The following is a 55,640-nucleotide window of genomic DNA, read 5'->3' on the forward strand; positions in this document are numbered from 1 at the left end:
AAACGACATGGCACGCAAGCGAATTCGGTTCTGGTTACGTGGCATCCTGCTCGTCGTGGTCCTGTTCGTCGTCGCGGTGGTGGTCACCGCGATCGTCATCGCGAGCGACCCCGCCAACGCCGCCGGTGGGATCAACGGGTTCCTCTCCAGCATCGACGACGGCGCCAAGGCCGTGCTCCGCGCTCCGATCGACTTCTTCGGCGCGTTGCTGACCTTCGTGGAGCGCATCGGCTCCTGAGGTACGGGCAGGAGCACCTGGTGGCATCGGGGCCGCGATTCGGCACGTGAATCGCGGCCCCGATGCCGCGTCATCTCGGGGGATGTCCACTCGTGCGCCGCGAGGTGTCGGGGAACACAGCTACGCCGGGTCGAAAGGCCTGCCCGATGGGCGACCGTCGCGCTGCATTCTTGAGGTGGTTCTCGGGGAGCGGGAGCGATCGGGGACGGGCCCGGCATCGGCTGGGCCCGTGAGCGCGAAGGGAGCATCGATGGGGCAGATCGCGGAGGTCGTCGGGGCGTCGGACCCTGCGGCGCTGGACGACCTGGTGTCGGCGGAGGAGCGCGCCGCCACGCGGCCGTTGACGAGGTTGGTCCCGCCGCCGCGCGGGCCCTCCGACGGCATGCGGTTGGTGGTGAGCCGGGGACCGGACACGGGGACGGAGTTCGCGATCTCGGCGCCGCTGACGGTGATCGGCCGGCACCGGGACAGCGATGTGGTGGTCGATGACGTGACCGCCTCCCGGTACCACGCCGAGCTCGAGGTGATCGACGGCCGGTGCGTCCTGTTCGACGGAGGTTCGCTGAACGGCACCTACGTCAACCGCAAGCCGGTGACGTGCGTCGAGCTCGGCGAGGGCGACGAGATCTGGATCGGCACAGCGCGGTTCGTCTTCCACGCGGCCTGACGGCCGGCGGTGACGGCGTCGCGCGGCGCATTCGGCGCGGGTTTCCCGATGGGTACCGCGCCAGATCTCTGCGTGCGAAAACCGTTGGTGCAGAGAAAATTCGCCCCCGATTCGGGGATGCTTCCGGGCTCCGAGGAGCGGATACTGGCGGATATCACGTTCTATTGTGGAGGTGGAGTGATGTCGAGCAGCACACCGATCGCTGGGCATCCGGATCTCACCGAGATGCGCTCGCGGTACGAGCGGGCTTCGGAAACCCCGACCGCTCAGGTGGCGGACGGCCTCGTAGTGCTCGGAGGCCTGTTCGTCGCGTTGTCGCCGTGGATCACCGGATTCGCCGCCACGACACCGTCGCTGGCGCTGAACAACCTGATCATCGGCTTGGCCGCCGCAGCCCTCGGGCTGTCGTTCGCGGCCGCCTACCACCGCACCCATGGCATCGCGTGGACCTGCCCGGCGTTGGGGGTCTGGACGATCCTGGCCGTCTTCGTGATGAGCGGTACCGCCATGACGACCTCGACGGTCCTGTGCAACATCATCGGCGGAGCGGTTCTGGTGCTGGCAGGTGCAGCGACCATGGCGGCCTCGAGGATGTCTACTTCCCGTTGATCCTCGGCGGTACCGCACCTGAAGCGGCGCCGCTCGAGAGCGAGGGGACAGGGCCACGGGGGTGCCGGCAGTGGCGTTGGAGACGACACCTCCCGTGACCCTGGTGATCAGCCCAGCGTCGGGCGCACCGCCGCGGTCGCGCTGATCACGTTCTTGAGGGCCGTGTTGACCTCGGCGTAGCCCCTGGTCTTGAGGCCGCAGTCGGGGTTGACCCACAACCGCTGCGCGGGAACGGCTTCCAGCGCAGCGCGCAGGAGGGACGTCACCTCTTCGGTCTCCGGGACGCGTGGGGAGTGGATGTCGTAGACACCGGGACCAACGCCCTTGGCGAACCCGACCGCGTTGAGGTCCGAGAGGACCTCCATGCGGGAGCGAGCGGCCTCGATGCTGGTGACGTCGGCTTCCAGGGCCACGATCGCGTTGATGACGTCACCGAACTCCGAGTAGCACAGGTGGGTGTGGATCTGGGTGGTGTCGGTGACCCCGGAGGTGGCCAGCCGGAACGATTCCACCGCCCAGTCCAGGTAGTGCTTCTGCTGCACGGCACGCAGCGGCAGGAGCTCGCGCAGGGCCGGCTCGTCGACCTGGACCACGCGGATGCCGGCCGCTTCGAGGTCGTGCACCTCGTCGCGGATCGCCAGGGCGACCTGCTTGGCGGTGTCGGCCAGCGGCTGGTCATCGCGGACGAACGACCACGCCAGGATGGTCACCGGGCCGGTGAGCATGCCCTTGACGGGCTTGTCGGTCAGCTTCTGCGCGTAGGTCGCCCACTCGACGGTCATCGGGTTCGGGCGGGAGACGTCGCCGAACAGGATCGGCGGGCGCACGCAGCGCGACCCGTAGGACTGGACCCAGCCCTTGTGCGTGCTGACGAAGCCGTCCATGAGCTCGGAGAAGTACTGGACCATGTCGTTGCGCTCGGGCTCGCCGTGCACGAGGACGTCGAGGCCGAGCTCTTCCTGCCGCTCGATGACCCGCTGGATCTCGTCCCGCATGCGCTGCTTGTAGGTGGCGGCGTCGATCGTGCCGTTGCGCAGCGCCGCGCGTGCCTTGCGGACGTCGGTCGTTTGCGGGAAGGAACCGATGGTCGTCGTCGGCAGCGGAGGCAGTTGCAGGGCCTCCTCCTGGGCCTTCTGCCGCTGCGCGTAGTCGTTGCGGCGGGAGTCCGCGGGCCGCAGAGCGCGCAATCGGGTCTGGACCTCGCCGTTGCGGATGCGGTCGGCGGCGGCACGGTCGGCGACCGCCGCGGCGGCTTCGGCGAGAGCGTCTGCGACGGCCCCGCGTCCTTCGCGCAGCGCGCGCCCCAGCACGACGACCTCTCGGACCTTCTGCGCGGCGAAGGCCAGCCAGGACTTCACCTGGGGGTCGATCTGCGCTTCGGCTTCGACGTCGTAGGGCACGTGCAGCAGCGAGCACGAGGTGCCGATCGCTACCTCGTCGGCCAGGCCGAGCAGGGTTGCACCGGTGGTCAACGCCTTGTCGAGGTCGGTCCGCCAGATGTTGCGGCCGTCGACGAGGCCGGCGACCACCGACTTGTTCCGCAACCCCGTCAGCCCGGGCAGCTTGTCGATCGTGGACGGACTGGTGACGAGGTCGACGCCCAGCGCCTCGACCGGTGAGTCGGCGAGCACGTCGAGCGCGTCACCGAGGTCCCCGAAGTACCCGGCGACCAGCAGGGCGGGACGGTCCGAGAGCTCGCCCAACGTGCGGTAGGCCTCGCGCAGCGCGTCGAGTTCGGCCTGCGTGCGGTCGGCGGCGAAGGCGGGCTCGTCGAGCTGCACCCACTCGGCACCTGCCCGCTTGAGCTCCGCCAGCAGCGCGGCGTAGGCCGGCAGCAGGTCGTCGAGCTTGTCCAGCGGCGTGAACGAGTCGGGGGAACCCTCGGCGGGCTTGGACAGCAGGAGGAAGGTCAGTGGTCCGACCAGCACCGGCCGGGTGGTGACGCCCTGTTCGGAGGCCTCGCGGAACTGCTCCACCGGTGTCCGGTCGGACAGCGAGAACCGCTCCTGCGGGCTGATCTCCGGGACCAGGTAGTGGTAGTTGGTGTCGAACCACTTCGTCATCTCCAGCGGAGGCGTGGAGTCGACACCGCGGGCCATCGCGAAATAGGTGTCGAGCGGGTTCAGCCCCAGCTCGGTGTACCGCGACGGCACGGCGCCGAAGGTGACCGCGGTGTCGAGCACCTGGTCGTAGTAGGAGAACGTGTTGCCCGGCACCGAGTCCAGGCCCGCGTCGGCGAGGAAGCGCCAGGAATCGGCGCGGATCTTGCCGGCGACGGCGCGCAGGTCGTCGGCGCTGCTGCGCCCGGCCCAGTAGCTCTCCAACGCGCGTTTGAGTTCCCGGTCCGGCCCGATCCTGGGGTAGCCGAGTACGGTCGATCCGATCTTGGTGGTCAACGCCCTCTCCTCGCGAGCTCGACATCAGAGGCTCCGAGGTCGCCGTGGAGGCGTGCGGGCGGACACGGGCAGCCGCCCTCGGGCAGTGCCGTTTCCGTTCGTCCGCCAGGTCCTCCCTCGAGACCTCGGATCAGCGCGCGCCGCAGCGCGCGCACCGGTGGCAGGTCTTCGGACTCGCGGGCGCTTCCCGGCCTGGCCGGGCGTTCCTAGTGGCCGTCGCTTCCCGGGCCTGTCGGCCCAGTGCTTGTCTCCGGTCGTGCGACCGGTGACGGCTGTCGTTCCCGCTCACCGCTGCGGGGCAGTCCCGGGTTCGCACCGGGTTCCCTCTTGCCTCGCCCGTCCCTGAACACGACCTGGGTCGCACCGGGGCGGACGAACCACCAGCACTCACCAGGCTAGTGCCGAAAGTTCCGTTGGCAAGCAGTTCCACGATCCGAGCGCCCGGTGCGGGCGAGTTGCCGGCGCCCAGCACCGCCCATGAGGTCGCGGTTCTCCAGATGCGCCAGTGCTGATGAGACTCCGGTCACAGGGAACTCGCCGACCGTCGCGCACCGGATCCGGCCCGGGTTCGTCACCCTCCACAGCGGACGGTGAAAGCCCGTGATGGAGGGGCCGGTCGGACTCCATCGCGAAGTAGCGGAGCCAGAGCATCGTGCGCACGGCGGGCTCGAGGTTCGTCGCGGGATCGGGGCTTGAGCGTGCCGCGACGGCATCGTTTCTGATGTGGGCGCCCACCGCCGAGAGGAACCCGAGAATGCCCGTCGAGACCCAGTCCGCTCCTGCGAGCGGGGTGCCCGCATCGCCGACCCCGGTGTCCGAGCGCGCGCTCGCCCCGGATCTGGCCCGGGGCATGATGCTGCTGCTCATCGCCCTCGCGCACGTCCCGTGGTTCGCCTACACCTCCGAGATCGGCGTGACGCTGATGCACCCCGCTCACGGCGGTGTGGCCGATCGGATCGCCCAGGCGCTCACGATCATCGCCGTCGACGCCAGGGCCTGGACGATGTTCGGGTTCCTGTTCGCGTACGGGATCGGCCAGCTCTACGCCCGCCGGAAGGCCGCAGGCAGTTCCACCCGCGACGCGCGGCGGTTGCTGCGTGCCCGGCACTGGTGGTTGCTCGGGTTCGGGCTGGTGCACGCCGTTGTGCTCTGGCAGGGCGACATCCTCGCCACCTACGGACTTCTGGGGCTGCTGCTCGTCCCGCTGTTCCTGCGGCGCAGCGACCGCGTGCTCAAGGTCTGGATCGGCGTGCTGCTCGGCGTCGGCGCGGTGTTCTCCCTCGGTGCGGCAGTGTTCGCGCAGTTCGCTCCCTCGCTGGTCGGCGGTCCCAACCTGCAGCAGATGACCATCGCTGAGCCGAACTACCTCGTGACGATCCCGCTGCGCCTGCTCACGTGGAGCACGGGCCTGGTGTCGGGTTTGGCGAGTCTCGTCCTGCCCGCCGCGTTCCTGCTCGGCTTGCTCGCCGCCCGGCACCGCGTGCTCGAGGAGCCCGCGCGTCACCTGCCGCTGCTGCGCCGGACCGCCGGCATCGGTCTCGCGGTCGGGTGGGGTTTCGGCCTGATGCAGGCGCTCCTGCACTTCGCCGTGCTCGAGGTGCCGAACCCGAAGGCATTCGGCACGCTGCACCTGTTCACCGGGATCTTCTGCGGCATCGGGTACGCGGCGCTGTTCGGGCTCGCGGCCCATCGCATTGCGGGTCGTGGGAAGCGGGCTTCGCTCCCGGCGCGTGCTCTGGTCGCTCTGGGCCGGCGGTCGCTCAGCGGATACCTCGCCCAGTCCCTGCTGTTCGTGCCGCTGCTGTCGGCGTGGGGTCTCGGGCTCGGAGCGCACCTGACGAGCTGGTCGGCGACGGCCGTCGGCCTCGCGGCGTGGCTGCTGACCCTCCTCGTCGCCCATGCCCTCGACCGCAGGGGCATCAGAGGGCCGGCCGAAACGCTGCTCCGGCGCCTCACCTACCGGCCCGGGCGCCGACGGGCCACGCTTGTCGCGGAGTGATTCCCGCCTCGCGCGCAACGGAAGGGATTGGGTGCCCCCGTGAGGGAAGCCAGGAACTCCGGAAAACCCTCCGGAGTGAGAAGTGTCAGCTCTTGCTGGGGGTTGGTTGGCTCCCGGACGCGGGCGCTGTCATGACCCAGCGGAGGGCGGAGACGATGCCGTGGCCACCGAGGCGGACGGCCGTTGCCTCGGTGACGGGCAGGTAGGGGAGGCGCAGCGGCCATCGCGCCCAGGCGGGCAGGTCCGCCACGGCTGCCGAGGCCAGGGCCGCGTAGGGGACGCGGGCGACCAGCGGTACCGGTGGGTTGAGCAGCAGGAAGCGGGCTGCCTCGCGCGCTTCCGGTGTGCCGTGCAGTTCCGGGCGGTAGTCCTCCAGCCGCGCGGTCAGCTCCGCTCGGTCGCGCGGCGGATCGACGACGCCCAGCGCTGCGCCGATGCGGGCCATGTCGGCGACGTAGGCGTCGCACCCGTCGTCGTCCAGCGGTGCGGCGCCGTAGCGCTGGTGGCAGCGCAGGAAGCTGTCGACTTCGGCGACGTGGACCCAGCCCAGGAGGTGCGGGTCGCCGGCCCGGTAGGTGCGTCCGTCCCGCGCGACCCCGCGCACCTGCCGGTGCACGCGTCGCACGGCGTTCACGGCGGCCTGCGCGTCGGAGGCGGTGCCGAAGGTCGTCACGGCGAGGAAGGTGCTCGTGCGCTGCAACCGCCCCCACGGATCGCCCCGGTAGCCGGAGTGCGCGGCCACCGCTGCCATCGCCAGCGGGTGCAGCGACTGCAGCAGCAGCGCCCGCAAGCCGCCGACGAACATCGCGGCATCCGCGTGCACGGTCCGGATGAACCGGTCCTCGGCGAACCATCGCGGTCCGGGGAGGTCGTGTATCCGGGTCCGCTTCTCCGGTCCGTCGGCACCGGCCACGCGTTCGAACAGCGCCGCTCCCCAACGCTGCCGCAGCAACGTCAGCGCACCCCGCGGGCTCTCCGGCATCAGATGACCAGTATGGGCCCGGTGCGGGCTCAGGTCCACGCCGTCGAGCGAGTGACGCGGCCGTGCCTGGTTGACCTCCGGTCCGCGCGGGTATGGCAAGAGGCGGCGCGGATGCGGGCACGTGGGCCCGCCGGGGTTCGATCGTCAGGAGGTTCGCATGGCCGAGGAAGCTCGTTCAGCGGTGCTCGCGGGTTTCGACGGGTCGGAGGCGTCTCGTGAAGCGGTCCGGTGGGCCGCGCGAGAAGCGTCCAGCCGGGGTTCGCCGCTGTTGCTCGTGCACGTGCTGGCGCGGCCCTTCCAGCACTCCATCCAGATGCGCATTCCCGACCAGGAGCACGTCATGGACAAGCTCCGGGAAGCGGTTCGCGGGGAGCTCGACTCCCTCGAAGAGGAGTGCAGGACAAGCGCTCCCGGCCTCGAGGTGCGCAAGAGCATCCCGGTCGGCGACGCGGCGCAGTTCCTGGTCGAGCTGGCCGGTGAAGCGGATCTGGTGGTGCTCGGGGGCCCGCTGGTGGGAGCTCGCACGGACCGCTTGGGCGTCACCGCCGCCGAGGTCATCGCGCGCCGCGCCGCAGCCCCCGTCGTGGTGGTGCGCGGGGACACCGGAGCAGCCGCGGACGCGCCGGTGGTCGTCGGAGTCGACGGGTCGGACGTGAGCACCCGGGCGATCGGGTTCGCCCACGAGACGGCGTCCCGGCAAGGTCGCCCCCTGGTGGGCGTGCACTCGTGGAGCGCATCGGCGTTCAACCCGTTCGACGTCGTGGACGAGTGGGACGCGGACCGCAGCGAGTTCCGGGAGAAGGCGAGCGAGGTGCTGGCGGAGTCGATGGCCGGATACCGCCGGCAGTACCCGGACCTGCGGGTGAGGCACGTGGTCGGCCCGGACCGGCCCGCGCACCTGCTGCTCGGCGAGGCGGAAGGGGCGAGCCTGCTGGTGGTGGGCAGTCACGGCAGGGGAGCGGTGCGCCGCACCTTCCTGGGGTCGGTCAGCCACGCGGTGCTCAACCAGGCGAGCTGCCCGGTGGCCGTGCTGCCCGCGGAGTGATCCGGCCGAGATGCCCGCGGCGAGGGGTGACTTAGTGCCCTGGGGAGTCGGCGACATCGTCGGGAGCATCGGCCGGTGTTGAATCCATCCCGGCGCAGGTGGGCTCCACCGCGTCGGTGTCGAACCTGGGGAGGTCCGCATGGGCACCATCACCACCGCGGAAGGGATCGAGATCTACTACAAGGACTGGGGATCGGGACAACCGATCGTCTTCAGCCACGGCTGGCCGCTGTCGGCCGATGACTGGGACGCCCAGATGTTGTTCTTCTTGCAGCGCGGTTATCGGGTGATCGCCCACGACCGGCGCGGCCACGGTCGTTCGAGCCAGACCGCCGACGGCCACGACATGGACCACTACGCCGACGATCTCGCCGAGGTGTTGAACCATCTGGGGATCTCGGGTGCCGTGCACGTGGGTCATTCGACCGGGGGCGGCGAAGTCGTGCGGTACCTGGCTCGGCACGGTGAGTCCCGGTCGTCCAAAGCCGTTCTCATCAACGCGGTTCCGCCGCTGATGGTCCAGACGGACGCGAACCCGGATGGGCTCCCCAAGGAGGTCTTCGACGGGCTCCAGGCGCAACTCGCGGCCAATCGCTCGCAGTTCTACCGCGACCTCCCGTCCGGCCCCTTCTACGGGTTCAACCGGCCTGGTGCGGAACCCTCCGAAGCGCTCATCCAGAACTGGTGGCGTCAGGGCATGATGGGCGGCGCCAAGGCGCACTACGACGGGGTGGTCGCCTTCTCGCAAACCGATTTCACCGACGACCTGAAGAAGATCACGGTGCCGGTGCTGGTGATGCACAGCGAAGACGACCAGATCGTGCCCTACCAGGACGCGGGCCCGCTGTCGGCGAAACTGCTGCAGAACGCGACGCTCAACACCTACCAGGGCCTCCCGCACGGCATGCCCACCACGCACGCCGAGAAGATCAACAACGACCTCGTGGAGTTCTTGAACAACACCCCGTGAGGCCCGGCCTCCCGGCAGCCCTTCGTCGAGCGCTCCTCCGCGTGGAGGGGCGCTCGACGAACGCACGCCTCGAACCGCATAGAACGTGTTACAGTTTCGCGCATGTCGCAGGGGCATGCGAGCTGGAGCCTCGAGTGGGCCGGTGGTTGCCGCGTTCGCGCGGCGGAGCCGGCCGAGGGCCTGGTCGCCGCACTCACTAGAAGTGGCAACAAGTTCTAGAATGTGAGCGTGCATGGGCATGGAGATCCCTGACCCGATTTCGATCGAGTCGGTAGGTACCTGGTCGGACGAGGTCGACGTGGTCGTGATCGGCGCCGGCATGGCCGGGGTGAGCGCGGCTCTGGAGGCCAGGGCCTCCGGGGCGAGCGTCCTGGTCCTCGACAGCGGTGGCCGTCTGACCTGCACCAGCGCGATGGCCGGTGGGCACTTCTACCTCGGCGGTGGCACCGAAGTTCAGCAGGCGACCGGGTGGGACGACTCGCCCGAGGCGATGGCCGACTACCTGGGCCTGATGTCGCCCGAGTGCGATCCGGCGAAGATCAGCGCCTACGCCGAGGACGGCGTGGAGCACTTCCGCTGGCTGGAATCGCTCGGGTTCGAGTTCAACCGCTCGTTCTACCCGGAGAAGGCGGTCGTCCAGCCCGGTGTCGAGGGCTTGAGCTTCACCGGCAACGAGAAGTGCCTCGACGTCGCCGAGGTGGTCAAGCCGACCCCGCGCGGGCACAAGGTGCCGGTGCCGGGCGACACCGGCGGTGCCGGGCTCGTCGTCGGACTGGCGCTCGACAAGCTCGACGCCCTCGGCGTCGAAGTGCGGTGGGAGACCGGCGCGACCGCGATGGTCGTCGACGGCGACCAGGTCGTCGGCGTCACGTGGAAGAACTACGACCACACCGGTGCGATCCGGGCGAGGTCGGTCATCGTCGCGGCGGGCGGCTTCGTGCTCAACCGCGCGATGCTGGAGGAGCACGCGCCGGACCTGCTGGCCGTCGAGAGCAACGGCATGGCGCTGGGCAACACGCACGACGACGGGCTCGGCATCCGGATGGGGCAGTCCGTCGGGGGCGTGGCCGACTACCTCGACAAGGTCTTCGTGACCGGCCCGTTCTACCCGCCGGGCGAGGCGTTGCGCGGCATCGTGGTCAACAAGCTCGGGAAGCGGTTCGTCAACGAGGATTCCTACCACTCGCGCACCTCGGCCTTCGTGTTCGAGCAGCCCGATCGCGAGGGGTACCTGATCCTCGACTCGGCCACCATGGTGCAGCCCTCCTACCGGTTCCAGCCGCTGGTCGACGGGTGGGACACCATCGAGGAGATGGAGCAGGGGCTGGGGATCCCGGCCGGAGCGCTGGCGGAGACCATGGCCGCCTACGACGAGGCCGCTGCGCGCGGCGAAGACCCCGAGTTCCACAAGGCTCCCGAGTACCTCGTGCCTCTCGACCAAGGTCCCTGGGGCGCTTACGATCTCACGCCCGGGAAGTGCTTCTACGCCGGATTTTCCTGCGGCGGCTTGCGGGTCACCGTGGACGGGCAGCTGCTCCGCGCGGACGGTTCGGTCGTGCGGGGCGTCTACGCGGCCGGGGCGTGCGCCTCCAACATCGCGGTGGACGGCAAGGGCTACGCCTCGGGCATCCAGCTCGGCGAGGCGTCCTACTTCGGGCGCCGTGCCGGTCGACGCGCGACGGCCGAGGTCGCTCAGCGCTGAGGGCGGCGACGAGTTCTCGGTCGCCAGGGGTGCCGCGCCTCCCTGGCGGTCGAGGTCGGGGCGCCGGGCGTCGCACCGCGCGACGCCCGGACCTCGTGCCCGGCGCGGTCCAAAGCCCCACGGGCGACTGGGAAAAGTCTTTCTGGACGCCTGTCTAGAACGTGTTACAGTCGAGTCCATGGGCGATACCTCGGTGGGGCTGGTCGAGCGCAGTGATCGGGACCGGGTCCGCACGCTGGCGCTGAACCGGCCTGCTGCGCTCAACGCGCTCGACGAGGCCATGTACGACGAGCTGACCGAGGCCTTGCTGGCCGCTGCCGAGGACCCGGACGTGGCCGTCGTGGCGATCACCGGAACCGGGCGCGCTTTCTGCGCGGGCACCGATCTCAAGGAGATGTTCCAGCGGGCGACCGACCCCGAATTCGTCCCAGGCCGGCACGGCTTCCTGGGACTCGTCGACGCCTTGACCGACTTCCCGAAACCGCTCGTGGTGGTGGTCAACGGCCTGGGCGTCGGCATCGGCCTGACGATCCTCGGTTTCGCCGACCTGTCCTTCGCCTCGACCGAGGCGAAGCTGAAGTGCCCGTTCACGAGCCTGGGGGTGGCCCCGGAGGCGGCGTCCAGCTACCTGCTGCCGCGGCTCATCGGCAGGCAGAACGCGGCGTGGGTGCTGCTGTCGAGCGAGTGGATCACGGCGCCGGAAGCGCGGGAGATGGGTCTGGTGTGGAAGGTCTGCCCGCCGGACGAACTCGCCGAGACGGCCCAGCGCTACTGCGCCACCATCGCCGCGCAGCCCATCGACAGCCTCACAGCGGTGAAGAGCTCCGTAGCGGCACCGTTGAAGGCCGAGATCGCCGCGGCTCGCGCACGCGAGAACCAGCACTTCGCAGAGCTCCTGGGAAGTCAGGAGAACCAGGCGGCCCTGGGCGCCTTCGCCGAAGGGTGACCACGGGCGTCCCCTGTGGACGAACCTGCTCGCTCAGGTCGGGGTGCTGCCGTTGAGGAGGAGGTCACCGACCGCGCGTCGCGGGGCCGGAACGGTGGGGCGACCGTGGCCGATTCGCAGCATCGCCTGCGGGTGCAGCGTCCCACCCAGCAGTTGGCGCAGTTCGTCGCGGATCTCGCGGACCTCGACGACCTCGGAGATCATCGAGGCGGACAGGCTGCGGGAGGTGGCCGTCAGCCACACGTTCTCCAAGGCCTGCCCCGCCCGCAATTCGTCGGCAGGGCTCTCGTGCTGCGTGCACAGCACGACCAGCAGCGGGCCGGACTCGTGCGCGACCCCGTCGGGGCGTTCCGCGAGACCTCCCGAGAAGTCGCGGTGCACCCACTCGTCCTGGGGCTCCGGCCTGGGGCCCGCGGCATCGGTCGGGACTCCGTCTACCGCGCTGGTGGACTGACCCGTCCAGGCCGCCAGCTCGGCCCGGAACCGCGAATCGGCCTGCTGCACCTGGTGCGCCCTGTGCACCAGTCCTTCCAAGGCCCCGAGCTCGCCGGATGTCACCACGTGCGGCCAGCACTGCTCGCTCTGAGCCGCCAGCAGCAGCTCGTGGCGGTCGGCGGGCTGCACCGGGACGTCGCGGAACGGTGCGCGGTGGCTGTGCCGCTGGGGGATGGCAGCGTGCAGCTTCACCGCAACCGGCCGGGGCTCGGGGCGGCCGCCGCCCCGGACCTCGGCGAGCGTGGTGGCGTGGGCCAGGTGCGGGAGCAAGGTCACGACCGGCCGCACCCCGGCTCCCTCGAGGGCGACCCTGAGGTTGAACAGCGCGGCACCGCAGGCGAGCCGCAGTTCCCGCCCGTCCGGGTCGGCGGCGGGCAACCGACGAGCGGGGTCGTAGTGCAGCTCGATCAGGTGGGGCAGGATCCGGAACTGCCACGGCTGGGTGTTGTGCAGCGACGGAGCCAGTCCGGCCAGCCCGATGACCTGCTCGACCTGGGTGGCCGTCAACTCGAGCGCCGTGGAAATCCTGTGCACGGCCACCTCCTAGTCGATGTCGCGGGCGGCTCGGCGCGAGCCGCCGGGGCCGAACGATCGGACCGCCGTGCCGTCCGGCAGTCGTGCACGTGCGCCACTACGGCCACGTGCGCAGCAGGCGCATCTCCGGTCGCCCGCGGTTGCGGCCAGCGGTTCCTGGACTACTCGGTCTTGACCGACCAGCCGTTGAGCAGGAACAGCACGGCCGCCAGTGCCGCGGTGGTGAAGAAGGCGGCGCCTTCGCCGAGCAGGAGGCACAGGGCGGCCACGGTCGTCACCGCGAGTCCCAGCGATCGGCGTGGTGTGATCCACCGGCGGAACCGGTCGCGCGTCCGTTCGGTGGTCAACTTGCTGACGAACGAGGGATCGTCGCTGCGCAACTGCCGTTCCATCCCCTCGAGGATGCGGATTTCGTGTCGTCGAAGCATGGTCTTCTCCGGCGGTCGTGTGGTCTGGTCCCGTCACCATCGCGAACCGCGCGGCGGCGCCGGTAGAGCCGATAGGCCCTCCTGGCGTCAACTCGGCTGCCGCAGCGCTCGGAAAAAAGGACGAAAGGCCTGGTAGACAGGCCGGGTACGCCTGCATGCTGGTGGTGGTTCCCGGGGAGCGCTCGAGGACCGATGCAATGCACCAGGTCGTGCTAGGGAGAACGCTGATGGGCCAGATCGCAGAAGTCGCCGGACTGCTCGGCGAGCCCACGTTGCACGTGACGGGTCGGGAGCTGCCGGTCGCCGGACCTCACCCAGAGCTGATCCCCGCGCAGCGCGAGTCTGCGGAGACCATGCGGCTGGTGGTCGGCCGGGGACCGGATGCCGGTGCTGAGCTCGCGATCTCCGCGCCGCTCACGGCGATCGGGCGACACCGCGACTGCGACATCGTGATCGAGGACGTGACCGTCTCGCGGTACCACGCGGAGCTGGAGGTCGAGGGCGACCGCTGCTTCCTCGTCGACGGCGGCTCGCTCAACGGCACCTTCGTCAACAGGCGCGCGGTGGACCGCGTGGAACTCGTCGAGGGCGACGAGATCTGGATCGGCAAGGCCCGGTTCCTCTTCCGCAGCGGAGCAGCGGCAGACGCGCGAGCCGCCTCGCCGCGCTGAGCTCCGGTCCTGATGGAGGAAGGGTCGACCGCCTGAGCGGAGTTGAGCCCGGCGGTTGAACGCGGACTCAACCCTGAGCGCCGGAGCCGGTGTCCTCGTGGATGTGCTGGGTCTCCGCCCAGTACTGCTCTGCGTGGCGCATCGCCGAAGCCAGGACGGCGTTCGTGCCCTGGAGGTCCCTGATCGCCCGCTCCAGAGCCTCATGGGGGTGGTCGCGCAGCGCCTGTCGAAGCAGGCGCTCCCGGTCGACCTGGTCCAGCTTGCTGCTGAGCTCGCCGGACAGGCTGTGCAGGGACCCCAGAACGCCGAGCAGGGCCGCGCCGTAGGGAGGCCAGTCCAAGGACGCGAGGTCCCGGTCCGCGCAGTTCCTGGCGGCGCGGTCGAGCGCCTCCCGGGCCGCGTACATGTCTTCGAGGGGATGCTGCTTCATCGCTTCCACCTTCCCCCAAGCTGGTCGCACTCCTTGGTACCCGTGCCGCGGTGCGCCGAAACGTCACCGGCGGTGCTGCTGGAACCGATCGCGCGCCGCTTCGAGGTCGACGATCGGGGCCGGGTAGCCGAGCTTTCCGAGCGCATCGGTCCCGAGCCGCCACGGCTGGTGGAGGTCGCGCGGGTTGTCGAGGTCGGCGAGCTCGGGGACCCACCGGCGCACGTAGTCACCGGAGGAGTCGTAGCGCTCGGCCTGGCGCACCGGGTTGAGGACCCGGTTGGGCCGGGTGTCGGTCCCCGTTCCGGCAACCCATTGCCAGTTCATCTGGTTGTTGGCGATGTCGCCGTCGACCAGGTGCCGCTGGAAGTGCTCGGCGCCCGCGCGCCAGTCCAGGTAGAGGGTCTTGGCGAGGAAGCTGCCGGTGATCAGCCGGGCTCGGTTGTGCATCCAGCCCTCGGAGCTCAGCTGCCGCATCCCGGCGTCGACGATCGGGATGCCGGTCTGGCCCTCCTGCCACGCCTGGAGCGCTTGCGGGTCGTCGCGCCAGGCGTCCGCGCGCGGCCGGTAGTCGGCCTGCGCGCTCGCGGGTCGAGCCGCCAGCACCTGGAAGTGGAAGTCCCGCCAGGCCAGTTGGCGCACGAAGGCATCGGCGCCCTCGGTGTGGCGGGCGCCGGCCTCGGTGGCGAGTTCGAGCGCGGACAGGCAACCGAAGTGCAGGTAGGCGGACAGCCGGGAGGTGCCGCGTTCGGCGGGGAGGTCGTCGTGCCGGGAGTGGTAGTGGTCGGCGTCCTCGTCGAGCCAGCGGTGCGCCCGGTCTCGGGCTTCGGTCTCGCCGCCCGGCATCGGCGCTGCGGTGCGCGCTGGGGCAGGTGCGTCCGGCGCCGACACCGTCGGAGGGAGTCGCAGGTGTCGGGGAGCGGTCGCGATGCTGCGGCGGGCGGCGCTCGCCCATCGCCGGTGGTACGGGGTGAAGACCGCGAAGTGATCGTTCCCCTGCGGGGTGACCTCCCCGGCGGGCAGCACGGTGTGCACCGCCTCGTGAACGGTGAGCTCGCACCGCTGCGAGGCGAGCGCTTCGGCGAGCCTCCGCTGCCGGCGCGCGGCGAAGGCGGAGGCGTCCGCAGCGATGTGGACGGAGGTCGCGTCGACCTCGTGCGCGAGGCGGGCCACTTCGGCGGCCACGTCGCCGTCCCTGCGGACGAGCGCGGCACCGCGTTCGCGCAGTCGCGCGTCGAGATCCGCGAGGCAGTCGTCGAGGAAGCGGCGGCGGGGCCCTGCGGCGAACCCCGCCGCGCTCACCGCCTCGTCGTGCACGAACAGGGGCAGGACGTGGTCGGCGCGGGCGGCCGCGGCGAGCACCGGGTTGTCGTGGACGCGGAGGTCACGGGTGAACACGGCGATCGCGGTGGTGGACATCGGTGGCACGCTCCGTGGGGCAGGTGAGGGTCTCCTCCGGACCGTTGCGAGGGTCCCACCCGCCTCGCGCGCCCGCCCTCCGCACCCCGGCTCGCGGGTGGTCAGGTCGTGGTGTCGAAGAGGTGCTCGGCCCGGGTGATCGCGTGCTGCAGGTCTTCGGGCTCGGGAGTGAGACCCGTGGTGATCTCGTCGATCGCGCGCAGGCCCGACCGGTGCAGCAGCCGCTTCTCGTTGGTGACCCACTGGCCGCGCGCTGCCAGCACCGCGTGCGCGGAGTGCATGGCGGCCGTGGCCAGGGCTCCCGCGACCTCGGTGGGTTGTCCGCGCGGGGCGTAGGCGCCTCGGGCGTAGTGCAACGTCAGGTTCGCCTGGTTGCGCCACACCGGTGGAGCCGCTTCGCGCAGCGCGTCGGGGTAGGCGGGGCGCGGCAGGGTGCCGCGCAGCGTCCGGTTCACGGCGAGCTCGGCGACCACGAGGTAGCTGGGGATGCCCGCCAGGTGGAACATCAGCGGTTCCCACCGGAAGCGGCCGTCCCGCGCCTCGGCCAGTTCGTGCTCGACGACGTCGAGATCGCGGTAGTGGACGTCCACGTGCCGACCGTCGATCGTGAGCCAGGCTCCGCCGTTGAAGACGCCGCCGCCCCAGGCGCCGACCTCGGAGACCTCGCCGTCCCACCCGACGGCGCGGAGGTCGGCGGGATCGAAGTCACCGCGGTAGTAGACCGCGAAATCCCAGTCGCTGTCGGGGGTGTGGGTGCCTTCGGCCCTCGACCCGCCGAGCGTGACCGCTCGTACGCGCGGGAGGGCGGCCAGGCGGTCGGTGACGTGGGCGAGGAACTGCTCGTCGTTCATGTGATGTCCCCTCGGGGTGGAGTGCGGTGCGGGTGGGCAGCACGCCGAGGACGCCGGAGCAGGAGCTCGAACGACGTCGTCGGATCAGCGCGCGCTGGGCCGGACCGTCACTTCACAGCCGATAACCCTACTTCTCCTCCGGTCCGAGGGGAAGCAGCGCGGTCACAGCGCCCCACCGGCGTCGATGATCTGGGTGGTGCCGGTGATGAACCGCCCGTCGTCGGACACCAGGAACAGCACGAGGTTCGACACGTCCTCCGGTTCCAGCGCCGTGACGGGCAGCCGGTTGAACGTGCGCGCGGCCTCCTCGAAGTCGCTGCGGGACGGGTTCTCCAGGTCTGGGCGGAAGAGCCGGTAGGTCGCGTCGTTGAGGATCATCGGCGTGGCCACGGTCGTCGGATTGACGGTGTTGACGCGGATGTCGTGCGGTGCGAGCTCTTTCGCCATCACCTTCATCATCTGGATCAGTCCCGCCTTCGACGCCGCGTAGTGCGCGGTGTTCTCGTGGGCGTAGATCGCGGCGAGCGAGCTGGTGATGACCACGGAGCCACCGCGCTTCCCGGCGACGATGTGCGGCACCGATGCTTTCAGCGACTTCCACACGCCGGTCAGGTTGATGTCGATCACGTCCTGCCAAGCGTCGTCGCTCATCTCGAAAGTCGGGGCGGGGCTGTAGATCCCGGCGTTGGCGACGACGATGTCGAGATGTCCGAAGGTTTGGGCTCCCTCGTCGGCCGCTGCGGTGAGAGCGGCGGAGTCGCGAACGTCGGCCTGCCGCGCGATGACGCGGCGGCCGGTCGCTTCGACGAGTCGCGCGGTTTCGGCGAGGTCCTCGGCCGTGGCGAGCGGATAGGGGATCGTGCGGATCTCGGCGGTGGTGTCGACGGCGATGATGTCGGCGCCTTCCGATGCGAGGCGCACGGCGTGACTTCGTCCCTGGCCTCGGGCGGCCCCGGTGATGAACGCGACCTTGCCGTCGAGCTTGCCCATGTCTCCCCTTCCGCGCGGAGCTGATCCCCGCACTGGGGCGTCCGCAGCGTCGCAGGCGCTCTCATTCAGTTATGGCGCACGCGAAGCCGCCGGGCAAGGGTGCGATCGGGTCAGCGCGCCTTGAGCGCGTTCCCGGACAGGGCCAGTTGGCGGCTCTGCGCGACGAGGCGACCGCGGGAGTCGTAGACGTCGGCGTCCTCGTTGAACCAGCCGTCGGTGCTCACCGCGTCGCATCGGGTGTAGCCCGCGATCGGGCCCGGCGCGGGCAGCGCGCGCAGCTGGTAGGTCAGTTCGACCGTCGGGCACCAGCCGGAATGGCCGAGGCCGAACACCGTCGGCGGCAGCATGTCGACGGCGACGATCAGCGACAGCGGGTCGAAATCGGTGCCGTCGGTGAGTTGCATCCAGCCGCGCACCTCGGTGTCCTCGGCGGTGTCGCCGCGCAGCAGCGCGGTGGACTGCGGGTCGAGCCGGAGGTCGAGGTGCCCGAGCAGGCCGCCGTCCACCGGCGGCCGGTGGCCATCGCACTCCTCCAGCGGCTTGATCGGAGGCTGCGGCGCCGCTTCCCACTCGTGCGCGGCATCGGTGATCTCGCCGGCGGAGACCGTGGCCTCCACGCAGGTCTTGCCGCCCTGCACGAGACTGGAGCGCACCGTGGAGAACATGCGGCCCCGCTTGATCAACTCGGCGTGCAGCTCGACCTCGCCGATCTCCGGTGAGCGCAGGAAGTGCGCGCTGACCACGAGCGGGTGCGGGCGCTCGGCCGTGGTCAGGGCCGCCTTGGTCAGCAGCGCCATCATGTACCCGCCGTGCGGGTTGTTCCCGATCGACCACTCGCGGTCGAGGGCGGTGGAGTAGGCGCCTTCGCGAAGCGCCGTCACGGTCGTTGCCTCGGCGAATGAACGCATGCACGGCACATTACCTGCCCGAACCAGTTCCGGAACCCGTCTCCGGCCGCGCAGGTGCGGTGGTTGCAGACGATCAACCGATGATGTGACCTGGGTTACGCAGCACGGGCTGATCGCCGACGAAGGAGACGATGATGAGCAGATTGCGGTTCGGTGTTTTCCTCGCGCCCTTCCACCCGGCGGGCCAGAACCCGACGCTGGCCCTGCAGCGAGACCTCAAGCTGATGGAACACCTCGACTACGTCGGCTTCGACGAGGCGTGGATCGGGGAGCACCACTCGGCGGGCAGCGAGATCATCGCCTCGCCGGAGATCTTCATCGCCGCAGCGGCCGAGCGGACCCGGAACATCAAGTTCGGCACCGGAGTCACCTCGATCAGCTATCACAACCCGCTGTGGGTGGCCGACCGGATGGTGATGCTCGACCACCTCACCAGGGGTCGTTCGATGCTCGGCGTGGGCCCCGGTTCGCTGCCCACGGACTCGGCGATGATCGGCCTCAACCCGACCGACACCCGGGAGCTCCTCGACACCAACCTCGACATCATCATGCGGCTGCTGGCAGGCGAGACCGTCAGCGAGCAGACGCCGACGCACGAGCTCGTCGAGGCGCGCCTGCAGCTGCGTCCTTACACCGAACCGTGCTTCGACATCGCCGTCGCCGCCGTCGCCTCACCGACCGGACCGCGCCTCGCGGGGCGGCACGGCACCGGTCTGCTGTCCATCGGAGCGACGTTGACGCAGGAGGGCTTCGACGCGCTCGCCCACCACTGGAGCGTGGTGGAGGAGCGCGCCGCGCACCACGGGCAGGCCGCGCCGGACCGAACCGGCTGGCGGCTCGTCGGTCTCATGCACGTCGCCGAGACCAGGGAGCAGGCGTACAAGGACGTCGAGCACGGCATCGAGCAGTGGTTCACCTACTTCCAGAAGGTGGCCGCGTTCCCGCAGATGGCCGTGGACGGGTCGAACATCCGGGAGATGATCGACTTCATCAACGAAGCGGGCATCGGCGCGATCGGAACTCCGGAGGACGCGCGAGCGCAGGTGCAGCGGCTGGCCGACCAGTCCGGCGGCTTCGGCGCGATGCTGCTGCTGGCCCACGAGTGGGCCAACCCGGAGGCCACGAAGCGCTCCTACGAGCTCATCGCCCAGGACGTGATGCCGCACTTCCAGGGCCACGGGACCACCCACCACGAGTCGACCGTGCGCGCCAAGCAGCACGCCGCGGGCACCCGGAGCGGCCACGCCGAGCAGCAGCTCGCCGCGGTCGACCGGATGACCCGCAAGTACGCCCAGGAGGTCGAGGGGGAGAAGGCCGTCGACTAGCCCGACGGCCTGCTCCGGCGCAGGTCATGGGTGGTTCGGAGTGTGAGAGCATGGCGGCATCATGGAGGAATTGCTGCTCGACGCCCCGGTCATCGCCAGCGTCAAGGACGATGCCGGACTGGAGGCCGCGCTCCGGTCGGAGTGCCCCGTGGTGTTCCTGCTCCACGGCTCGGTGCTCACCGTGCCGTCGCTGGTGGAACGGCTGAAGGACGGCGGAAAGACCGTGCTGGTCAACGTCGATCTCGTCGAGGGGCTCGCGTCCAAGGACGTCGTCGTCGAGTTCGTGCGGGAGAGGACCCGTGCCGACGGGATCCTGAGCTCGAAGGCCGCGCTGATCAAAGCCGCGCGAGCGCAGGGGCTTCTGGGCGTGCACCGGTTCTTCCTCGTCGACTCCTTCTCGTACCACAGCCTCGGCAAGCAGATCGCGATCTCGAAGCCGGACTACGTGGAGATCCTTCCCGGGTGCGTGCCGAGGGTGATCACCTGGCTGCGCGAGGACGTCGACGTGCCGATCATCGCCGGTGGTCTCGTCTGCGACAAGGACGACGTGGTCGCCGCCCTCGGCGCCGGTGCGGTGGCCATCGCCTCGTCGAACAGCGACGTCTGGGCCATGTGAGTCAGCCGAAGATCTGCGCGGACCGGCGGAACACCTCGTCGGTGTGCCGGGTGATGTCCCGGTGGACCTCCAGCTGGCGCGCGTAGAGCTCGTGGTTCGCGGCGTCCGGCAGGAACTCCTCGTCCACCGAGACCATCGCCGCCACCGCCTCGTCGATCCCGGCGAACCGGCCGAGCCCGACGCCCGCGCAGATCGCGGCACCCAGCCCGGCGGCGTCGGTCACCGCGGTCCGCGCGGCCGGGACGCCGAAGACGTCGGCGACGATGCCCATCATCACGTCCGCGCCGGCGCCGCCACCGGAGACGATCACCCGCTCGAAGCCGGTGCCCAGCTCGTCGCCGAGCGCCCCCGCCCGATCGCGCATCGTCAGCGCGATCCCCTCCAGGACCGAGCGGTGCAGGTGGAAGCGCCCTTGCCTGCCGTCGAAGCCGAGGAAAGAGCCCTTGCGGTGGGGAGTCTCGGTCGGCGCGAGCCAGTCGAGCACGGTCATCAGCCCGTCGGAGCCCGCCGGGACCTGCGCGGCACCCGCGTCGAGGTACTGCTCGGCCGTCACGCCGGCTCTCCGCGCGCCTGCGGTGACCTCCTCGCCGAGCAGGTCGCGAAGCCAGCTCACGGTCCACATCCCGCGCCGGATCCCGCCGCTCTCGTACAGGTACTCGCGGGGTGCGCAACCGAAGTTCGTCCAGAACTCCCGGCCGTCGCGGATGTTGCGCTCACCCGTGGTCATGCTCGCGATGTAGGTGCCCAGCGAGAGGAGCAGCTGCTCCGAGCCGCGCAGGCCGGATCCCAGGGCCTCGACGGCCTTGTCGTTGGCCGTGGCGACCACGGGCAGCCCCTGCGGCAGCCCGGTGCGCTCGGCGGCGTCGGCCGTGATCCGGCCCAGGACCTCGCCCGGCATGACCAGCTCGAACAGCTTCTCGGGTGCGATGCCCATCGACTCGACGACCTGCCGGTCCTGCGACCACTGCCAGGTGTCGGTGTCGATCGGCCACATCCCCTGGTAGTTCGCCGCGGTGTCACGGAACTCGCCGGTCAACCGGTGGGTGATGTAGCCGGACGAGGTCGTGACGCGGGCGACCGAATCGTCGGTGTGCTCGTAGGGTCGTGAGACCCGCTCGTCCATCCAGCTCAGCACAGGCCGGGCGAGCGTCCCGTCGGCGCGCAGCAACGCGCGGCAGAACCGGATCGTGCACAGGCCGGCACCGACGATCGCGGCCGGATCGCCGTCGAAAACGGCCATCGCCTCGCGGCACGCCGCCGCCACCGAGTCCCACAGGTCGTCATCGGGGTGCTCGACGACGCCCTGGGCCGGGGTGTCGGTGGGGCGCAAGGCGTGTCGTCCTCGGCTGACAGGCGTGCCGCGCTCGTCGAAGATCGTGACCTTCGTGCTCTGCGACCCGTTGTCGATGCCGATCAGGTAACTCGTCAACTGTCCTCTCCAGGCCGGGAGGCGACGCGGCGGTGGGTCCCGCCACCGCCGCGCGCAGGGGCTCCAGCACGAGACTATCCCGCGGGGAAGATCGTGCCCCGGTTCATGATCCCGTTCGGGTCGAAGGCTTCCTTGAGGCGGACCAGCATCGGGTACGCGCTGCCGTGCTCCTGCTCGGTCCACTGCGCGCGGTACTTGCCGATGCCGTGGTGGTGCACCATCGAACCGCCGTGCCGGAGCGCCTCTTCGACGATGATCGCGTTGATCGGCTTGTGGTACTTCTCGATCTCCTCGCGGGGCTCGCAGCGAATGCGGTAGTCGTAGACGAAGTACATGTTCGTGCCGGTCTGGTAGCTGTGCGAGGAGTGCCCGCCCAGCATCGTCACGTCGTCGGCGTGCGGGAACTCGGTCCGGATCCGGTGCATCACCGCGTCGTAGATCGCGCCGACGGAGGACCAGTCCGCCGAGATCTCGGTGGTGTAGCCCAGGCGCTGCTCGGTCAGCATGGCGCGCTGCTCCGCCTCGATCTTGTCCGGGCCCCAGTTGAGGTTGTCGAACCAGGACTCGATCAGCCCGGGATCGACCGCGGCGTGCTCGTGCCGGGACACGACGCGCTCGATCTCGGCGCCGGTGGCCTCCACGATGCCCGCAGGACCCTCGGACACGAACAGCAGCACGCACTTGCCGTTCGCGAAGTGCGAGAAGTGCTGCGCTGCATCCTCTTCGGAGTACACGCGGGCCACCGACGGGCGGAACCCCTCGGTGATCACCTCACGCAGGATCGAGAGTCCGGTGTGGACGTCGTCGATCAGGTAGCCCTGGAAGCGGTTGTTCTCCGGCCGGTGCTTGAAGACCTTGACCGTGACCTCGCTGACGAAGCACAGTGCGCCCTCGTTGCCGATCACGACGTGCCGGATGTCGGGACCGGCGGCGCGGCGCGGGACGTTCTTGATCCGGCTGATGCTGCCGTCGGGGAACACCGCCTCCAGGCCGACCACCATGTCCTCGATGCCGCCGTAGAGCGTGGAGAACTGGCCGATCGACCGGGTCGCCACCAGTCCGCCCATCTGCGCGAGCGGCTTGGACTGCGGTGAATGACCTGTGGTCAGGCCGCGCTCGCGCAGGGCGTCCTCGAGCACCTGCAGCGGCACCCCGCACTGGGCGGTGGCCTGCATGTTCTCCTCATCGATGCGCACGATCTCGGACATCTCCGAGCCGTCGAGCACGATGGTTCCCTCGACACCGGTCTCCAGCCCGCCCTCGGTGCCGGTGCGACCGGTGCGCGCGACCACGTTGATCCGGTGCTCGTCGGCGAACGCCAGCACGGCGGCGGCCTGCTGGACGTCGGCGACGCGCACGACGGCGCAGGGGAGCGGCCCGTCGAAGATTCCGTGCACCGCGGTGTACTTCTTGAACCGGTCCACGCTGGAGGAGCGCAGGACCTGCTGGTCGGTCTCCACGCGTCCGTCGCCCGCGATCTCCCGCAACCGCGCGACGATCTCGTCCTGGTCGAGAGCTGCTGATGTGGTCAAGGTTTCTCCGTATCGTTGCTGGGCTCGGTCAGCGGGTGAGGTAGCCGCCGTCGACGGTGAGCACGTGCCCGTTGACGTAGTCGGAAGCGCTGGAGGCGAGGAAGACGGTGGCGCCCATCAGGTCGGCGACCTCGCCCCACCGGCCCGCCGGGATGTGGTCCAGGACGCGCTGGTTGGTCGTCTCGTCCGACCGGGTCCGCTCGGTGATCGCGGTCGCGAAGTAGCCGGGGGCGATGGCGTTGACCTGGATGTTGTGCTGCGCGAGGTCGTCGCAGTAGGCCTTGGTGAACCCGACGATCCCGTGCTTGGTCGCGGCGTAGGCGGGTGACCACTGGCCGCCGAGGAACGAGAACAGCGACGCGATGTTGATGATCTTGCCGGAGCGCTGCTCGGTCATGAACCGCGCCGCCTCGCGGCCCAGCTCGAACGGTGCCGTGAGGTTGACCTCCAGCATCGGGTCCCACTCCCGGCGGCCGAAGTCCTCCACCGGGGCCGTCCGGCAGACCCCGGCGGAGTTGATCAGCACGTCGACGGATCCGAGCCGCGACACGCATTCCTCGATCACCTCGCGAGGCGCGCCGTCCTCGGTGATGTCGGTGCGCAGGAACTCCATCCGCCGGCCCTCGGCCTCCACCAGTTCCTGCGTGGTGCCCTCGTCGTCGAGCGCGCTGGGGACGAACACGTCGGCGCCGGCCTTGGCCAGGGCCAGCGTGAACGCCTGACCGAGACCGGTGTTGCCGCCCGTGATCACGGCGTTCTTGCCCGCGAGGGAGAACGCGGCGAGCGAGAAGTCGCGGATGTCCATGGATCGCCTCTCTCGGCCTTCGGTGCGCGCTGTGCGCGACCATCTTCGGGCAGCGTCGTCGCCGGGGCCGGTCGTGGACCGGCTCCGGGCATGAAAAAAGAGAACAGTCCCCCGGTGTGAGCACGGGTTACTGTTCTCTGGTCTCTAGTAACCACTCGCGGCGGACCGCGAGCGAGTATTTGGTTGTCGACGGCGTGGCCGCCGGTCGGTGGTCACGCTAGGCGAGAGCGGCCCGCGAATCAAGTTCCTCCCACGAGCTCGACGGCAACTGGTGGCAACCGGTTGCCAGGCCGCCGCGAGCTCGGCAGCGTCCAGGCGTCAGACGCGCGCACAACGTTGTGTCCGCCGGGCAGCGGTCGCCCGCCCCACCCGGCGCTGGAAGGAATGCACATGCATCTCTTGGACTGGGTGGTCGTCGCCGGCTACTTGGTGGTCATGCTGATCATCGGGGTGTGGTCGCACAGGCAGATCTCCACCACCTCCGACTACTTCAGCGCAGGCGGCCGAATGCCGTGGTGGCTGGCCGGGATCTCGCACCACATGTCGGGCTACAGCGCGGTGGTGTTCGTGGCCTACGCCGGCGTGGCCTACGACCAGGGCATCGTCTCCTACGTGGTGTTCATGTTCCCGCTGGCGGTGGCGACCGGCATCGGGGCGTTCCTGTTCGCGCCGAAGTGGAACCGGCTGCGCAGGCGGTACGACATCGCGTCGCCGCTGGAGTACCTCGCCCGGCGCTTCAACGTCACCACCCAGCAGGCGCTGGCGTGGAGCGGGTCGCTGCTCAAGATCTTCGACGTGGCGGCCAAGTGGAGCGCGGTCGCGGTCCTGCTCAACAAGTTCGTGGGCATCCCGCTCGGCTGGGGGATCGTGATCACCGCCGCGGTCACCCTCGTGTACTGCACCGCGGGTGGGCTGTGGGCGGACGCGCTCACCGAGTTCGGGCAGTTCATCATCCAGGGCGTGGCCGCGTTCGCGATGATCGGTGCCGTCGGCTTCGCGCTGGCGGACGAGGGCCTGAACTACGCGAGCTTCTGGAGCGCCCTGCCCGAAGGCCACACCGACCCCACGACCACGTCGTACCCGGCCTACTTCGTGCTGGTGTACATGCTGGTCAAGACCTTCGAGTACAACGGCGGCATGTGGAACCTGGCTCAGCGCTACATGGCGACACCGGATTCCGCGCAGGCCAAGCGGACCGCGCTGCTCTCCAGCGCGCTCTACCTGGTCTGGCCGATCGTGCTGATGCTGCCGATGTTCGCGTCCCCGCTGCTGGTCCAGGTCGAGGACTCCGAGGACGTCTACGCCCAGATGGCCATCGAGTTCCTGCCCGCCGGGCTGCTCGGACTGGTGCTGGTGGGCGTGTTCTCCCACACCATGGCCATGGCGGCGTCCGACGCCACCGCGATCTCGGCGGTCATGACGCGCGACGTCCTGCCCCGGATCTGGCGGCGTGCGGCCACCTTCACCGACGAGCAGTCGTTGAAGGCGGGCCGGTACCTGACCGTGACGTTCGTGTTCCTCAGCGTCGTGATCGCCATCAACGCCGAGAGCCTGGGCGGAGTGCTCGGGATCATCGTCGCCTGGGTGGGCGCGCTCATCGGGCCGATCTCGATCCCGCTGATGCTGGGCATGCTGCGCCGGTTCCGGCACGTGGGCCCCACCGCGGCGCTGGCGTCCTGGGCGGGCGGGCTGATCAGCTACGGGCTCGTCAAGTACGCGTTCCACCTCAGCGACGCGATCACGGTGGTGACCCCGGTGCTGGTCTCCTTGGTGCTGTTCATCGGCACCGGCGCGATCCATCGGGACGCCCCGGAGGCTGCGGACGAGATCGTGGACGCGCTCGCCGACGACTCACCGGAAAGCGCTCCGGCCGGTCGATGAGACGGGTCAGTCCGAGCCGAAGCGCTGCTGGAGGTCCTGGATCTCGGCCATCCCGACCAGGTCGGTGAACTCGGCGAAGGTGGGCAGCTCGGACATCGCCGCGGCAGGCGTGCCGTCGTTGCGCACCGACTCCAGCAGCGACCGGATCCCCGCGGTGGCCGCCAGCAGCGTGCCGATGGGGAAGAGGACGAGGGCGAAACCGAGCTCAGCGATCCGGTCCAGCGGGATCGGTGGCGTCCGCCCGCCCTCGACCCAGTTGAACACCAGCGGCGCCGCACCGGCGAGTTCCTCGGAGATCCGGACGATGCTGCGCTCGTCGGTGGGCGCCTCCACGAACAGCAGGTCCGCGCCGGCATCGGCGTAGGCCTTGGCGCGCTCCAGGGCGTCGTCGAGGCCGTGCACCGCTGCGGCGTCGGTGCGGGCGATCAGCAGGAAGTCCGGGTCGGTGCGCGCGGCGACCGCCGCCCGGACCTTGCCGGCCATCTCCTGCGCGGGGATGACCGCCTTGCCGCCCATGTGGCCGCACTTCTTGGGGAAGACCTGGTCCTCCAAGTGGATCGCGGCCGCTCCGGCGCGCTCGTACCCGCGGACCGTGCGGGCCACGTTGACGGCGTTGCCGTACCCGGTGTCGGCGTCGGCGATGACCGGAACGTCGACGGCGGCCGAGATCCGGCTCGCCTGGTCGATCATCTCGGTGGCCGTGAGCAGGCCGACATCCGGTCGTCCGATCAGCGAGGCCGTGGTGCCGAAGCCGGTCATGTAGACCGCGCTGAACCCGGCACGTTCCACCAGGGCCGCCGACAGGGCGTCGTAGGCGCCCGGCGCGACGACGGGCCGCTCCTCACGCAGCAGGGCGCGCAACCGCGCCCTCGGCTCGCCGCTGGATCCCAGCAGATCTCCCACCGAACAACCTCCGAGGATGACGAAAATCGTTGCAAGGCCGCCTCATCCTCCCAGCGCCGGGTGGCGAGCGCATCAGCGTCCCCCGGCGAGGTCCTCCGCGATGTCGCGGCCGCCGTAGCCCTCCGGCGCCGCGACCTCCACCACCGGCTCGGGACGGTCGTCGAACTCCAGGTGCAGGGCCTTGGCGATCGTCGCGTGCATGTCGTACATGCAGGTGATGTAGGTCAGCTGCAGGATCTCCTCCTCGGCGAGGTGCTCGGCCAGCTCGGTGAAGACGGCGTCGGGCACCCGGCCGCCGCCGAGCACCAGTGCGTCGGTGTGGGCCAGCACGGCGCGTTCCGGTGCGGAGTAGCAGTCGGCGACCTGCCACGAGGGGATCGCGGTGATCTTCTCCTCCGGCAAGCCCAGGGCACGCATCTGCTTGCAGTGCTGGGAGAAGACGAACTGGCTCCCGCGCGCCCACCCCGCCCGGCACTGGCCCAGCTCCCGCAGCACCGGATCGAGGCTGCAGTTGCGGTACAGCGCGAACCCGCGCACGGCGTGCTGGAAGACGTCCGGGCACTGGGCGAAGACCGTCCACCAATCACCGGGCGAGCCGGTCGCCGTGCCGTGGTCCACGGCGGGATCGCGGTCCGGGCCGAACAGGCGGTCGTAGAAGTGCAGGATCCGCTCGTCGGTGACCTCGCTCCGCGGGACCTCACGCAGGCGCGGCACTGCGGTCCTCCACCGTCCGGTCGGCGCCGGTCCTGGGCGCGTGCGAGACGTCCGCCTCGGTGAAACCGCGCGTCCAGCAGGCGAATTCGAGCAGGATTCCGTCCGGGTCCTGGAAGTAGAAGGAGCGCACGAAGACGCCTTCGTGCAGGGTGCGGGCCACGGTGGACGGACTGTCGTCGTGGTTGAGGATCGGGCTGACCTCGACGCCCTTGTCCCGCAAGCGATCCCGGTACTCCTCGAACTTCGCCACCGGCACGTGGAAGGCGACGTGGTTCATCGACCCGACAGCGCTGAGCAGTTCACCCTCGCCCGGGCGGGAAGCGGGTGCCGAGATCCCGGGTGCCGCGTCGGGTGCGTCGGGGAACCAGAAGAACGCCACGCAGTCGCCGCCACCGCAGTCGAAGAAGAAGTGCTGGCCCCCACCGCCGGGCAGTTCGATGGTCTTGATCAGCGGCATGCCGAGAACGCCGCTGTAGAAGTCGATGGTGCGCTGCATGTCCGAGGAGACGAGAGCCAGGTGGTTGATGCCCCCGAGCTCGAACTCCGCGTTGGTCGTCGACATTGACGCCTCCGTTGGCTGACTTGACAGTCATATCAACTGTGCAGATGCTGGAAGCGTGGTCCGGTGCGCACCGGGTTGTCAAGACCTGGTGGAAGGAGCGAAAGCATGTCCGGCAGGGCGAATTCCGCCGAATCGGGTGGTGGTGCGCAGGCGAACGCACCGCTGACCGAACGGGGTGCGCGCACTCGCGAGAAGGTGCTCGTGGCGGCCCGGGAGGTGTTCGAGGAGCGGGGTTTCCCGGACACCCGGGTGGCGCACATCGCTCACCGCGCGCAGGTGGCCTACGGGTCCTTCTACACCTACTTCCCGTCGAAGGAAGCGGTCTTCCTCGAGGTCGCGGACCGGTTGTTCGCGGAGATGACCGATCGCGGTGGTGTGCCGGCCTCCGGTGCGTCTCCTGCGGCGCGGATCCGCCGCTCCAACCGCTCCTACTACGAGGGCTACCTGCGCAACGCGAAGATGATGGCGATCGTCGAGCAGGTCGCCACCTTCAACGAGGAGTTCCAGGAGCTGCGGCGCAAGCACCGGGCGACGTCGATCACGAGGACCGCCGGCGCGATCCGACGGTGGCAGCGCGACGGCCTGGTGCCCGACGACCTGGACGCCGAGATGACCGCACGCGCTCTGGCGGCGATGATCGACCACTCGCTCTACCTGTGGATCGTCCAGGGCGACGACACCCCGGACACCCAACGCCTCCTGGACACGCTGGACGCGCTCACGCACCGCGCGCTCGGGTTGCCCGACTCCTGACCCGGGTCGTCAGCGGGCGGTGGCCGGTTCCTGCGCGCGGAAGTGGCGGACGAGGGCGCTGACCGCTTCCCGGCCGGCGCGGTTGGCACCGACGGTCGATTGCGAGGGGCCGAAACCGACGAGATGAACGCGCGGTTCGCCGACGACCTGCGTTCCGCGCACCTGGATCCCGCCGAACTCGTTGCGCAGACCGAGCGGGTCCAGGTGACTCACCGCGGGCTTGAACCCGGTGGCCCACAGGATGACGTCCACCGGCGTGAAGGTCCCGTCGGGCTCGCGCAGGCCCCTCGGCTCGATCGCGGTGAACATCGGTCGGCGTTGCAGCACACCGCGCTGCTGCGCGGCGAGGGCGTAGGAGGTCCACGGCAGCCCGGTGTAGGACACGACGCTGCCGCTCGGACGTCCGGCCTCCACGTCGGCGGTGACCTTCGCGACGACCTCGCGCCCGGCGTCGGCGTCGAACTCGTCGTCGCGGAACACCGGTTCGCGGCGCGTGTACCAGAAGGTGGTCGCCACTCGGGAGATCTCCTCCAGCTGCTGGATCGCGGAGATGCCGCCGCCGACGACGGCGACGCGCAGGCCCGCGAACCGCTCGGCGGAGGCGTAGTCCTGCGTGTGCAGCTGCGTCCCGGTGAAGGTCTCGCGGCCCGGGTAGTGGGGGAGGACCGGGTTGGTCCAGGTACCGGTCGCGTTGATGATGGCGCGGGTCGCCCACGAGCCCTGGTCGGTCTCCACGACGAGGTCGCCGCCGGGGTGGGGGGAGTCGTACCGGACCGCGGTGACCGTCACCGGTCGCAGGATCGGCAGCTCCGTGGCCTCCTCGAAGGCGCCGAAGTACCGCGGCACCGCCTCGCGGCTGGGCTCGTCCGGGTCCACCGGAGGCTGCGAGAAGCCGGGCAACCCGAAGATGCCGTTGACGGTCGCCATGCGCAGCGACTCCCAGCGGTGCCGCCAGGCGCCGCCTGCGGCCTCGCCCGCGTCGAGCACCACGAAGTTCTGGTCGGCGTCGGGGTGCTCCAGCGCGCTGAGGAAGTTCCTGCGCTGCAAGTGGTACCCCGCCGACAGCCCGGACTGGCCACCGCCGATGACCACCACCGTCGCCGTGCGGGGGCGTGTCCCCGGCGGGTGGGCGGGAGGTGTCATCGGTCCATCGACCTCACGGGACGTCGAGCGGGTGGGTGCGAGCGTGCACGCGGTTCAACAACGCGCGGGTGCAGGTATTCCGGGACCGTTGAAGCGTGTCGCAGGCCACCGACCAGGGGTTCCTCCGCCGCGGCCGCCGTTGCGCGTGCCTGGCTCCGGATGGGGGATGCGTCGTAGGCTGATCGCGCGCACGGTCCGCACGCCTCAACGAGGAGGTTCGCAATGGTCGCGGAGGACTCCCGCATCTACGACTTCATCGCGCGGTGGGCCGCCGAGAAGCCCGACGAGGAAGCGATCGCCTTCGGTGAGCGGCGGGTGACCTGGGCGCAGCTCGACGACCGCGTCCGGAGGGCGGCCGGTGCCCTGCGAGCCTCGGGCGTCGGCCCGGGTGAGCGCTTCGCCGTGGTGGACAAGAACCACCTCGCCTGCCTCGAGCTGACCCTCGCGGCCTCGCTCATCGGTGCGGTCAACACCGTGGTGAACTTCCGGCTCGCCGCCGAGGAGCTCGTGCACGTGCTCAACGACTCCACCGCGCGAGTGGTGGTCGTCGGCTCCGAATTCGCCGGAATCGTGGACGAGGTGCGCGACCGGCTGCCGCACCTGCGCGAGGTGATCCTGCTCGGCGGCGAGGACGACGAGTACGAGGAGCGGCTGGCCGCAGCCGATGCGGTCACCGAAGCGCGTGAGTCCGATCCGGACGAGTGCTTCCTGCAGCTCTACACCTCCGGCACGACGGGCTGGCCGAAGGGCGCGATGCTGACCCAGCGCAGCATGATGGCCCACACCCGGGCGCTCACGCCCGCCTACCGGATGGACGCCGACTCGATCAACGTCGTCGCGATGCCGCTGTTCCACGTCGGCGGCACCAGCTGGGCGCTGGGCGGCCTGAGCGCGGGTGCTCGCACCGTCCTCGTCCGCGAGATCGTTCCGGGACCGTTGCTGGACCTCATCGAGAACACCCGGGCCACGCACGCGTTCTTCGTTCCCGCGGTGATCCACGCGCTGCTCGAGGAGGGCGAGCGAGCGCGCACCGCGACGGCGTCGTTGGACGTGCTCGGCTACGGGGGATCGCCCATGCCCGCTCCGCTGATGGAACGGGTGCTGCGCTCGGTGCCGACCCCGCTCTACTCGGTGTACGGGATGACGGAGATGTCCGGCGTGTTCTGCGTCCTCGGACCGGAGGAGCACCGCGACGAGCAGCGCACCCACCTGCGCGCGTCCGCGGGCCGGCCGCTGCCGGGCAACGAGGTCCGCGTCGTCGAGCCGGCCACCGGGGACGACGTCGAGCGCGGCGAGCTGGGCGAGTTCTGGGTGCGCTCGCAGCAGCGGATGTCCGGCTACTGGAACCTGCCGGAGGCCACCGCGGAGACGATCACCCCGGACGGCTGGTTGCGCACCGGTGACGCGGGACGCGAGGACGACGACGGCTACCTCTACATCGAGGACCGGGTCAAGGACATGATCATCACCGGTGGTGAGAACGTCTACCCGGCCGAGGTCGAGCGCGTCGTCCTGGAGTTCCCGGGCGTGGCCGAGGTGGCGGTGATCGGTGCGCCGGACGAGAAGTGGGGCGAAGCCGTGACGGCCTACGTGGTCTGCGAGCAGGGCGAGTCGGTCGACGACCAGGCGCTGCTCGACTTCACGCGGTCGCGCCTGGCCCACTACAAGTGCCCGAAGTCGGTGTCGACGGTCGCGGCCCTGCCGCGCAACGCCACCGGCAAGATCCTCAAGCGCCTGCTGCGCTCGGGGTGAGTCAGCCCGCGCGGTCGACGGGGAGCTTGCGCGCGAGGACTCCGGTGAGGGCCAGTCCCGCGGCGGTGACCCACAGGACGCCTGCGGCGCCGAGGCCGGCCGCGACCGCTCCGACCGCGCCGGGGATGAAGACCTGGCCCGCGCGGTTGCCGGTGAGCCGCAAGGACATCGCCCTCCCGCGCGCGCCCGGCGGGGCGGACTCGGCGAGCCAGGACATCGTCAGCGGCTGGCCCACGCCGAGGCCGAAGCCGGCGACCGTGACCGCGACGAGCAGCAGCCACACGGGCACCGGGGCCGCGGCGAGGGTGATCCCGATGGCCGCGGCGAAGATGCTCAGGATCAGCAGTCGTCGTCGTCCGAGCACTTCCGAGAGGCGCCCGAGGAAGAACCGCGAGGCCATCGACGAGGCGGCGCGCAGCACCAGCAGCGTGCCGATCAGCGATGACGCGATGCCGCGTTCGGCTCCGAGCGCGGGCAGGTACACCAGCGAGATGTCGACCGCGGCGAGTACGGTGCACGCGGTGAGCAGCGCTCCGGCGAGCCCGGGGAGCCGCAGCAACGAGCGGACGCCGACGTTCTCGGTCGCGGCCGGTCCGCGCTCGGCCCTGGTGTCGGAAACGGCGAAGGTCAGCGCGAAGAGCACGATCGCGACCGCGATGCTGCCCTGGAAGATCGGGGTGGTGTCCGGAATCGCCTGCGAGCCGCCGAAACCCACGATCATCAGCGGTCCGGCGGCCTGGCCGAGCGAAGCGGCGAAGGTGTAGTAGCCGAACGCCGAATCCATCCGGCCGCTGCTGGTGCTGTTGGCGACGAGCGCCTGCTGCCCGACGATCGCGCCCAGGTGCGCGGTGCCGAGCACGATGCTGCCCGTCACCAGTCCGGCGACGGTGTGGCCGAGCGCGAGCAGGACCGTCCCCGCGACGCACATCAGCAGGCTTCCCGCCAGCATGACGCGGCGTTCGCCGAGCCGGTCGACGATGTGCCCGGCGGGTAGCGCCAGCACGAGCGGGACCAGGGCGAAGCTGCCGGAGAGCACGCCGAGCAGCGACGGCGGGACTCCCAGTTCCAGCGCTCGGTACGTGGTGGAGGGACGCAGGACGAAGGTGATCAGCTGGGTCAGCGTGGCGTGCGCGAGCAGCGCCGAGACCTGGCGGCTCGGAAGGGTCACCGCGGGAGCCTGCGGGTCGCTTGGACGGCGAGGCTGGTGTCGATGTGCTCGGTCATCACCGCGGCGGCGCCGTCGGAGTCTCCGGCGATGATGGCCTCGGCGAGCAGCCGGTGCTCCTCGTCCTTCTTCGCCTCGGCCTCGCGTCCCCGGTCGACCTCCAGGGCGAACCGGCGGTACCGATCGGCCTTGTCCCACAAGGCTTCGAGGCTGTCGATGAGCAGGTCGTTGTGCGAGGCGCGGTGGATCGCGCGGTGGAACCGGCGGTGGCGCAGCAGGTCCTCGACGCCGGGGTTGCCCGGCATCGCCCGCAGGCCCTCCAGCGAGGCGCGGATCTCGGCGATGTCGTCCTTCGTGCGGCGTTGCGCGGCCAGCGACGTCGCCAGCGGGTCCAGCGCGCGGCGCATCTCCAGCAGGTCGCGGTTCTCCTCGGCCTTGAGCTCGGTGACCTTGGCGTCGCGGTGCGCGCCGAGCTCGACGAGTCCTTCGGCCTTCAGCCGGCGCAGCGCTTCGCGGAGTGGCGTGGTGCTGATGCCGATGGTCTGGGCGAGCGTCGCCTGGTTGAGCACCGACCCGGGCGGGAACTCCCCGGAGAGGATCTTCTCCCGCACGGTCTCGTAAGCCGCGTCGCTCTTCGTCCGCAGCGGGACCACGGCCTCAGCCACCCCGACAACCCCCACAGCTTATAACCTGAACCGAACACCCAGGACCCTAACTCCCCAACCCCACCCAACCCACCACCAGTGACAATCCCAACACCACCCCAGAACTCCCCACGCCAACACCCCCACACCACCCCGAACCGCACTCACCCCGAACAGCGCAGCGGCCGAAGCTTATAACCACCCACGAGGCGACTCGCGTTCCCCGATCCTCGGCAGTTCCCAGTTTTAGTCATAACCGAGCCATGATCATGTCCGAAATGTCGGCTCAGTTATGACTAAAACTGGGACCGGGTGAGTCCTCAGGGTGTGTCGGGGGTGCGCCTGGCTTGGCTGGCTTCGGTGGCTGCGCGGTTGGCGTCGCCGGTGGTGGCGGCTCTGGCGGCCAGCTCTCGGTAGGTGAGGGGGTTGTGCTCGAAGCGGCCTTCGTGCGCGGCGACCGCTTCTCGTCGCTGCCGGTGCTCGGGATGGCGGTCCTCGAAGTCCCGGCGCTCCTCGACCGTCCGGCGCCAGTGGGTGACGGTGTCCCGGTCGCCGCGGTTGAGGCCTTCCCAGGACCGCGGTGCGGACGTCATCGGCGGCGGGGGTGCGGCTCGCCCGTGCATCGCGGGCGACGGCGGGCGTCGCGCGGTGATCGCGCCGCAGTCCGGGCACTCGGGTGCGGGGGAGGACCAGGACGCCATCCTGACCTCGAACCGGGTTCCGCAGGAGCAGGCGTAGTCGTACATCGGCATGACCGCTCACCTCCGAGGAGAAGCGGCCGGCCGTCCCGCTGCAGGGGACGACCGGCCGGGGAGATCAGGTGTAGTAGTTGCCGGGGCCGGTTCGGAGCTGGGTGATCTGCTCCGGGTCGTGGCCGTAGATCACCTGAGCGTTGGTCCGCTCCTGGATGCCGCGGATCTTCTCCACGGATTCCAGCCACGCCACGGAGTCGTAGACGATGCCCGCTCCGATGGCCGGTGGCCCGTAGGACTCCCTGCGGTACAACGAGTCCGAGGCGAACAGCATGGTCCCGGAGTCGGCGAGGTCGACCTGCAGGCTCATCGTTCCCCACGTGTGCCCGGGAGTGCGCAGCAGCGTGACGCCGGGCAGCAGCTCGGTGTCCTCGCTGACGGTGTCCATCTCCAGCCCGTCGTAGTCGGACTTGATGTGCGCGCCCTTGTTGTAGCCGTCGAAGGAGAACGCGCCCTCCTTCTCCTTCTCGTCGACGATGATCTTCGTGCCCGCTCGCTGCCAGAACTGAGCGTTGGCCGCGTGATCCATGTGCAGGTGCGACAGCACGAGGTAGTCGATGTCGCCGGGCTCGACCTGCAGCTGCTGGAGGCGGGAGTCCAGCCACTCCTGCTCGGGCACGGTGTCGACCGGGAAGAACTGGTCGAGCCCGGTCGGGCCCCAGCGGTCCTCCCAATCGCGCGGAACTCCCGCGTCCCACATCAGCTTCTGGCCGTTGGGGTGTTCCAGGTAGACGACGTGCGTGGGGACCTCGACCCAGTCGCGCTGCTTCGCCGGCTGCTTCTGCGTGGCCATCCGGTTGGGGTCGATCAGCAGCCAGGTGAGGTCGGCGTGCATGGTTCCGGTCGGGATGATCGTGACCTTGATCTTGTCGTTGTCGGGCATGCCGAGCCTCCCTCACTGGTGCACGATGACGCCTCGGATGAGCTTTCCGTCCTTGAGGTCCTGGTAGCCCTCGTTGACCTGGTCGAGGGTGTAGGTCTTGGTGACCAGCTCGTCGAGCTTGAGGCCGCCGGTGTTCCACAGCCGGAGCAGCTTGATGATGTCGTGCTGCGGGTTGCACGAGCCGAACTGCGCGCCCCGGATGACCTTCTCGTTGCGGGTGAACATCGCGCTGGGCAGCTGGATGGTCAGGTTCTCCGGGTTCGCCTGGCCGACCACGACGATCGTGCCGCCCTTGCCGACGATGTCGAAGGCCTGCCGGACGACGACCTCGTCCACGACGCCGACGGTCAAGATCGCCTGATCGGCACCCTCGCCCCAGGTCAGCTCGTTGACCTTGGCCGCTGCGTCCGCCGCGTCGGCGAAGACGTGGGTCGCCCCGAGCGCCATCGCGGTCTCCCGCTTGAACTCCACCGGGTCGACGACGACCACGTACTTGGCCCCGGCGTGGGCCGCGCCTTGCACGGAGTTGATCCCGACCCCGCCCGACCCGTAGATCACCGCGGTGTCACCGGCTTTCACGCCTCCGGCGTTGACCGCGGAGCCCCAGCCCGTCGGCACGCCGCAACCGGCGAGCACGGCCACGTCCAGCGGGAGCCACGGGTCGACCTTCACCGCGGAGCGGGCCGGGATGGTGGCGCGTTCGGAGAACGTGCCGAGCATGCACATCCCGCCGAGGTCGCGGCCGTCCCGGTGGTAGCGGAAGGTGCCGTCGGGCATGTTGCCCTTGAGGATGTTCGCGCCCAGGTTGCACAGGTTCGAGTGACCGGAGGCGCAGTACCGGCAGACGCCGCAGCTGGGCATGAAGCTGCACACCACGTGGTCGCCGGGTTCGACGTGCGTCACCCCGGGTCCGACCGACTCGATGATCCCGGCGCCCTCGTGGCCTCCGACGATGGGGTACCGGGGCGAATTTCCGTAGACCCCGTCGGTCAGGTGCAGGTCGGAGTGGCACAGGCCGGCGGCGGTGAACTTGATGTGCACCTCGCCGACCTTCGGTTCGTCGACGTCGAGCTCGACGATGTCGAACTCCTTGCTTCCTTCTTCCAGGACTGCAGCGCGGGTCTTCATCGATCACCTCTGCGGACGTGGTGGAAGTGCGAGGGCGCGAGCGAGGAGGGGCGTGCGCCGCCCCTGAAGTCCGGTGGAGCGTGCGATCCGGGCCGGGGAGAGCCCGGCGACTGGCGGGATTCGTACTCAGATATGTACGGCCAAAGCTCCGGTAGTTTCTCGCCGCGTGCGGAGGGTGTCAAGTCGGGAGTCGGAATGCCCGTTCTGCCAAAAGGATTAGTGCACACGGGTGGGCGTTGACAGCGGACGACCGTCCTTGCACGATTGGCCGTACATTATGCAACCCGCGCGGTACCCGCAGCGAGTCCCGGCCCGGGGTTCGCGTCGCACGCACCGTGCACGATCGGGAGCGCGGATGACATCGACCGCTGAGACGTTGGCGCGGTGGGCGCACGACCTCGTCCCGGAGTCCGAGGAACTCGTCCTCGCGCAGCGCTCCCTGGTCGACACCCTCGCGGTCACCCTCGCCGCCCGCGACGACGAGCTGGTCGGCATCGCTTCCGGGCTGTCCGACGCGGCGCGCTGGGCGGCGGTGGGGCACGTGCTGGACTTCGACGACCTCCACATGGAGTCGACCGCGCACATCAGCGTGGTCTGCGTCCCCGCGACGCTCGCGGCCGGTGGCGATGCGCGCGCGTACCTGGCGGGAGCCGGTGTCATGGCGCGCATCGGTGTCGCGCTCGGCTGGTCGCACTACGCGGAGGGCTGGCACGCGACGTGCACCGCGGGAGCACCCGGCGCGGCCGTCGCCGCCGCCGTCGCCCTCGGGTTGTCGCCCGAGCGGATCGCGACCGCGATCGCCCTCGCGGTGCCCGCCGCCGGGGGCGTGCAGCGCGCGTTCGGCACCTCGGGCAAGCCCCTGCAGGTCGGGTTCGCCGCAGACGCCGGGGTTCGGGCGGCCCGGTTGGCGGCAGCCGGTGCCACGGCGGACCCGGGCGCGCTGGACGCCTGGCTGCGGCTGGTCGGCGGTGACCCCGCGCGAATCGCCGTGACCGGCCCTGCTGTTCCCGGTGGCCTGGCGATCAAGATGTTCCCGTGCTGCTACGCCCTGCAGCGGCCGATCAGCGCGCTGCGCGAGCGGCTGCCCGGCCCGATCGCCGCCGACGAGGTGGACCAGATCGTCGTGCGCACGCCCGGATGCGCGGTGCAACCGCTGATCCACCACCGGCCGAGCACCGGTCTGCAGGGCAAGTTCAGCATGGAGTACGCCGTCGCGGCCGCCGTGCTCGACCCGCACCCCGGGTTCGCCAGCTTCACCGACCAGGCCGTGAACCGTCCGGAGGCCCAGCGCCTCGTGCGGCGGGTGACGGTGGAGGAAACGCCTGGTGGGGACTGGCTCCTGGCCGGGCAGGTCGAGATCACCGCGGCGCTGCGGGACGGAACCCGGCAGGTCGTCGAGCTGGAGCTGCCCCCGGGATCGCCCGGACGACCTCCGTCCGAACAGGACGTGAGAGCGAAAGTCGCCGACTGCGGCCGTGATGTACCGGAACTGCTGTCCGGAGTGGACTGGGAGCGCGCCGCCGCGCTCCTCGCGGGCCAGCTTCCCGGCGCCGCGCAACCGATCAGCCGACACGAGAAGGACCCAGCGTGAGCACCCTCAACGAGCAAGAGCAGGCGATCGTCGACACCGTGCGCGATTTCGTCGACCGCGACGTGCGTCCGGTCGCCCGGGACCTCGAACACGCCGACGAGTACCCCGAGAAGCTGATCGAGCAGATGAAGCGGCTGGGCATCTTCGGCCTCGCCGTCCCCGAGCCCTACGGCGAAGTTGCCGTGTCGACCCCGTGCTACGTGCAGGTCACCGAGCAGCTCGCGCGGGGCTGGATGAGCCTGGCAGGAGCGATGGGCGGGCACACGGTCGTCGCCAAGCTGATCCACACCTTCGGCACCGAGCAGCAGAAGGATCGCTACCTGCCGAAGATGGCCACCGGCGAGATCCGCGCCACGATGGCGCTCACCGAACCCGGTGGTGGATCGGACCTGCAGGCGCTGACGACCCACGCGGTCCGCGACGGCGACCACTACGTGATCAACGGGTCGAAGACGTGGATCACCAACGCTCGCCGATCGCAGCTGATCGCGCTGCTGTGCAAGACCGATCCGGACGCGGAACCGCGGCACCGGGGGATCAGCATCATCCTGGTCGAACCCGGTGACGGCTTCACCGTCTCCAGGGACCTGCCCAAGCTCGGTTACAAGGGCGTCGAGAGCTGCGAGCTGTCCTTCGCCGACCACCGCGCCCCGGTGGACGCGCTGCTCGGCGGCGAGGAGGGCCGCGGGTTCGCGCAGATGATGAAGGGCCTGGAGATCGGGCGAATCCAGGTCGCCTCACGGGCTTTGGGCGTGGCCCGCGCCGCGCTGGACGACGCCCTGCGTTACTCGCAGGAGCGGGAGAGCTTCGGCAAACCGATCTGGAAGCACCAGTCGGTCGGCAACCACCTCGCCGACATGGCCACCAAGTACACCGCGGCCCGCCAGCTGGTGTTCCTGGCCGCCGACCGCTACGACGGCGGCCAGCGCTGCGACATGGAGGCCGGCATGGCCAAGCTGTACGCCTCGGAAGCCGCGATGGAGATCGCGCTCGACGCTGTCCGCGTGCACGGCGGTTACGGCTACTCGACCGAGTTCGACGTGGAGCGCTACTTCCGCGACGCGCCGCTGATGATCGTCGGCGAGGGCACCAACGAGATCCAGCGCAACGTCATCACCTCCCAGCTGATCGCACGCGGGGGAGTGGGAAGGTGACCGGGCAGCGCCGCACGTGCCACCGGACGGCCGCGGTGCCGGCGCGATCGGCGCCGCGGACGGGCTACGGCGAGGTGCGATGAACAGCAAGGACCAGAGCGGCGAGGCGGCGTACAAGGTGGTCGCGCGGGAGCTGAGGCAGGGAATCCTGCAGCGCCGCTACGCCGACGGCACGCGCCTGCCGACGGAGGCCGAGCTCGCCACCGAGTACCAGGTCAGCCGTCAGACGGTGCGCCGCGCGTTCCACGACCTGGTGGCCGAGGGAATGGTCTACCGCGTGCCCGGACGGGGTACGTTCGCGGCGCCCCGCGACGGCCAGTACCTGCGCCAGTTCGGGTCCATCGAGGACCTGATGGGGCTGTCGCTGGACACCCAGCTCGAGGTGCTCCGGCCGTTGCGCAGGCAGGTCGACATCGAATCCGCCAGTCGGCTCCGGCTGGACAGCGACGTCGTGCACACCGTGGTCTTCCGGCGCACGCACTTCGGCGATTCGTTCTGCCACACCACGGTTCACCTGCATCCCGCGGCGGCGGCCGCCCTCGACGACGTGCCGGAGCTGGGGCAGGAGGGCGCAGTCAGCGATGCCACCATCATCGGTCTGCTGGACACGCGATTGCCCTCGCCCATAGCCGAAGCCGAGCAGAGCATCACCGCTGCGGCCGCCGAGCGCACGCTCGCCGATGCGCTCGGCTGCCAGGTCGGTGATCCGCTGCTGCGCGTCGACCGGACCTACCTGACCACCGATCTGCAACCGGTCGAGCTGGCGATCAACCACTTCCTGCCCGAGCAGTACTCCTACCGCGTGAAGCTCCGCCGCAACACGCACTGACGCCGCTCACCACAACCGGGAGGACGAGCACATGCTTCCCCTCGAAGGCATCGTCGTGGTCGCCCTGGAACAGGCCGTCGCCACACCGTTCGCGAGTCGCCAGCTGGCCGATCTCGGTGCGCGGGTGATCAAGGTCGAACGAGACGGCGGCGACTTCGCCCGGGACTACGACGCCACGGTCAACGGCATGTCCAGCCACTTCGTGTGGCTCAACCGGAACAAGGAGAGCGTCGTCCTCGACCTCAAGTCCGAGGGAGGGCGGGCGTCCATGCACCAGCTGCTGGCCAAGGCGGACGTGTTCCTGCAGAACCTCGCGCCCGGCGCCGCGGCGAGGCTGGGCTTCGGCGCCGACGAGCTCCGCTCGCGCCACCCGCGGCTGATCATCGGCGACCTGTCGGGCTACGGGAGCGACGGGCCCTACCGCGACAAGAAGGCCTACGACCTGCTCGTGCAGTGCGAGGCGGGACTGGTCTCGATCACCGGTGGTCGCGAGGAGCCGGCCAAGGCGGGGATCTCGGTCGCCGACATCGCGGGCGGCATGTACACCTACACCGGCGTGCTCACGGCGCTCTACGAACGCGAGCGCACGGGCGAGGGCAGCGCTTTCGAGGTGTCCCTCCTGGACGCTCTCGCGGAGTGGATGGGATTTCCGTACTACTACGCGGTGTACGGCGGGAAGTCCCCGTCCCGGACCGGTGCGAGGCATGCCGCGATCGCGCCGTACGGCCCGTTCCGCGCGGGGGACGGATCCCAGGTGTTCCTGGCGGTCCAGAACGACCGCGAGTGGCGGAAGCTGTGCGAGACCGTGCTGGAAGACCCGGAGCTGGCGGATGATCCGCGGTTCGCGACGAACCCGGATCGCGTCGACCACGAGCGGGAGCTCACCGCTGCGATCGAGGTCGCCTTCGCCGAGCTGGCCGCGCAGGATGTCGTCGAGCGCCTGGACCGAGCCCAGATCGCCAACGCCCGGATGCGCACCGTGCAGGAGTTCGCCGACCACCCCCAGCTGGCCGAACGCGGCCGCTGGCACGAGGTCGACTCGCCGGTCGGCCCCCTCCGAACGTTGCAGCCCCCGGTGACCGCTCCCGGCCGCGCACCCCGCATGGACCCCATCCCCAGCATCGGCGAGCACACCGAATCCGTCCTCGCCGAGCTCGACGAAGACCCGGCCTGAGTTCGGAGGTGCTCAGCCGCGCTTGCGGGCAGCGAAGCTTCGGGCCTTGTCGCGGTTGCCGCAGACCTGCATGGAGCACCAGCGCCGGCTGCGGTTCTTCGTCGAGTCCCAGAACACCCAGCCGCAGTCCTCGGCCGGGCAGCGCTTGACCCGGGCGACCTCCCCGGTGATCAGCACGGAGGCGAGCGCTGAGGCGATGGTCGCCAGCGCTCGCGACGTCGCGGGCAGTTCCGGATCCGGTTGCAGCACCGAGTCCGGGGTGAGCGAGACCAGCAGCGGGACGTCGCGCAGGACCGAGTCGGCGTCCGCGAGCACGTGCGAGCGCTGCTCCTCGGTGCCGAACAGTTCGCGGACGCCGCTGCGCAACCGCAGGTAGCGGTCGCGGTCGGCGCCGGTCACCCGCGGTGTTCGGGTGGTGAGGCCGGTGGTGACCAGCCATCGGGCGACGTGGCTCGGCTCGCTCAGGGCGTCGGTCCCGTCCTCGACGTCGAGCGTGTTCGCGAAGGAAATCACCCACTCCGCGTGCGGGGATGGATCCATCCTGCTCACCCGCTCTCAGACGGCCAGTAACCGGTCAAGACTCTGACAGGTTACCCGTTCGCCTTCTGCAACGCGCAGGATCCCGCTACGGTAGTCACCACCTAAAGTATTTAGCCGGTTATGTCGAGGGGGCGATGATGGACGGGGTGGCCGAACGATCCGGGACCGCGCGGGCGGTTGATCGCAGCAGGCACAACACGGTCGTGCTCGTGGTGTTCACCGCGGTCACCAACCTCGCCGACGGCGTGCTGAAGATCGCCCTGCCGCTGTTGGCGACCACCCTGACCAGCTCTCCCGGTCTGGTCGCGGCCGTGTCACTGGCCCTGACGCTGCCGTGGCTGCTCACCGCGCTGCACGTGGGCGTGCTGGTGGACCGGTTCGACCGGCGCGCGCTGCTGTGGCTGGCCAACGGGATGCGTCTGCTGACCCTCGCAGCCCTGCTCGCGGCCTGGACCTCGGACGCCCTGGGACTGCCGCTGCTGCTGGCCGGGAGCGCGGCCCTGGGCGTGGCCGAGGTGATCGCGCTGACCTCGGCGATGGCCTTGACCCCCTCGGCCGTCGGGCCGACGTGGCGGGAGCGGGCGAACGCGTGGATCACCGGTGCTGAAACGGTGTGCAACGAGTTCTGCGGTCCGTTCGTCGGCGGCATGCTGGTCGCGGTCGGCAGCACCTTCGCGCTCGGCGCCACCGCGGCCGGGTACGTGCTGGCCACTGCGGTGCTGGTGCTGCTGGCCGGCCGCTTCCGGGTCGTGCGGGAGGCGCGTGAGGTGAGCGTCAGCGCGCGGATCGGGGAGGGGCTGCGGTACCTGTGGGAACGCCGCCTGCTGCGGCTGATGGCCCTGGTGCTGACCGTGCTGTGCTCCTGCTGGGGAGCCTGGCTCGCGCTGATGCCGCTGATGGCCACCACCACGCTGGGCCTCGGTCCCCGGGAGTACGGGATGCTGCTGAGCGCACTGGGTGCGGGCGGACTCGTCGGAGCGTTGAGCGTCACCGCACTCAACCGCCTGATCGGGCAGCGCCGGGTGCTGTTCGCCGATCTCATCGGCACGTTCGCCATGGTCATCGCACCCGTGGTGACCACCGAGCTGTGGGTGCTGGCGGGAGGTGCGTTCCTCGGCGGGATGGGCGGCACGTTGTGGGCCGTCAACGCCCGCACCATCGCCCAGCACCTCGTCGAACCCGAGATGATGGGCCGCTACAGCGCCGTGGCGCGGCTGTTCAGCTGGGGCGCGATGCCGGTGGGCGCCGGAGCGGTCGGGTTGCTCGGCGAGCTCTTCGGGATGCGCGCCGCGCTGGTCGTGTTCGCCGTCGCGGTGCTGATCACGATCCCGCCGTTTTTGCGCACCATGACACCGGGGGTTCTGGCCTCCGTCGAGCAGGGCGCGGCACCGGACCGGTGAACGCCGGCTGGAATCCACCGGCCGGTGCCCTCTCAGTATCCGATGCTGCGGAGGTAGTCGCGGGAGTCGCGGAGGCAGTCCATCGGGTCGCGGCCGTACTGGTCGTCCTGCTCGACGAAGAAGTAGTCCGCTCCGGCTCGTCGCGCAGCGGGCAGGAGCGCCGGCCAGTTCATGTTGCCCTGACCGACTTCGGCGAACTGGACGTTGGTGTTGAACAGGGTCATGAACCGGGCGCGGTCCTCGGGGTCGCCCGTGGCCAGCAGATCCATCGATTCCGGCGGGAGCGGCAGCACTCGGAAGTCCTTGACGTGGATCGTCTTGCACACCCCCGAGTACTCCTCGAGCATGTCCAGCGGCGCCATCCCGCCGCGCTGGACCCAGAACAGGTCGACCTCGAAGGCGACTGAACCCGCCACCCGGCGCACGAGGTCGAAGATCCGCTCGCCCTCGTGCTGAGCGAGGTCGACGTGGTGGTTGTGGTAGAGCAGCGTGATGCCTTCGCCCCCGAGCCGCTGTGCCTGCGCTTCGCACTTCGCGGCCCACGCCTCGCACGCGGACTTCGACGACATCGCCTCGTAGGGCATCATCCCGATCCGCACGTAGCGGGTGCCGAGGCGACGGCAGTCGTCGACGATCTTGTCGAAGTCGGTGTCCAAGGTGTCACCGGTGGCGAAGGCGTTGCGCTCGAGGGCGACCGACAGCGCGCCGACGTCGAGACCCAGTTCCGCGATGCCCTTTTCAAGCCCGGCGGTGTTCGCCTCGTCCATCGGGATCTGCGAGACCTCGACCGCGTCGTAGCCGAGGTCCCGCACCTGCCTCAGCACCGGGAACATGCCCTGCTCCGCGACCTGCTGCTTGAGCATCATCATCTGAACGCCGAGGACTGCCATGCGATCTCCCTTGGTTGCGGAGGGTGTTGTGCGATTCCGGGTTCGCGGTCAGAACGTGCCCGCTTCCACCGCGGCGGTGCGCTCGGCCTGCTTGGCGACGTCGGCGGGGTAGATCTTGTAGAAGGCGAACCAGTACAGCGCGTTGAGCAGGTAGGGCACGGTCACGAGGTAGAACATCACCTGCGTCATGCCCAGGGTTTCGCCGAGGAATCCCATCGCCAGCGTCAGCAGAGCCGAAAGCCCGCCCTGGATCAGGGAGAACAGCGCCGCGAAGGCGGTGGCCGACAGCTGCGTCGGAGCGACGGCCGACACCATCGGCAGCACGCAGGCGGAGAACCCGATCAGCACGATCAGTCCGAACAGGAACATCACCACGTACGCGGCGAGGCCCTTCCCCCAGTCGAACTGCAGCGCCACCACGGACATCCCCGCGACGGCCGCCAGGTAGATCTGCATCAGCATGACCCGTCCCTTGTGGCCGAACCGCTTGACGAACCAGTCGCCGAGGAATCCGCCGACGAACGACGACAGAGCCATGCCGCCGGAGAACACGGAGTACAGCAGGGCTGCCGACGGCACTTCCCAGCCACGCGCGTCCACCATGAAGGTGACGAAGTAGGTGAACAGGACCAAGCTGGTGACCAGCGGGAGCATGCCGGCCAGCAGCGCGATGGTGGGGATCTTGAAGAGCTTGACGGCGTCGGAGAGGCGGAACCGGCCGACCTCGGGGTCGTCGGCCACCGCGGTGCGTCGCCGCGGCTCCTCGACGAACAGCAGGATGCCCACACCGGAGAGCACGCTGAGCCCACCCATCGCGAACATGCCGTAGCGCCATCCGTCGGGATCGTTGGCGAACAGGGCGATGGCGGGTCCGAGTGCCATCCCGATCAGCGAGCCGAGCGAGCGGACGGTTCCGTAGGCGCGTCCGCGCTTCTCGTCGTCGAAGAGGTCGCCGAGGAGCCCGTTGGTGATCGGTTCCGAGGCGACGGTGCCGAGGACGCCGATGCTGTAGAGGACGAGCAGCGTCGTGAAGTTCGGTGCGAGACCGGCCGATGCCGTCCACAATCCCCACAGGCCCGTGACGATGAACAGCACCTTCTTGCGGCCGAACCGGTCGGCGGCCATCGCCCACAGCGGGCCGGCGATCATCCGGGCGAAGCGGGACAGGCTCGCCATGATGCCCAGCGCGCCCAGGCTGAGCCCGAACGCGTCGCGGATCAGCGGGAAGAAGTTGTTGATCAGGCTGCTCTCGGAGTTGTCGATCGCGCTGGCCGCGGCGAGCGTTCCGATGGCCTTGCCGTTGCCCGTCGAGGGCGCCGCTTCCGTCGAATCCGAAGTCACCGCGAGGTTTCCGCGGTTCGAGGGGTCGGAGGAGTCGGAACCTGGTGGGTGGTTCGCGCTCATCTCGGGTTTCCTTTCGCCGGGCGCTCATCGTTGCGCGACCGCGGGTGTGTGGGCGGGACAGCGGTGAACCTCCGCCATCAGCCCGGAGTGCGCTCAATTGCGACAGACGTCACCAGGCGACAGAAGTGGTTGCCAGCAGTTGCATCCGGCAGGAAAGCCGCCGGTCGGAGAGGGTTCCGGCGCTACCGAGGCAGCGACGAACCGGCGTCCGCCTGGGCAGGCGCACGCCGGTTCGCGGAAGGGGAGCTTCAGGCGCCGGTCGGGCGCTCGGGGAACACGCCCTCCTGCCGGATGCGCGCGTTGAGCTCGGAGAGGTACAGGGACTCGTCGAAGTCGATCGGGACCTCGCGGCCGAGCCAGCTCGACAGGTGGATCGCGTTGGCCAGCCGCACGCCGTTGATGCCCTCGCTGCCCGGGGCCAGCAGCGGGGTTCCGTCGAGGATGTTCGCCGCGAAGTTCTCCAGCACGCCCGAGTGCTGCTCGCCCCAGGCGGATTCGAACTCCAGGACCTCCTGCGAGTAGTACGTGGTCGGGTCCAGGTCGCCCTGGAAGAGCTTGCGGACGTCGTCCATCCCCATGTCGCCGGACAGCTCGCGCTCGTCGGCGACCAGCCGGGTGACCGTGGCGGTCTTGGACCCGTCGACGACGATCTTGCCCTTGTCGCCGAGGATCTCCAGCCGATCGGTGCCCGTCAGATCGTGGACGCAGGTGACGAAGGTGCCGGTGGCCCCGCCGCCGTAGTCGACCACCGCGGTCACCTCGTCCTCCACGGCGATGTCCCGGCGGAACCCGTAGGCGACCTTGGAGGACACCGACTTCGGAACACCGCAGATCCACTGCCACAGGTCCAACTGGTGCGGCGCCTGGTTGACCAGGACACCGCCGCCCTCACCGCCCCAGGTGGCCCGCCACTCGGACTGCTCGTAGTAGCCCTGCGGACGCCACCAGGTGGTGATGATCCAGTTGGTCCGCCGGATCGCACCGATCTCCCCGTCGTCCACGATCTGCTTGATCCGCTGGTACAGCGGATTGTTGCGCTGGTTGAACATGATCCCGAACGTCAGCTCGGGATGCTGCGCGGCGAACTCGTTGAGATCGCGGACCTGTGCGGTGTAGACGCCGGCGGGCTTCTCCACCAGCGCGTGCACGCCGGCCCCCAGGGCGTCGATCGCGATCTCCACGTGCAGGTAGTGGGGCACGGTCGTCACGACCGCGTCGACCTCACCACCGGCCAGCAACGACCGGTGATCGGCGTGCACCGGCACGTCGTGCTCGTCGGCGGCGACCACCCGCCGCTCCGGATCGACGTCGGCGATGGCGCCGATCTCCACGTTCGGGACCAGGCCCTTCGTGATGAACTTCGCGTACGCGGAGCCCTGGGCCCCGAAGCCGATGATGCCGAGGCGGACCTTCCTGGACATGGGCTGTGCTCCTTCGTCTGGCGGGCCTGCGGACTCGTGCGGTCGACTGTGCGGTTCCGCCCCGGGCTCGACAACGAGTTGCCAGCTGTTTCCGGATCGCGTCGCCTGTCGGTGGCAACAAACGGCAACAGGTAGGAGGGCCACGTCCCGCGTTCCATGGTGAGGGTGCACCGTTCGGGCCCGGCTCAGTGAGGAGCACGCCGCATGTGGACGCTCTCAGGATTCTCCGACGAGATCTCGCCGGATCTGCAGGAGCAGGCAACGCTGCTCGACGAGCTCGGGTTGTCCCACCTCGAACTCCGCAGCGCCGGGGACATCAACGTGCTCGACCTGGACGCCGATCAGCTCGCGCAGGCGGAGAAGGTCCTCGACGCCCACGGCCTGCGGGTGTCGAGCATCGGGTCGCCGATCGGGAAGATCTCCCTCGACGAGGACTTCGACGCTCACCTCGACCGCGCTCGGCACGCGGTCGGCGTCGCCCACCGCTTCGGCGCCCGCTACATCCGCGTCTTCTCCTTCTTCATGCGTCCCGGCAGCGATCCCGACGACGCCCGCGACGAGGTGCTGCGCCGGATGCGGGCGCTCGCCGACGTGGCCGAGCAGGGCGGGGTCGTGATGCTGCACGAGAACGAGAAGCAGATCTACGGCGACATCCCGCGCCGGTGCGTCGACGTTCTGGAGTCCGTGGGATCGCCGAACCTGCGCGCGGCGTGGGACGCCGCGAACTTCGTGCAGGTCGGCGTTCGGCCCTTCACCGAGGCCTACGGAGCGCTCCGCCCGCACCTGGAATACGTGCAGATCAAGGACGCGCACAGGGCCGACGGCGAGGTGTGCGCGGCTGGCCGCGGTGACGGGGAAGTGGTGCAGACCGTGCGGGCGCTGCGGGAGGACGGTTTCGACGGGTTCTTCTCGCTCGAACCGCACCTGTCCCGAGCGCACGACCTCGGCGGGTTCTCCGGCCCCGAGCTGTTCACCGAGGCGTGGACGGCGTTCACCGAGATCCTGAAGTCCGAGGGGATCGAGTACCGATGACCAGGACAGCGATCATCGGATGCGGCGACGTCTCGGTTGTCCACCTGGAAGCCGTCGAGGCGCTGGACGGTGTCGAGCTGGTCGGGGTCTGCGACACGGACGCCGCGGCGCTGGCCTCCGCGGTCGAGCGGTGCGGAGTTGCCGGCTTCACCGACCATCGCGCGCTGCTCGCGCGGGCGCGGCCGGACGTCGTCCACATCTGCACCCCGCACCACCAGCACGTGCCCGTAGCGCTGGACTTCCTCGACGCAGGCGTGCACGTGCTGCTCGAGAAACCGGTGGCGCACCGGCTTGACCAGGCCGAGCGATTGGTCGAAGCCGCTGAGCGCAGCGGGAGCCGAGTGGGCGTGTGCTTCCAGAACCGCTACAACCGCACGGCGCAGACCGCCCGCGACGTGATCGAGTCCGGTGATCTGGGCGCCGTGCTCGGCGCGACCGCCTCGGTGCTGTGGACCCGCGCGCCGGACTACTACCGCGCCAAGCCGTGGCGAGGGCGGTGGGACACCGCCGGCGGAGGACTGCTCATCAACCAGGCGATCCACACGCTCGACCTGGTGCAGTGGCTCGTAGGAGACGTCGTGGGCGTCGAGGGCACCGCCTCCACGCGCCTCTACCGGGACCTCATCGAGGTCGAGGACACCGCGGAAATGCTGTTGACCCACGCGAGCGGTGCCCGCAGCCTCGTCTTCGGCTCGCTGGCGAACGTGGTCCACGCACCGGTCACGATCGACATCACCGCGGAGCGCGGAACCCTCTCCTTCCGAGGAGATCTGACCATCACCCACCAGGACGGCCGCGTCGAGTCGGTCGCCGAACGCAAGGCTCCGTCGCACGGGCGCTCCTACTGGGGCGTCTCCCACGAAGCCCTCATCCGCGACTTCTACGCCCGGCTGGACGACGACGAGCCGTTCTGGATCAGCCCCCGCGAGGCCACGAAGTCCCTGCGCATCCTCACCGACGTCTACGCGCAGAGCGCCCTCGGGTCCGGCGGGAGCGCCGGACCCGAGAGGAGCGGTGCGGCGCCTCCGCCGCTTCGCCTGCCGAACTGACGGCACGGCCCGCGGCCTCGGGAATGAATGATTACCCGGCTGATTCGGACCTGCCTGGCGGGGAGCAGGATTCGGCGACGTCGGGCTGACGGGAGTGCTGAACAGCGACCAGTCAAGGTGCGGCGAGCTCCGCCTCGGGGTTTCCGGGTGCGTGCCTGGAAGCCGTCGGCGGGGCTGGAAGCGGGTCGCGGGAGGTCGGGCCTGCCACGAGCTCCGATCAGGCGCCGCGCCAGACGGGCTTGCGCTTCTCGGCGAAGGCGAGTGCGCCTTCCTGGGCGTCGGCTGAGGTGAACACGGGCGAGGCGATCTCGGACTGCCGGGTGAAGGCCTCTCCGTCGGTCCAGTCGACGGCGCCGGAGACGATCTGCTTGGTGGCTCGGACGGCCAGCGGTCCGTTCTCGGCGATCCGGGCGCCGAGCGCGCGGGCTTCAGCGAGCGCCTCGCCGGGTTCGGTGAGCGTGTTGACCATCCCGTGCTGGTGGGCGAGCTCGGCGGTGAGCGGATCGCCGGTGAGCGCGATCTGCATCGCCAGCTGGTAGGGCAGCGTCTTGGGCAGGCGCAGGAGTCCGCCCGCGGCGGCGACGAGACCGCGCTTGACCTCGGGCAGGCCGAACTTGGCGTCGCGGGCCGCGACGATGAGGTCAGCGCTGAGCGCGAGTTCGCACCCTCCGGCGAGCGCCCAGCCTTCGACGGCCGCGATCAGCGGTTTCGACGGAGGCTTCTCGGTGAGGCCGCCGAAACCCCGGCCGGGGATGCTCGGCGATTCGCCCCGGGTGAAGGCCTTGAGGTCCATGCCCGCCGAGAACGTGCCACCGGCTCCGGTGAGGATGGCGACGGTCAGGTCGGTGCGCGCGTCGAACTCGTCGATGGCGGCGGCGATGCCGTCGGCGACCGAGCGATCGACGGCGTTGCGCGCCTGGGGCCGGTTGATGGTGATCAGAGCTACCCCGTCGGCGAACTCCGTCTGGACGCTGTCGGTCATTGAGGTCTCTCCTTCGTCGCAGAGGTACCACCCGAGCATGCGTGGTCGTCGATCAGCAGACAAGGACCGCCCGTCGACTCGTGTCAGGGCGGAAATCACTCGTAAGGGCATTGACAAGCCACTAACGTGCGCGTGCTCCAACGGTTCTCACGGTCGCCGCGCTGGGATTCTGCCAGCATGCTCAAGAGCGAGACCGAACACGAGGTGGTTCGCCCGTCGCTTTCCCCGCGGATTCGCCGTCTGGAGTGGTGGGCGGCGGGTTTCGGCGCAGCGGTCGGCGCCGTTCTGATGCTCCTGGCGCATCGCGCCCTGGGCGACGACACCTGGATCACATTGGGCTACGTGCGCAACCTCGCTGAACACGGGCACTGGGGGCTGCTGGCCGATCGGGTTTCCAACACGCAGACCTCGCCGCTGAACGCGTGGCTGCTGGCCGCGCTCTTCTTCGTCGTCGGACGTCCTGCGGTGGTGGTCGGGCTGCTGCTGATGGCCACCTTCGCGCTCACCGGCTGGTGGACCGCCAGGATCGCCCGCGTCCTCGGGGTCTCGTCGGTCCTGCCGTTCCTCGCGGTGGGTCTGCTGGCGAGCTCCCCGCTGCTGGTCTCCGCCATCGGGATGGAGACCTATCTGGGGATCGCGATGATGGTCGGAGTGGCCCGCCACGCGCTCGGGGGGAAGCGGTGGGCCGCAGGCGTGCTGTGGGGCCTGGCGGTGCTGTGCCGGCCCGATTTCGCTGTGCCCGCGGGCGTGTTCGCGGCGTGCTCGCTGCTGCCGGGCGTCCGCACGAGGTGGCTGCACCTGGCGCAGTCGGCGGGCATCGGAGCGCTGGTCGCGCTGCCCTGGCACGTCTGGTCCTGGTTCCACCTGGGCGGGTTCGTGCCGGACTCGACCTTCATCAAGGTCACCTCGCCGGGCAGCGTGACCATGGTGGACGCGCCGATCAGGTTCTTCGCCGTCCTGCTGCCGGTCCCGACTGCCATCACGGCGGTCCCGGTCGTCGTCGCGCTGCTGTGCGGGGTGCGCGCGTGGCGCCACCGCGGAGAAGCGTGGGCACGAGTTGCGCTGGTGTTCCTGGCAGCCGGATGGGCGCACTGGGCGGCGCTGGCCGCGATCGGCGCGTTCCCGGAAGCGTGGTACTTCGCGCCGCTCGTGGCGTTCTCGTTCATCACCCTGTCGGTCGTGCTGGCGCAGGCCCGGACGACGATCGGTTTCGTCGCGGCGTTCGCCTTCGGCACGGCCTGCATCGCCGCCAGCGGACCGACACCGTGGTCGGTGATGCCGCTGGTGCTCAACCACGCCGAAACCGGTCAGTACCAGCAGGTCGGTGCAGAGGTCCGCGAACTCACCGGCGGGAAGCAGGTCCTCGCGCCCGGCGAGATCGGAGTGCTCTCCTACTTCTCCGGTGGCCTGATCGTGGATCACTTCGGCGACCCGGCGCTGACCAAGGTGCTGCTCGACAAGCGCTACGCAGAAGCCGGAACGCTGGAGAAGGCCGTGCTGGGCTGGAACTGGCGCCACTTCCCTGCGACACCGATGCCGCAGTTCGACTACATGCTGGCCTTCAAGAGGATCACTCCCGACCCACCGGGGCAGGTCGTGCGCACCTGGCAGGTCGGCACGCCCGCACGCGGCCAGGACGAGCTCGTGCTCCTCAAGCTGAGCTGACGGCGCGGCCGGTGGTCCGCTCCCGAACCACCGGCCATGCCCGAGCTCAGATGCTTTCCGGTGTGCGTTCGGTGATCTGGGTTGCGGCGGGTTCGGCCACCGGCGGCGGTACGTCGGGTGGGAGGAATTCCGCGCGCAGGTCCTTCCAGAAGCCGACGGCGACTCCGATGAGGATCAGCAGGAACGGCGCCGAACTGACGATCACCATCTGCTGCAGCGATTCCAGACCTCCGGCGGCCAGCAGCGCGATCGCCGCCGCGCCGGTCACCGCGCCCCACAGGGCCAGCACCCACGCGGGTGGGTGCTCGGTGCCGCGGCTGGTCAGCATGCTCAGCACGAAGGTGTTCGCGTCGGCTCCCGAGACGAAGAACAGGACGACGAGCACGATCGTCACGATCGAGGTGATCGTCGGCAGCGGGAGCGACTGCAGGGTGGCGAAGAACGCCGAGTTCTCGTCCCCGGCCGCGGCCACCGCGATCTTGGTGCTGCCGATCAGGTCGCTGTGGATCGCGGTGCCGCCGAAGGCGGTGAACCAGAGGGAGAACACGACGCTGGGCACCAGCAGCACGCCCACGACGAACTCCCGGATGGTGCGGCCGCGTGAGATCCGGGCCAGGAACACTCCCACGAACGCCGCCCAGGACAGCCACCAGGCGAGCATGAAGTAGGTCCAGGACTGCATGAAGTCGAGGTCGCCGCTGGCCGGGGTGATGAGGCTGGTGGACACCAGCTCGCTCACGTAGCGGCCGACCGACTGCACGTAGAGGTCGACGAGGTAGATCGTGGGCCCGACGACCAGGACGAACACGAACAGCAGCGCCCCCAGGCCCATGCTGGTCTCGGAGAGGAACCTGATCCCGCGGGCGACGCCGGTCAGCGCCGAGGCGGTGAACAGCAAGGTGATGACGGCGATGATCGCGAACTGCACCGGCGGTGAGTCGGGGACGCCGAACAGGGCCGTGAACCCGCCGTTGATCTGCAGCGCTCCCAGACCCAGCGAGGTCGTGGTGCCGAACAGGGTCGCCAGGACCGCGAACACGTCGATCGCCCCACCCGCGGGCCCGTCGGCGCGGTCACCGATCAGCGGCCGGAACAGGGCGCTGACCAGGCCGGGGCGGCCCTTGCGGAACATCGACCAGGACATCGCGAGGCCGACGACCGCGAAGATCCCCCAGGCGTGCAGTCCCCAGTCGAAGAAGGAGAACTGCATCGCCGTGACCGCCGCACCCGGCGTCATGGGCTGGGCCAGGCCGTGCGGCGGTTCGGCGAGGTGGGAGATCGGTTCGGTGACGCCGTAAGAGATGAGACCGATGCCCATCACGGCGGAGAGGATCATCGCGTACCAGGTGAGCCGCCGGAACGCCGGTCGCTCGTCGTCCCGGCCCAGGCGCAACCGCCCGTACCGGCTGCAGGCGAGGAATGCCAGGAAGGCCAGGAACCCGAGGGAGACCAGCAGGTAGGCCCAGCCGAATCCGGTCGTGATGCCGTCGAGCGCGGCGGAGCCGGCTCGGGACAGCGAGTCCCCCGCGGCCGCTCCCCACACGACGATGGCCAGCGCGAGCCCGAGTGAGACGTGCAGGACTGGGCCGGGCCGCCGATGTTCGGGCGGCGCGGACGGTGAATCAGACAATCGGTGACTCCGTGAGCTGGCTGAGGGAAGAGGTGCGGGGACCTCTGCGGAAGCCGCGCGGCGCGGCCGTGGGGACACGGCTGACGGCTGAGATGGCGCGAAGGGCTCGGCTGCGAGGGACGCGTGCGCTGGGGTTGTTGTGCTGTCGGGCTCGGCGACAGCGTTCACACTGGTCAAGGCTGGCCGGAGCGGGTACCGAGTCTACGCGGGAGCCTCGCGCCCGCGGCACCCGCATCGCGCAGCGGCGGTTCAGCCGCCGGTGGCGACCAGCGCGATGAAGACCAGGCACACGATGATGTTGACCAGCCAGCTGTGGTCGTTCATCCAGTCCCGGACCGCGGGCATCGCGGTGACGGCGCGCTTGTGGAACAGCACGTACAGCAGCAGGGGGAGCGCGGCGACCAGGAGCGTGACGCCGATGAAGGGCAGAGCCGCCCCGAACCCGGCCTTGTGGTGCTCGAGGTTCGCCCCCACGGTCAGCATCACCACGATGTCCGACGGCATCGCCACGACGACCAGCAAGCCGGTCTTCAAGCCGGTGGCAGGAGTGGCCGACAGCAGCGTGCCCAGCCACTTCGGCGGTTCCGCGGTCCTGCGGCCCAGGAAGTTCTTCACCGCGAGCAGCGCCAGCACGCAGACCAGGGCGATCTGGATCGCCTTGCCGACGGTGCCCGAGGAGTGCGAGTCGCCGCTCGCGGGGAGCGCGTTGCCCAGCAGCGCCGCCAGCTCGCGGGCGATGCCCACACCGGCGAGGACGGCGACCAGGACGCCCGACAGGAACGCCAGCGACACCCGGATCGGGCGTCCGGTGGTCACGAACGCGATGGCGGACATGATCTGCGGCCCGGCCATCATCGTGATCGCCAGCGGCAGGACTTGAAGGCTCACGGCTCACTCCCTCGCCCGTCGCGGCTGCGGGGTGCTGGGAGGGCGGGCCCCGCACCGCTGCGGGGCCCGCCCTCGTCCGTTCAGCTGCGCAACTCCCTGCCGTGGGCCACCAGGGCGTAGATCACCACGACGTCGAGCACGATGACGATCGCCGACCACAGGGGGTAGGCGGGGAAGAAGGCGATGTTGGCGAGGACGCTGAGCACGGCCAGCGCGACGGCCAGCGCCCGGGCCCAGGTCTTGCCGCTCATCACGCCGATGCCGGCGGCGGCGAGCACCACCCCCATGATCAGGAAGCTGATGCCGACGCCACCCATCCCGACCTGCACCGCCGTCCCCGAGGGCACGAGGTACACCGAGCCGGACTGCGAGAGCGCGAGCAGGCCGTTGATGAACTGGACGATCCCGCCCGCCACCATGACCAGGGCTCCGAAGTAGATCCATCCGACCCATCCCGTGCGCGCCGGGTGGGCTCCATGCGTAGCCATAGCGAACTCCTCAACCGTGGGTCACTGCTGCCGGGGCGGCGGACCTCGACGATCTGCCACCTGCTCCACACTGTTCGCGGTCCCACCGGGATCACCAGAGCCGAAAGCCCTTCCCCGACGCCGGGCGGCGGTGGTGCGGTGGGGCGGGTGTTCGTGCGCGCCGCTGACGATCCGAGTCGGTACGGTGCAGCACGAGATCCACGCGGCCCCGCGTCGCGCCCAACGGCCACCGTCGGCCCTGTTGTGCGAAGGAACCACTGAGATGACCGATTCCGCCGCCCGTCCGGTCTCCGACGCTGGAACGCCGCACCGAGTCGATGCGCGCGAACCGGCCTCGGCGTTGCTGCAGGCGCTCGCGGAGGCCGGAGTCGAGGCCGAGCACTCGGCGCGGCGGCGTGCCGAGTACTCCTACGACGCGTCGAACTACCGGGTCGAACCGCTCGCGGTCGTGTTCCCGCGCAACCCCGACGACGTGATCGCGGCGGCCTCGGCGTGCCGGGAGAGCGGCACGCCGCTGATCTCCCGGGGCGGCGGGACGTCGATGGCGGGCAACGCCGTGGGACCCGGTCTGGTCCTGGACTTCTCGCGGTACATGGACCGGGTGCTGGCCATCGACGAGGACGCCGCGACGGTCGACGTCGAGCCGGGTGTCGTCCTCGCGACGCTGTCGCGCGAGGTCGAGCGCGCCACGGACGGCAGGCGGACGTTCGCGCCGGACCCGTCGTCGAAGAGTCGCGCGACGGTCGGGGGTGCGATCGGCAACGACGCGTGCGGCAACCACTCCGTGCGCTACGGGCGGACATCGGACCACGTCGCGGAGATCGACCTGATCACGTCGGACTTGGCACGCCTGACGGCGACCGAATCGGGTTTGCGGGCCACCGATCCGGCCGATTCGCGCTCCGCGGCCCGCGCCGAGGAGCTCACCACCTCGCTGGAGGGGCTGGCGCGCGAGCACCTGAGCGCTTTCCGGCTCGAACTCGGCCGCATCCCGCGGCAGGTCTCGGGTTATCACCTGGAGAACCTGCTGCCGGAGAAGTTCAACGTCGCCCGCGCGGTCGTCGGCTCCGAGGGGACGTGGGCGGTGATCGTCGGTGCTCGCATGAAGCTCGTTCCCAAGCCCGCCAGCGCACTGCTGGTGTGCCTCGGCTACCGGGACGTGGTGGAGGCGGCCCGGGACGTGCCCGCGATCCTGGAGTTCTCGCCTGCCGCGGTCGAGGGCACCGACGAGGCGATCGT

Annotated in this window: 52 protein-coding genes and 1 riboswitch (1 of these 53 cut by a window edge); of the genes, 23 read left to right on the forward strand and 29 right to left on the reverse strand. The window is 70.0% G+C overall.

Annotated elements, in window-relative coordinates; all coding sequences use genetic code 11:
* The first annotated feature begins 7 nt into the window (after positions 1-7).
* The 3 genes from FHU35_RS11940 to FHU35_RS11950 all read left to right on the forward strand — a co-directional run bounded on the left by FHU35_RS11940 (position 8) and on the right by FHU35_RS11950 (position 1,514).
* Positions 8-238, forward strand: coding sequence for a hypothetical protein (locus FHU35_RS11940; RefSeq protein ID WP_145738581.1), 231 nt, complete (start codon positions 8-10; stop codon positions 236-238).
* 250 nt (positions 239-488) lie between these two features.
* Positions 489-905: an FHA domain-containing protein gene (locus tag FHU35_RS11945; protein WP_145738583.1), complete on the forward strand. Its 417-nt coding sequence runs from the start codon at positions 489-491 to the stop codon at positions 903-905.
* Positions 906-1,085: 180 nt separating this feature from the next.
* A complete protein-coding gene (locus FHU35_RS11950; RefSeq protein WP_145738586.1) occupies positions 1,086-1,514 on the forward strand; it encodes an SPW repeat protein in 429 nt (142 codons plus the stop codon).
* Between the two features lie 107 nt (positions 1,515-1,621).
* Here FHU35_RS11950 and metE read toward each other — a convergent pair whose 3' ends face one another.
* Entirely contained in the window at positions 1,622-3,910 is a 2,289-nt protein-coding gene (metE, locus tag FHU35_RS11955) for a 5-methyltetrahydropteroyltriglutamate--homocysteine S-methyltransferase (protein WP_145738588.1), read from the reverse strand.
* Positions 3,911-4,062: 152 nt separating this feature from the next.
* A riboswitch (cobalamin riboswitch) is annotated at positions 4,063-4,296 on the reverse strand.
* Between the two features lie 368 nt (positions 4,297-4,664).
* Here metE and FHU35_RS11960 point away from each other — a divergent pair.
* Entirely contained in the window at positions 4,665-5,909 is a 1,245-nt protein-coding gene (locus FHU35_RS11960) for a DUF418 domain-containing protein (RefSeq protein ID WP_222429351.1), read from the forward strand.
* A gap of 85 nt (positions 5,910-5,994) precedes the next feature.
* Here the strand turns inward: FHU35_RS11960 and FHU35_RS11965 are convergent, their stop codons facing one another.
* Complete coding sequence (locus tag FHU35_RS11965) at positions 5,995-6,891, reverse strand: oxygenase MpaB family protein (RefSeq protein ID WP_145738592.1); 897 nt, start codon at positions 6,889-6,891, stop codon at positions 5,995-5,997.
* Positions 6,892-7,048: 157 nt separating this feature from the next.
* On the opposite strand from FHU35_RS11965, the gene FHU35_RS11970 reads away from it, so the two are divergent.
* The 4 genes from FHU35_RS11970 to FHU35_RS11985 all read left to right on the forward strand — a co-directional run bounded on the left by FHU35_RS11970 (position 7,049) and on the right by FHU35_RS11985 (position 11,554).
* Entirely contained in the window at positions 7,049-7,936 is an 888-nt protein-coding gene (locus FHU35_RS11970) for a universal stress protein (protein ID WP_145738594.1), read from the forward strand.
* Positions 7,937-8,075: 139 nt separating this feature from the next.
* The gene (locus tag FHU35_RS11975) at positions 8,076-8,906 is read left to right on the forward strand and encodes an alpha/beta fold hydrolase (RefSeq protein ID WP_145738597.1); all 831 of its coding nucleotides are present in this window, start codon (positions 8,076-8,078) and stop codon (positions 8,904-8,906) included.
* A gap of 238 nt (positions 8,907-9,144) precedes the next feature.
* Positions 9,145-10,608: an FAD-binding protein gene (locus tag FHU35_RS11980; RefSeq protein WP_222429352.1), complete on the forward strand. Its 1,464-nt coding sequence runs from the start codon at positions 9,145-9,147 to the stop codon at positions 10,606-10,608.
* Between the two features lie 178 nt (positions 10,609-10,786).
* Entirely contained in the window at positions 10,787-11,554 is a 768-nt protein-coding gene (locus FHU35_RS11985) for an enoyl-CoA hydratase/isomerase family protein (protein WP_145738600.1), read from the forward strand.
* Positions 11,555-11,587: 33 nt separating this feature from the next.
* Here the strand turns inward: FHU35_RS11985 and FHU35_RS11990 are convergent, their stop codons facing one another.
* Together FHU35_RS11990 and FHU35_RS11995 are read right to left on the reverse strand one after the other, a co-directional pair.
* Positions 11,588-12,583 carry an Acg family FMN-binding oxidoreductase gene (locus FHU35_RS11990; RefSeq protein WP_246110254.1) on the reverse strand — a complete coding sequence of 332 codons (996 nt, stop codon included), beginning with the start codon at positions 12,581-12,583 and terminating at the stop codon, positions 11,588-11,590.
* A 161-nt stretch (positions 12,584-12,744) separates the two neighbouring features.
* Entirely contained in the window at positions 12,745-13,011 is a 267-nt protein-coding gene (locus FHU35_RS11995) for a DUF3040 domain-containing protein (RefSeq protein WP_145738603.1), read from the reverse strand.
* A 227-nt stretch (positions 13,012-13,238) separates the two neighbouring features.
* On the opposite strand from FHU35_RS11995, the gene FHU35_RS12000 reads away from it, so the two are divergent.
* Positions 13,239-13,682: an FHA domain-containing protein gene (locus FHU35_RS12000; RefSeq protein WP_145738605.1), complete on the forward strand. Its 444-nt coding sequence runs from the start codon at positions 13,239-13,241 to the stop codon at positions 13,680-13,682.
* Between the two features lie 67 nt (positions 13,683-13,749).
* Here the strand turns inward: FHU35_RS12000 and FHU35_RS12005 are convergent, their stop codons facing one another.
* From FHU35_RS12005 to FHU35_RS12025, 5 genes are all read right to left on the reverse strand, one after another.
* Positions 13,750-14,112, reverse strand: a complete 363-nt coding sequence (locus FHU35_RS12005; RefSeq protein WP_145738607.1) for a hypothetical protein — start codon at positions 14,110-14,112, stop codon at positions 13,750-13,752.
* 63 nt (positions 14,113-14,175) lie between these two features.
* Positions 14,176-15,528, reverse strand: coding sequence for a cryptochrome/photolyase family protein (locus FHU35_RS12010; protein ID WP_145738609.1), 1,353 nt, complete (start codon positions 15,526-15,528; stop codon positions 14,176-14,178).
* 101 nt (positions 15,529-15,629) lie between these two features.
* Positions 15,630-16,379: a nucleotidyltransferase domain-containing protein gene (locus FHU35_RS12015; RefSeq protein WP_145738610.1), complete on the reverse strand. Its 750-nt coding sequence runs from the start codon at positions 16,377-16,379 to the stop codon at positions 15,630-15,632.
* 162 nt (positions 16,380-16,541) lie between these two features.
* Complete coding sequence (locus tag FHU35_RS12020; RefSeq protein WP_145738613.1) at positions 16,542-17,369, reverse strand: mycofactocin-coupled SDR family oxidoreductase; 828 nt, start codon at positions 17,367-17,369, stop codon at positions 16,542-16,544.
* A gap of 110 nt (positions 17,370-17,479) precedes the next feature.
* Entirely contained in the window at positions 17,480-18,277 is a 798-nt protein-coding gene (locus FHU35_RS12025; protein WP_145738615.1) for a thioesterase family protein, read from the reverse strand.
* Positions 18,278-18,411: 134 nt separating this feature from the next.
* Between FHU35_RS12025 and FHU35_RS12030 the strand changes: the two genes are divergently transcribed.
* Both FHU35_RS12030 and FHU35_RS12035 read left to right on the forward strand, forming a co-directional pair.
* Complete coding sequence (locus FHU35_RS12030; RefSeq protein ID WP_145738617.1) at positions 18,412-19,602, forward strand: LLM class flavin-dependent oxidoreductase; 1,191 nt, start codon at positions 18,412-18,414, stop codon at positions 19,600-19,602.
* Positions 19,603-19,663: 61 nt separating this feature from the next.
* Positions 19,664-20,218, forward strand: a complete 555-nt coding sequence (locus FHU35_RS12035) for a glycerol-3-phosphate responsive antiterminator (protein WP_145738619.1) — start codon at positions 19,664-19,666, stop codon at positions 20,216-20,218.
* Position 20,219: 1 nt separating this feature from the next.
* On the opposite strand, the gene FHU35_RS12040 is transcribed toward FHU35_RS12035, so the two are convergent.
* The 3 genes from FHU35_RS12040 to FHU35_RS12050 form a co-directional block, all read right to left on the reverse strand.
* A complete protein-coding gene (locus FHU35_RS12040) occupies positions 20,220-21,647 on the reverse strand; it encodes an FGGY-family carbohydrate kinase (RefSeq protein ID WP_145738621.1) in 1,428 nt (475 codons plus the stop codon).
* A gap of 74 nt (positions 21,648-21,721) precedes the next feature.
* Positions 21,722-23,179 carry an FAD-binding oxidoreductase gene (locus tag FHU35_RS12045; RefSeq protein ID WP_145738623.1) on the reverse strand — a complete coding sequence of 486 codons (1,458 nt, stop codon included), beginning with the start codon at positions 23,177-23,179 and terminating at the stop codon, positions 21,722-21,724.
* 28 nt (positions 23,180-23,207) lie between these two features.
* Positions 23,208-23,984, reverse strand: coding sequence for an SDR family NAD(P)-dependent oxidoreductase (locus tag FHU35_RS12050; protein ID WP_145738625.1), 777 nt, complete (start codon positions 23,982-23,984; stop codon positions 23,208-23,210).
* A gap of 390 nt (positions 23,985-24,374) precedes the next feature.
* Between FHU35_RS12050 and FHU35_RS12055 the strand changes: the two genes are divergently transcribed.
* On the forward strand, positions 24,375-25,865 hold the full coding sequence (locus tag FHU35_RS12055; protein ID WP_145738627.1) for a sodium:solute symporter family protein: 1,491 nt from the start codon (positions 24,375-24,377) through the stop codon (positions 25,863-25,865).
* A 6-nt stretch (positions 25,866-25,871) separates the two neighbouring features.
* Here the strand turns inward: FHU35_RS12055 and FHU35_RS12060 are convergent, their stop codons facing one another.
* The 3 genes from FHU35_RS12060 to FHU35_RS12070 form a co-directional block, all read right to left on the reverse strand.
* The gene (locus tag FHU35_RS12060; RefSeq protein WP_145738629.1) at positions 25,872-26,768 is read right to left on the reverse strand and encodes an isocitrate lyase/PEP mutase family protein; all 897 of its coding nucleotides are present in this window, start codon (positions 26,766-26,768) and stop codon (positions 25,872-25,874) included.
* A gap of 72 nt (positions 26,769-26,840) precedes the next feature.
* Positions 26,841-27,482: a carboxymuconolactone decarboxylase family protein gene (locus tag FHU35_RS12065; protein ID WP_145738631.1), complete on the reverse strand. Its 642-nt coding sequence runs from the start codon at positions 27,480-27,482 to the stop codon at positions 26,841-26,843.
* A complete protein-coding gene (locus tag FHU35_RS12070) occupies positions 27,466-28,044 on the reverse strand; it encodes a VOC family protein (RefSeq protein WP_145738633.1) in 579 nt (192 codons plus the stop codon). The genes FHU35_RS12065 and FHU35_RS12070 overlap by 17 nt, the downstream gene beginning before the upstream one ends.
* 105 nt (positions 28,045-28,149) lie before the next feature.
* Between FHU35_RS12070 and FHU35_RS12075 the strand changes: the two genes are divergently transcribed.
* Positions 28,150-28,797: a TetR/AcrR family transcriptional regulator gene (locus FHU35_RS12075; protein ID WP_145738635.1), complete on the forward strand. Its 648-nt coding sequence runs from the start codon at positions 28,150-28,152 to the stop codon at positions 28,795-28,797.
* Positions 28,798-28,806: 9 nt separating this feature from the next.
* Here the strand turns inward: FHU35_RS12075 and FHU35_RS12080 are convergent, their stop codons facing one another.
* Complete coding sequence (locus FHU35_RS12080; protein ID WP_145738637.1) at positions 28,807-29,940, reverse strand: NAD(P)-binding domain-containing protein; 1,134 nt, start codon at positions 29,938-29,940, stop codon at positions 28,807-28,809.
* Positions 29,941-30,162: 222 nt separating this feature from the next.
* Between FHU35_RS12080 and FHU35_RS12085 the strand changes: the two genes are divergently transcribed.
* Positions 30,163-31,692, forward strand: coding sequence for a long-chain-fatty-acid--CoA ligase (locus FHU35_RS12085; protein ID WP_145738639.1), 1,530 nt, complete (start codon positions 30,163-30,165; stop codon positions 31,690-31,692).
* Position 31,693: 1 nt separating this feature from the next.
* Here FHU35_RS12085 and FHU35_RS12090 read toward each other — a convergent pair whose 3' ends face one another.
* The 5 genes from FHU35_RS12090 to FHU35_RS12110 all read right to left on the reverse strand — a co-directional run bounded on the left by FHU35_RS12090 (position 31,694) and on the right by FHU35_RS12110 (position 36,264).
* Positions 31,694-32,860, reverse strand: coding sequence for an MFS transporter (locus FHU35_RS12090; RefSeq protein ID WP_145738641.1), 1,167 nt, complete (start codon positions 32,858-32,860; stop codon positions 31,694-31,696).
* On the reverse strand, positions 32,857-33,522 hold the full coding sequence (locus FHU35_RS12095; RefSeq protein WP_145738643.1) for a GntR family transcriptional regulator: 666 nt from the start codon (positions 33,520-33,522) through the stop codon (positions 32,857-32,859). The genes FHU35_RS12090 and FHU35_RS12095 overlap by 4 nt, the downstream gene beginning before the upstream one ends.
* Before the next feature lie 299 nt (positions 33,523-33,821).
* On the reverse strand, positions 33,822-34,253 hold the full coding sequence (locus FHU35_RS12100) for an FmdB family zinc ribbon protein (protein ID WP_145738645.1): 432 nt from the start codon (positions 34,251-34,253) through the stop codon (positions 33,822-33,824).
* A gap of 64 nt (positions 34,254-34,317) precedes the next feature.
* Positions 34,318-35,136, reverse strand: a complete 819-nt coding sequence (locus FHU35_RS12105; protein ID WP_145738647.1) for an N-acyl homoserine lactonase family protein — start codon at positions 35,134-35,136, stop codon at positions 34,318-34,320.
* Positions 35,137-35,148: 12 nt separating this feature from the next.
* Complete coding sequence (locus tag FHU35_RS12110; protein WP_145738649.1) at positions 35,149-36,264, reverse strand: NDMA-dependent alcohol dehydrogenase; 1,116 nt, start codon at positions 36,262-36,264, stop codon at positions 35,149-35,151.
* Positions 36,265-36,619: 355 nt separating this feature from the next.
* Here FHU35_RS12110 and FHU35_RS12115 point away from each other — a divergent pair, with 355 nt between their 5' ends.
* The 4 genes from FHU35_RS12115 (at position 36,620) to FHU35_RS12130 (ending at position 41,012) form a co-directional block, all read left to right on the forward strand.
* Positions 36,620-37,855, forward strand: coding sequence for an MmgE/PrpD family protein (locus FHU35_RS12115; RefSeq protein WP_145738651.1), 1,236 nt, complete (start codon positions 36,620-36,622; stop codon positions 37,853-37,855).
* Positions 37,852-39,009: an acyl-CoA dehydrogenase family protein gene (locus tag FHU35_RS12120; protein WP_145738653.1), complete on the forward strand. Its 1,158-nt coding sequence runs from the start codon at positions 37,852-37,854 to the stop codon at positions 39,007-39,009. The genes FHU35_RS12115 and FHU35_RS12120 overlap by 4 nt, the downstream gene beginning before the upstream one ends.
* Before the next feature lie 79 nt (positions 39,010-39,088).
* On the forward strand, positions 39,089-39,838 hold the full coding sequence (locus FHU35_RS12125) for a GntR family transcriptional regulator (RefSeq protein ID WP_145738655.1): 750 nt from the start codon (positions 39,089-39,091) through the stop codon (positions 39,836-39,838).
* A 31-nt stretch (positions 39,839-39,869) separates the two neighbouring features.
* A complete protein-coding gene (locus FHU35_RS12130; protein WP_145738658.1) occupies positions 39,870-41,012 on the forward strand; it encodes a CaiB/BaiF CoA transferase family protein in 1,143 nt (380 codons plus the stop codon).
* A 12-nt stretch (positions 41,013-41,024) separates the two neighbouring features.
* On the opposite strand, the gene FHU35_RS12135 is transcribed toward FHU35_RS12130, so the two are convergent.
* Positions 41,025-41,552, reverse strand: a complete 528-nt coding sequence (locus tag FHU35_RS12135; RefSeq protein WP_145738660.1) for a CGNR zinc finger domain-containing protein — start codon at positions 41,550-41,552, stop codon at positions 41,025-41,027.
* A 146-nt stretch (positions 41,553-41,698) separates the two neighbouring features.
* Between FHU35_RS12135 and FHU35_RS12140 the strand changes: the two genes are divergently transcribed.
* Complete coding sequence (locus FHU35_RS12140) at positions 41,699-42,952, forward strand: MFS transporter (protein WP_246110255.1); 1,254 nt, start codon at positions 41,699-41,701, stop codon at positions 42,950-42,952.
* Positions 42,953-42,984: 32 nt separating this feature from the next.
* Here the strand turns inward: FHU35_RS12140 and FHU35_RS12145 are convergent, their stop codons facing one another.
* From FHU35_RS12145 to FHU35_RS12155, 3 genes are all read right to left on the reverse strand, one after another.
* Complete coding sequence (locus tag FHU35_RS12145) at positions 42,985-43,842, reverse strand: sugar phosphate isomerase/epimerase family protein (RefSeq protein WP_145738665.1); 858 nt, start codon at positions 43,840-43,842, stop codon at positions 42,985-42,987.
* Between the two features lie 48 nt (positions 43,843-43,890).
* A complete protein-coding gene (locus FHU35_RS12150) occupies positions 43,891-45,246 on the reverse strand; it encodes an MFS transporter (RefSeq protein WP_145738667.1) in 1,356 nt (451 codons plus the stop codon).
* Between the two features lie 248 nt (positions 45,247-45,494).
* Positions 45,495-46,667 (reverse strand): Gfo/Idh/MocA family protein, encoded by a 1,173-nt coding sequence (locus tag FHU35_RS12155; protein ID WP_145738669.1) that lies wholly within the window; start codon positions 46,665-46,667, stop codon positions 45,495-45,497.
* A 204-nt stretch (positions 46,668-46,871) separates the two neighbouring features.
* Between FHU35_RS12155 and FHU35_RS12160 the strand changes: the two genes are divergently transcribed.
* Entirely contained in the window at positions 46,872-47,699 is an 828-nt protein-coding gene (locus tag FHU35_RS12160) for a sugar phosphate isomerase/epimerase family protein (protein ID WP_145738671.1), read from the forward strand.
* Positions 47,696-48,748, forward strand: a complete 1,053-nt coding sequence (locus FHU35_RS12165; protein WP_145738675.1) for a Gfo/Idh/MocA family protein — start codon at positions 47,696-47,698, stop codon at positions 48,746-48,748. Before FHU35_RS12160 ends, FHU35_RS12165 begins: the two co-directional genes overlap by 4 nt.
* A gap of 217 nt (positions 48,749-48,965) precedes the next feature.
* Here FHU35_RS12165 and FHU35_RS12170 read toward each other — a convergent pair whose 3' ends face one another.
* Positions 48,966-49,730, reverse strand: coding sequence for a crotonase/enoyl-CoA hydratase family protein (locus FHU35_RS12170; protein WP_145738678.1), 765 nt, complete (start codon positions 49,728-49,730; stop codon positions 48,966-48,968).
* Between the two features lie 177 nt (positions 49,731-49,907).
* On the opposite strand from FHU35_RS12170, the gene FHU35_RS12175 reads away from it, so the two are divergent.
* Positions 49,908-51,395, forward strand: coding sequence for a hypothetical protein (locus tag FHU35_RS12175; protein WP_145738680.1), 1,488 nt, complete (start codon positions 49,908-49,910; stop codon positions 51,393-51,395).
* A 46-nt stretch (positions 51,396-51,441) separates the two neighbouring features.
* On the opposite strand, the gene FHU35_RS12180 is transcribed toward FHU35_RS12175, so the two are convergent.
* From FHU35_RS12180 to FHU35_RS12190, 3 genes are all read right to left on the reverse strand, one after another.
* Entirely contained in the window at positions 51,442-53,025 is a 1,584-nt protein-coding gene (locus FHU35_RS12180) for a BCCT family transporter (protein ID WP_145738682.1), read from the reverse strand.
* Between the two features lie 249 nt (positions 53,026-53,274).
* The gene (locus tag FHU35_RS12185; RefSeq protein WP_145738684.1) at positions 53,275-53,913 is read right to left on the reverse strand and encodes a GAP family protein; all 639 of its coding nucleotides are present in this window, start codon (positions 53,911-53,913) and stop codon (positions 53,275-53,277) included.
* 80 nt (positions 53,914-53,993) lie between these two features.
* Positions 53,994-54,401: a DUF7144 family membrane protein gene (locus FHU35_RS12190; RefSeq protein ID WP_145738686.1), complete on the reverse strand. Its 408-nt coding sequence runs from the start codon at positions 54,399-54,401 to the stop codon at positions 53,994-53,996.
* A gap of 262 nt (positions 54,402-54,663) precedes the next feature.
* On the opposite strand from FHU35_RS12190, the gene FHU35_RS12195 reads away from it, so the two are divergent.
* A protein-coding gene (locus FHU35_RS12195; protein ID WP_145738688.1) for an FAD-binding and (Fe-S)-binding domain-containing protein crosses the window boundary here: on the forward strand, positions 54,664-55,640 show its 5' end (the start). 1,975 nt of this gene lie beyond the right edge of the window; only the first 977 of its 2,952 coding nucleotides appear in the window; the start codon lies at positions 54,664-54,666; the stop codon falls past the right edge of the window.

The sequence above is a fragment of the Saccharopolyspora dendranthemae genome, from assembly GCF_007829955.1.
GTDB classification, from domain to species: Bacteria; Actinomycetota; Actinomycetes; order Mycobacteriales; family Pseudonocardiaceae; genus Saccharopolyspora; species Saccharopolyspora dendranthemae.

What these genes read in the sequence shown, in the direction of transcription:
- FHU35_RS11940 (WP_145738581.1), top strand. Translation starts at nt 8, where the DNA reads ATGGCACGCAAGCGAATTCGGTTCTGGTTACGTGGCATCCTGCTCGTC.
- FHU35_RS11945 (WP_145738583.1), top strand. Translation starts at nt 489, where the DNA reads ATGGGGCAGATCGCGGAGGTCGTCGGGGCGTCGGACCCTGCGGCGCTG.
- FHU35_RS11950 (WP_145738586.1), top strand. Translation starts at nt 1,086, where the DNA reads ATGTCGAGCAGCACACCGATCGCTGGGCATCCGGATCTCACCGAGATG.
- FHU35_RS11960 (WP_222429351.1), top strand. Translation starts at nt 4,665, where the DNA reads ATGCCCGTCGAGACCCAGTCCGCTCCTGCGAGCGGGGTGCCCGCATCG.
- FHU35_RS11965 (WP_145738592.1), bottom strand. Translation starts at nt 6,891, where the DNA reads ATGCCGGAGAGCCCGCGGGGTGCGCTGACGTTGCTGCGGCAGCGTTGG.
- FHU35_RS11970 (WP_145738594.1), top strand. Translation starts at nt 7,049, where the DNA reads ATGGCCGAGGAAGCTCGTTCAGCGGTGCTCGCGGGTTTCGACGGGTCG.
- FHU35_RS11975 (WP_145738597.1), top strand. Translation starts at nt 8,076, where the DNA reads ATGGGCACCATCACCACCGCGGAAGGGATCGAGATCTACTACAAGGAC.
- FHU35_RS11980 (WP_222429352.1), top strand. Translation starts at nt 9,145, where the DNA reads ATGGAGATCCCTGACCCGATTTCGATCGAGTCGGTAGGTACCTGGTCG.
- FHU35_RS11985 (WP_145738600.1), top strand. Translation starts at nt 10,787, where the DNA reads ATGGGCGATACCTCGGTGGGGCTGGTCGAGCGCAGTGATCGGGACCGG.
- FHU35_RS11995 (WP_145738603.1), bottom strand. Translation starts at nt 13,011, where the DNA reads ATGCTTCGACGACACGAAATCCGCATCCTCGAGGGGATGGAACGGCAG.
- FHU35_RS12000 (WP_145738605.1), top strand. Translation starts at nt 13,239, where the DNA reads ATGGGCCAGATCGCAGAAGTCGCCGGACTGCTCGGCGAGCCCACGTTG.
- FHU35_RS12005 (WP_145738607.1), bottom strand. Translation starts at nt 14,112, where the DNA reads ATGAAGCAGCATCCCCTCGAAGACATGTACGCGGCCCGGGAGGCGCTC.
- FHU35_RS12010 (WP_145738609.1), bottom strand. Translation starts at nt 15,528, where the DNA reads ATGTCCACCACCGCGATCGCCGTGTTCACCCGTGACCTCCGCGTCCAC.
- FHU35_RS12015 (WP_145738610.1), bottom strand. Translation starts at nt 16,379, where the DNA reads ATGAACGACGAGCAGTTCCTCGCCCACGTCACCGACCGCCTGGCCGCC.
- FHU35_RS12020 (WP_145738613.1), bottom strand. Translation starts at nt 17,369, where the DNA reads ATGGGCAAGCTCGACGGCAAGGTCGCGTTCATCACCGGGGCCGCCCGA.
- FHU35_RS12025 (WP_145738615.1), bottom strand. Translation starts at nt 18,277, where the DNA reads ATGCGTTCATTCGCCGAGGCAACGACCGTGACGGCGCTTCGCGAAGGC.
- FHU35_RS12030 (WP_145738617.1), top strand. Translation starts at nt 18,412, where the DNA reads ATGAGCAGATTGCGGTTCGGTGTTTTCCTCGCGCCCTTCCACCCGGCG.
- FHU35_RS12035 (WP_145738619.1), top strand. Translation starts at nt 19,664, where the DNA reads ATGGAGGAATTGCTGCTCGACGCCCCGGTCATCGCCAGCGTCAAGGAC.
- FHU35_RS12050 (WP_145738625.1), bottom strand. Translation starts at nt 23,984, where the DNA reads ATGGACATCCGCGACTTCTCGCTCGCCGCGTTCTCCCTCGCGGGCAAG.
- FHU35_RS12055 (WP_145738627.1), top strand. Translation starts at nt 24,375, where the DNA reads ATGCATCTCTTGGACTGGGTGGTCGTCGCCGGCTACTTGGTGGTCATG.
- FHU35_RS12070 (WP_145738633.1), bottom strand. Translation starts at nt 28,044, where the DNA reads ATGTCGACGACCAACGCGGAGTTCGAGCTCGGGGGCATCAACCACCTG.
- FHU35_RS12075 (WP_145738635.1), top strand. Translation starts at nt 28,150, where the DNA reads ATGTCCGGCAGGGCGAATTCCGCCGAATCGGGTGGTGGTGCGCAGGCG.
- FHU35_RS12080 (WP_145738637.1), bottom strand. Translation starts at nt 29,940, where the DNA reads ATGACACCTCCCGCCCACCCGCCGGGGACACGCCCCCGCACGGCGACG.
- FHU35_RS12085 (WP_145738639.1), top strand. Translation starts at nt 30,163, where the DNA reads ATGGTCGCGGAGGACTCCCGCATCTACGACTTCATCGCGCGGTGGGCC.
- FHU35_RS12100 (WP_145738645.1), bottom strand. Translation starts at nt 34,253, where the DNA reads ATGCCGATGTACGACTACGCCTGCTCCTGCGGAACCCGGTTCGAGGTC.
- FHU35_RS12105 (WP_145738647.1), bottom strand. Translation starts at nt 35,136, where the DNA reads ATGCCCGACAACGACAAGATCAAGGTCACGATCATCCCGACCGGAACC.
- FHU35_RS12110 (WP_145738649.1), bottom strand. Translation starts at nt 36,264, where the DNA reads ATGAAGACCCGCGCTGCAGTCCTGGAAGAAGGAAGCAAGGAGTTCGAC.
- FHU35_RS12115 (WP_145738651.1), top strand. Translation starts at nt 36,620, where the DNA reads ATGACATCGACCGCTGAGACGTTGGCGCGGTGGGCGCACGACCTCGTC.
- FHU35_RS12125 (WP_145738655.1), top strand. Translation starts at nt 39,089, where the DNA reads ATGAACAGCAAGGACCAGAGCGGCGAGGCGGCGTACAAGGTGGTCGCG.
- FHU35_RS12130 (WP_145738658.1), top strand. Translation starts at nt 39,870, where the DNA reads ATGCTTCCCCTCGAAGGCATCGTCGTGGTCGCCCTGGAACAGGCCGTC.
- FHU35_RS12135 (WP_145738660.1), bottom strand. Translation starts at nt 41,552, where the DNA reads ATGGATCCATCCCCGCACGCGGAGTGGGTGATTTCCTTCGCGAACACG.
- FHU35_RS12145 (WP_145738665.1), bottom strand. Translation starts at nt 43,842, where the DNA reads ATGGCAGTCCTCGGCGTTCAGATGATGATGCTCAAGCAGCAGGTCGCG.
- FHU35_RS12150 (WP_145738667.1), bottom strand. Translation starts at nt 45,246, where the DNA reads ATGAGCGCGAACCACCCACCAGGTTCCGACTCCTCCGACCCCTCGAAC.
- FHU35_RS12155 (WP_145738669.1), bottom strand. Translation starts at nt 46,667, where the DNA reads ATGTCCAGGAAGGTCCGCCTCGGCATCATCGGCTTCGGGGCCCAGGGC.
- FHU35_RS12160 (WP_145738671.1), top strand. Translation starts at nt 46,872, where the DNA reads ATGTGGACGCTCTCAGGATTCTCCGACGAGATCTCGCCGGATCTGCAG.
- FHU35_RS12165 (WP_145738675.1), top strand. Translation starts at nt 47,696, where the DNA reads ATGACCAGGACAGCGATCATCGGATGCGGCGACGTCTCGGTTGTCCAC.
- FHU35_RS12170 (WP_145738678.1), bottom strand. Translation starts at nt 49,730, where the DNA reads ATGACCGACAGCGTCCAGACGGAGTTCGCCGACGGGGTAGCTCTGATC.
- FHU35_RS12175 (WP_145738680.1), top strand. Translation starts at nt 49,908, where the DNA reads ATGCTCAAGAGCGAGACCGAACACGAGGTGGTTCGCCCGTCGCTTTCC.
- FHU35_RS12190 (WP_145738686.1), bottom strand. Translation starts at nt 54,401, where the DNA reads ATGGCTACGCATGGAGCCCACCCGGCGCGCACGGGATGGGTCGGATGG.